Below are 56,150 nucleotides of genomic sequence, written 5' to 3' on the forward strand. Positions count from 1 at the left end.
CGCTGGCGGACTTTGCCGCGGTGCAGGGGCCGGACGGGCAGGGCACGATCAGTACGCTGAGTACGCTGGGTTACCTCTACTCGCTCAGCGGCGACGATCGCCGCGCGCTGTCGATCGAGCGCGATGTCTACCAGCGCACCCTGCACCGCTGGGGGCCGGACAGCCAGTACACCCTGGTCGAGCGGCTGAACCTGGGCACCCAGGAACAGGATGCCGGCGACCTGACCGCGGCACTGGCGGATATCCGTGCCGCCGGGCGGGGCCTGGCCAGGACCTCCGGCGAACACAGTCCGGTGCTGCAGGCCGCGCGGGTGGCCGAGGCCGGCGTGCTCAGCGCGCTGGGCCAGCAGGCGCAGGCACTGGCGCTGATCGACCAGGTCGATCCGGCGGCCTACCAGAGCACCACCTCCGATCCCGGCCGCGCCGCCGTGTTGAGCGCGCTGCGTGCGCAGATCCTGTGGCGGATGGGGCGGATCGGGGAGGCCCGGCCCCGCCTGCGGCAGGCGCTGGCGGACATGCAGCGCGACGGGGTGGCCGAGGCCGAGCAGGCACCGTTCCGCGCCCTGCTGGCGAAGGGACCCGGAACCGCGCCCTGATCGCCGGGGTTCCGCCGGGCCGGCTTCCCACATCGTCCCGACCCATCTCTCTGCGCCGTGCTCGCGGTGACCCCATCCATGCTGTATCAATCGCCTTTCACCCGGACCGCGGCAGGGAGGCTGGGGACCATGACTGAACGGCAGGACGGCACGTGCCTCACAGGATGCGAACGGGATCGCATCATGCACCGTGGCCTGTCCACACGATCTTCCCCGGGGGGATGCGCGCTGCCCGATGCGGCGTCGCGGCGGTCTCCTCCTCTCTTGAGACGGCTTTTCCGCTCCGGCCCGGCCCTGCAAGGGACCGGAGCGACGTTTTCCGGGATCGATGCTGCCCGATCACCGGACGTCCGGACGATGCGCCGGACCAGCCGGCAGCCACAGTCCGTCAAAGGCACTAGAGGAGTTCCGCATGAACAAGCATTTCGAACGCACCGGCCCGCTCACCGAACTGTCCAGCTATCCGCAATGGGCGCAGGACATGATCGCCGACTGCGAGAGCACCAAGGCCCGCGTTCTCGACCACGAGATCTGGAAGCTGATGATGGACCTGCGCCTGGACGAGGAGTCCACGGCGAACTTCATGCTGGGCCTGTGGCCCTTTATCGAGCGCTTTCCCAGCTTCATGGCGCTGAGCCTGCTCAAGACCCGCTACGGACGCAGTCCCGGCGACAACCTGGCCCGGCGCTGGCTGGTGCGCAACATCCGGGTGGAGCAGAACCACGCCGAATACTGGATTCACTGGTCCGAGGGCGCCGGCGTACCGCGCGAGCGCCTGCTCGGCGAGGCGCCCCCGCACGGCACCGACGGCCTGCCTCGCTGGTGCGAGGACATCTGCGCCCGCGGCAGCCTGGCGGCTGGCATCGTGGCCACCAATTACGCCATCGAGGGGGTGACCGGGGAGTGGTCACAGATGATCTATGACAGCACGAAGTACCGGGAAAGCTTTGATCCTTCGGTAAGAACATCCGCGCTAAAGTGGTTGCACCTTCATGCCGCTTATGACGACACTCACCCGTGGGAAGCGCTGGAGATCGTCTGCACGCTGATGGGCACGGACCCTTCGGCCGACGACGTGGCGCATCTTACCGAGTGCATCAAGCGAAGCTACACCAGCATGATTTTGTTGGGGGACCGGTGCATCCAGAACTGCCCGGACCGGTTGTTGCTTAGCGAGGCCGCGGCCTAAAGGATTGTCGCGGAAGGAGAAAACAGGGGAAGGGCGCCCGGTCCGGTGCCCTCCGGCGTAAAGGCGGGCGATGCGGTTTGCGGGTAACAGTCTGAGCGTACAGCGGTCGCTGACACGGCGACTGATGCCGCTCGCCTACGCGCTGGCCCTGGCCATCGTGCTGATCATGGCGATGACCTGGGGCGTACTGCAGATCCAGGTGACTCTCGCTGGTTTCCTGAACAGCGAGAGCATCTGGTCCAAAGCGCAGAAACAGGCCGTGATCGACCTGGGCAACTACGCGTTGAGCGGGTCTCCCGACGACCTGGCCCATTTCCAGACCCATTACGACCTGTTGCAGAGCGACCGCTGGGGCCGCGATGCGATCGCCTCCGGTCACTACCGCAAGCAGGACATCGACGAGGTGTTCCGCAAGGGCAACATCATGCCGGCCTCCAAGCCCGGCATGATCTTCATGCTGCGCCACTTCACCGGGGCGCCGCACCTGCGGGCATCGCTGGATGCCTGGCGCTCCACCGACGCCTCGATCGACGAGCTCGGCCGGATCGCCGTCCAGATCCAGCAGCTCTATGCGAAGGGGGTGCCGACGGCGGACGAGATCGCCCGCATCCGCCAGCGCATCAACACTCTCAACGCCTTCATGGAACCGCGCACCAACCTGTTCTCGGTGGAGATGGTCAAAGGCGCCATCTGGGCCGGTCAGATGCTCTTCTGGTGCGTGATCGGTGCGTTCTGCCTTGCCGCCGGCCTGTGGCTGTGGATGGCCCGCCGGATCGTCGAGAGCATCCGCGGCAGCGAGGAGCGCTATCGCCTGCTGTTCGACAGCGCCGGCGACGCCATCGTCATGGTCGATCGGCGCTCCGGCCGGGTGCTGGACGCCAACCGCACCGCGTCGGCCTGGACCGGCTGCAACGAGCGCGAACTGGTCGGGCGGGACTTCACCTCGCTGTTCGCCCACGACCCCCTCGACCTCGACAACGGCCTGCCGCCGGTCGGCAGCCGCGAGGGTGACATCGCGCTGACCTCGCTGCTCGGCAGGGGCGGCGAGGTACGGCCGGTGGAGACGCGCAGCAGCCTTGCGCGCTGGGGCGATACCGAGGTCAGCCAGGCGATCGTCCGCGACGTGTCCGATCGCGTGGCGATGGAACACGAGCGGCGCATCGCCGCCAAGGCGCTGGGCAGCATCGCCGAGGGCGTGATCATCGCCGACGCCGACCGCCGCGTGGTCACGGTCAATGCCGCCCACGTCGAGATCACCGGCTTCACCGCCCAGGCGCTGCAGGGCGTGCGCTTCGACGAAACCCGATGCCTGGCCGACGACCGCCCGTTGCCGGACAGTGTCTGGCGCTCGATCGAGCTGGGCGGCAACTGGCGCGGCGAAGTGAAGAGCCGCCGTCGCGACGGCAGCACCTATCCCGAACTGCTCAGCATCAGCGCGATCCGCGACGATTCGGGCCAGGTGCTGCACTACGTGGCGGTATTCACCAACATCACCACCACCAAGGCGGATCAGCGCCGGCTGGAGCACCTGGCCACCCACGACCTGCTGACCGGGCTGGCCAATCGCACCGAGTTCGAGCGCCGCTGCGGCGACGCGCTGGAACTCGCCTCGCGCAGCCGCAGCTGCATGGCGGTGCTGTTCATCGACCTGGATGCCTTCAAGATCGTCAACGACAGCTACAGCCACGCCATCGGCGACCGGCTGCTGGCGCGAGTGGCCGAGCGCATCCTGGCCGAACTGGGACCGAACGATCTGGCCGGGCGCATCGGTGGCGACGAATTCACCGCCCTGGTCACCGGGCTGGACACCCGCGACGAGGCGGCGCACGTCGCCAGCCGGTTGCTGGCCGCGCTGGCCGCGCCGATCCCGGTGGACGAATACGATATCGTGCTCAGCGCCAGCATCGGCATTGCCAGCTACCCGCTGGACGGCGAAACCCCGTCGGCGCTGATCACCAATGCCGACGCGGCGATGTACGCGGCCAAGAGCGAGGAGCGCAACGCGTTCCGCTTCTACTCCCCGATCATGCAGGCCGACGCGCGCAAGCGCCTGCAGCTGGCTTCCGAGTTGCGCCAGGCACTGGCCAACGACGAGTTCCGGCTGGTGTTCCAGCCCAGCCTGGACCTGCGCACCGGGCGCGTGGTGGCTGCCGAGGCGCTGCTGCGCTGGCAGCACCCCAAGCGCGGACTGGTGATGCCGGACAACTTCATCCCGATGGCCGAGAGCCTCGGCCTGATTCGGCGCATCGACGAGTGGGTGCTGCGCGCGGCCTGTGCCTGGATCAAACAGTGGGAGCACGAGCGGGTCGCACCGATCCGCATCGCGGTGAACGTCTCGGCCAGCTGGTTCGGCCACCCGGCCTTCATCGAGGGGCTGCAGAGGGCGCTGCGCGACTACCAGGTCGATCCGAAGCGCCTGCTGCTGGAGATCACCGAGAGCGCGATCCTGCGCCTGGGCGAAGGCACCCACCGCACCATGTACGCGCTGCACACCATGGGCGTGGGCGTGGCAATCGACGACTTCGGCACCGGCTACTCCTCGCTGGCCTACCTCAAGCTGCCGGCGGTGGTCTGCCTGAAGATCGACCGCACCTTCATCACCGGCATCCCGCGCAACGCGGACGACGTGGCCATCGTCGAGGCGATCCTGGCGATGGCGCGCAGCCTCAGGCTCTACGCCATTGCCGAAGGCATCGAGGACGAGGAGCAGCACGAGTTCCTGCTGCGCGCCGGTTGCGAGGAAGGGCAGGGCTACCTCTACGCCCGGCCGCTGGAAGTGCCGGACCTCATGCGCATGCTGAAGTCCGGCGGCAACCAGCCGCCGACCCGCCTGCGCCTGGTGCCGCCGCCGCGGGCGGGATGATCATGGACCGCCCGCGCGTCGCCCAGTGCCAGGGTGGGGGTCGTTCAGTGCCCACCGCCGACGTCGGCGTAGCGGGTCCCGGTCTGGTAGAGCTGCGGCATCAGCCGGCGCAGCGCGGCGACCTTGGGCGCGTCGTTGTAGACGATGTACGGGTCGTCGGCATGCGTGCGGTAGTAGTCCTGGTGGTATCCCTCGGCCACGTAGAACGCCGGCAGCGACTCCACCCGGGTGACGATCGGCGCGTCGAACGCATGCGCCGCACCCAACTGGCGGATATAGGCCTGCGCCACTTCGCTCTGTTGCGGTGTGGTGGTGAAGATCTCCGAACGGTACTGGGTGCCGTGGTCCGGCCCCTGCCGGTTGAGTTCGGTCGGATCGTGCGCCACCGAGAAGAACACCTGCAGCAGGGTGCCGAAGCTCACCTGGGCCGGGTCGTAGACGATCTTCACCGATTCGGCGTGGCCGGTGTCGCCCTCGGCGACGCGGAAGTAGTGCGCGGTGTCCGCCGCGCCACCGGCGTAGCCGGCCCACACCTGGCGCACGCCCTTCACGTGCTCGAACACCGCCTGCAGACCCCAGAAGCAGCCGCCGGCCAGCACGGCCACCTGATCGCCGGCCGCGGCTGGCGCCGGGTCGAGTTTCGGTGGTGGCACCACGGCCTGGCTGGCGGGCGCGGCGCTGCAGGCGCCGACGGTCAGGGCCAGCAAGGCGGTGCCGACGCGGAAGAGCAGCACGAGACGGGATTTGCGGGGCATGGGGAGGCTTCCTGGAGTGGCAGGGGGGAAGGCCGCCGGTTCGCGACAGCATCCTCTACGCAGTGGTCGCGGGAAAGGATGCGTCGCCAGGCGTCCGCCCGTCGCTTCGCCGCCGGTCGCCCGGCGGTTACCCCGCGGCAATCGCCGGCAGGGGAAGGCTGAGGTCGTGGGCGCGTGCATGCATCCGGTCATCGACCTCGGTGCCTACGCGCGCCGCATCGGCTTTCTCGACCCGATGCGCGCGGACCTGGCGACCGTCCAGGGCATCGTGCGGGCACACGTGGCGGCGATCGCCTTCGAGAACCTCGATGCGCTGATGGGCAAGCCGATCGACCTCGATCCGCTGGGTATCGAGGACAAGCTGGTCCATCGCGGGCGCGGGGGCTACTGCTTCGAGCACAACCGGCTGCTGGCCGAGGTGCTGCGCTCGCTGGACCTGCGCGTGGATTGCCTGTTGGCCCGGGTGCTGTGGAACCGGCCGGACGGCGCCGCTGCGCCGCTGAGCCACATGGCGCTGCGCGTGGTCATCGACGAGGAGCCATGGCTGGTCGACGTCGGCTTCGGCGGCCTCAGCCTGTCCAGCGCGCTGCGGCTGTCCCGCGGCCTGGAGCAGCTCACCCCGCACGAGCCCTGCCGCCTGCTCGAGCGCGACGACGAATGGCTGCTGCAGGCGCAGGTGGCGGGTCAGTGGCGCAGCCTGTACCGGTTCCGCCAGCAGCCGTGCGAGGAAATCGACCTGGCCGTGGCCAACCACTACGTGTCGACCCATCCCGAGTCGCCGTTCACGCACCAGCTGATCGTGGCGCGCACCATCGCCGACCAGCGGCTGACGCTGCGCAACCACGAGTTCACCATCCACCATCGCGGCGGGCCGAGCGAGCACTACCCGCTGCCCACCACCACCGACATCCGCCGGGTGCTGGAGCGCCACTTCATGCTGGTGCTGCCGGCGCATGCCGGACTGGACCGCCGGCTGGCGATGCTGCCGCGCTGAGCGCGGCGGCTCAGTCCGCCGCGTGGACGAGGATCGCCACCTCGCCGTCCACCACCACGCGCTGTCCCGCGTGGATCTTGCAGGTCTTGCGCAGCTCCAGCGTGCCGTCCACGGTGACCACCCCGGCGGCGACGATGGCCTTGCCCGCGCCGCCGCTGTCGCATAGGCCAACCAGCTTGAGCAACTGGTTCAGCTCCACGTAGTCGTGCGGCGGCTCCAGGGCGAAGTCGATGTGTTCCATGGCGGGTCAGTCGTCGGTGGCGGGCAGGGGGAAGAAGGCAAAGAAGGGCCGGTCGTGTTCCAACGCAAACGTGGCCGCGTCGTCGAGCACGCCGCGCAGGATCGTGAGGTCGTGCGGTGCACCCCGGCGCAGCGGGTCGACGTGTTCGAACAGCAGCACGTGGCCCCAGGCCGGCTGCCAGCCCGGGTCGCGCAGGCAGTCGGCCAGCGCGTCCCAGTTGAAGCCGAAGTCCTCGGGCAACTGCAGCGTTTCGGCGATGCGCGCCAGCAGAGCGGCCTTGCCGGTGCAGCCAGCGAGATCGATCCGGCGCAGTGCCAGTTCGTGCCGGCGCGCCTGCGCGGCGAGCGCGGGGTAGTCACGCGCGTCCACGTCGTAGATGCCGGAAAGCAGCGGCCGGCTGAGATCGAGGTGGCCCTCCGCGTGGCTCATCGCGGTCCCTCGATGCGGCGGAAACTGCGGTAGTGGTCGTCGGTGTAGTAGTAAACCGCTGGCGGATTGCCGCCGGTGATGATGCGCCGCGCACCGCGGGTGCGCGCGCCCGGCGTCTCGACCGTGTACTCGTGGTAGTAGCCGCGTGGCTGTGCCGGCAGCAGACCTTCGTAGTTGCCGAACACGGTGCCGTCCTGCGCGTGGGGGAACGGGCCGCCTCGGGCGATCAGGGCCAGCGTCCGGCGCGCTTCCGGCGGCAGCTGGCCGGTCTCGCTGGTGTGTGGCCCGGCCATGGACGAACGATGCGCGGGCGGTGCCGGATCCGGCAGCGGGGCATGCGGCTGCTGTCGCCAGATCAGCAGGGCGACGACCAGCACGATCACGAGGCCGAGCAGTTTGCGCATGGCGGGCGGGGTCCGGGACGGGCGCGCAGTGTAGCGCCCGTGGCCGGATGGCGTTGACCGGCCGTTGAGCCACGCCGCGGGACGATGCATGGTCGGTGCCCCACTTCAGGAGTCTTCGCCATGCCGCCGCGTCCCCGCGCCGTACCCTCCTTCCTTCGTCCGGCGGCGGCTGACCCCGTACCGTTGCGCGGGCGCGTGGTGCTGGTGACCGGAGGCGCCCAGGGCATTGGCCGCGGCATCGCCCAGGCCGTCCTGGCGGCGGGCGGACGCGTGCTGGTCGGCGATCTCGACGGCGAGGCCGGCCGGGCCTGCCTGGAGGAGTGGCAGGCGGGCGATGCCGCGGCGTTCCAGCGCCTGGACGCAAGCCGCGAGGCCAGCGTGCAGCGCTTCGTTGCGGTGGCGCTGCGCCGCTTCGGGCGGATCGACGGTCTGGTCAACAACGCCGGCATCGCCGATCCGCACACCGGGCCGCTGGAACGGCTCGACCTGCGCGAGTGGCGTCGCCGCCTGGGGGTGAACCTGGACGGCGCCTTCCTGTGCGCCAAGCACGCGCTGCCAGTCCTGCGGCAGGCGCCGGGCGGCGGTGCGATCGTCAATGTCGCCTCCAGCCGCGCGCTGCAGTCCGAACCCGACACGGAGGCCTACGCGGCCAGCAAGGGTGGCCTGCTGGCCTTCACCCATGCGCTGGCGATCAGCGCCGGCCCGGCGGTACGGGTCAATGCGATCAGCCCGGGCTGGATCGCCACCGACGCCTGGCGCAAGCCGACCACACGCCGCACGCCGAAGCTGAGCCGTGCCGACCATGCCCAGCACCCCGCCGGCCGGGTCGGCACGCCGGAGGACGTCGGCGCGCTGGCGGCGTTCCTGCTCTCGCCACAGTCTGGTTTCATAACGGGCGAGAACTTCGTCGCCGATGGGGGTATGGTTCGCAAAATGCAGTACCAGTAGCCGACCGCAGCGGACGCGCGGCCCCACGTCACCGCCTCGCGTCACACCCCTCATGCAGAAGCCCGCACGTCCCGCCACCGAGGCGTCCCGCCTCGACGAACTGCACCGCTACCAAATCCTCGACACCTTGCCCGAGCAGGCCTATGACGACCTGCTGGCGGTGGCCGCGGGCATCTGCGGCACGCCGATGGGCTCGGTCAGCCTGGTCGATGCCGAGCGCGAGTGGTACAAGGCCGCGTTGGGCGTGGATACGCGCGAGGGCGCGCGCGACGTGTCGTTCTGCGGCCACGCGATCCTCGACCCGTCGCAGCTGATGGTGGTCGAGGACGCGCTGGATGATCCGCGCTTCCACGACAACCCCCGCGTGCTCGGCAGCCCGAACATACGCTTCTACGCCGGCGCACCGCTGGTCAGCCCCAGCGGCCATGTCGCCGGCACGCTGTGCGTGATGGATCGCGAGCCGCGCGAGCTGAGTCCGTTCCAGCGCGAGTCGCTGGTGCGGCTGTCGCGGCAGGTGGTGACCCTGATGGAACTGCGCCGGGTCAACCGCCAGCTGCGCCAGCACCTGGAGGAGCGCGAGTGGTACGAGCAGCAGATGCAGGATTACCAGCGTCTGCTTGAGCTGCATAACGAGGAGCTGTCGACCCAGCTCGGGGTGGATCCGCTCACCGGCCTGAGCAGCCGTCGCGCCTTCACCGTGGCGCTGGAAAAGGCGCTCAGCCGTGCCGCGATGGAGCAGCAACCGGTGTCGCTTGCGCTGATCGACATCGACCATTTCAAGGCGATCAACGACGTGCATGGTCATCCGGTCGGCGACCAGGTGCTGGCCGAATTCGGTCAGCTGCTGCGCCGGCTGGTGACGCCGGCCTCGATTCCCGCCCGGCACGGCGGCGAGGAATTCGTCGTGCTGCTGCCGGGCATGGATCGCGCCCGCGCGACGGGCGAGGCCGAGGCGCTATGCCGGGCGGTGCGCGAGGCTCGGCTGAGCCAGCCGTTGACGGTGAGCATCGGCGTGGCCGCCTGGCGCGTCGGCGAATCCACCGCCGAGCTGTATGCCCGCGCCGATGCGGCGCTGTATGCCGCCAAACGCGGTGGGCGCGACCGGGTGATGGTGGCCGACTAGCGGCTGTCCACCCGTCGCTGCAGGGCCATGGCGGCCGCCGGGTTGCGCGCCTTCTCGGCGCTGATGAAGTAGATGAATACGTCGCGCGGACGACCGGTGCCGGGGCCCGGACCGACGACATGCGGCAGCGGTGACGGGACTCCGCCATGGCGCCACTGCGCGGCGTGCCCCGCCCACGCATCGAGTTCGCCGGGTGGGTAGCCGTCCGCTTCGTCAGCGCGGCTGCGCATCAGCCGGGCATAGGCGAAATCGCCGGTGAGGTCGGCCAGTGAAGGATAGTCCGGCGAGTCGGTGAACACCGTCGCCACGCCGTGCGCGCGAGCCAGCTCGACATAGGCCGGGCTGAGGAAACTGACATGGCGCACTTCCAGCGCATGCCGCAGCGGTCGGCCGTTCAGCGTGCGCGGAAGGCGCTCCAGGAAGGCCGCCAGGTCGTCCGCATCGAAGGCACGGGCCGGGGTGAATTGCCACACGATCGGTCCCAGCCGATCACCCAGCGCGTCCAGGTCGTCGACGAAGGGCTTGATCATCCGTGCCGCACCGGCCAGCCGTCGCTGCAGCACGATCAGCTTGGGCGCCTTCAGTGAGAACACGAAGCCGTCCGGCACCTGTTTCGCCCAGTGGGCGTAGGTGGTCGGCTCGGGCGCCCGGTAGTAGGTGCTGTTGATCTCGATAGTGCGCAACTGGCGGCTGGCGTATTCCAGCTCGCGCCGCTGCACCAGGCCGGCCGGGTAGAAGTTGTTGCGCCAGGCAGGGAACACCCAGCCGCCGATGCCGCAGCGGATCGACGGATCGGCGGCAGCCGGGGGCGTGGGTGCGCCGAAGAGGTCGTCGGTGGTGGTCATGGCAGCGCGGCGTCGGGCGGGGCCGGCATCTTGGCACAGGCCCGCACCCATGACCTTCGGACTAGGCGGGGGGAGGCCTTTGCCGCGATAGTGGGGCGATACGCTTTGCACACGATGGGGAACCCGCATGTCCTTCCGACCCTCCCTGCGCGTGGCCATCGGCGCCGCGCTGCTCGTTGCCGCCTCGGGCGTCATGGCGGCCGACGCGCCGCAGGCCACCACGCCGCCACCGGCTCGCGTCGACGACACCGCCCGTCCGGCGCTGCCGCCGGACCTGGCCGACTTCGCCGCCTACGTCGACCGCGCGCGCAAGACCTTCGACGTGCCGGGCATCGCCGTGGCCATCGTCAAGGACGGCAAGGTGGTGATGGAGCAGGGCTTCGGCGACAAGTCGCTGGACCCGAAGCAGCCGGTGGACGCGCACACGCTGTTCGCGATCGCCTCCAACACCAAGGCGTTCACCGCCGCCGCGCTGCAGCAGCTGGACGAGGCCGGCAAACTGAAGATGGACGACCGGGTGATCGACCACCTGCCGTGGTTCCGCATGTCCGATCCGTACGTGACCCACGAGATGCGCATCCGCGACCTGCTGGCGCACCGCAGCGGCCTCTCGCTGGGCGCGGGTGATCTCCTCTACTGGCCGCCGACCTCGTACACCACGAAGGACGTGGTCGAGCGCCTGAAGAGCGTGCCGATCAAGAACGGTTTCCGCAGCGGCTACGCCTACGACAACATCCTGTTCGCGGTCGCCACGCTGGTGATCGAGCAGGCATCGGGCGAGAAGTACGCCGACTACATCCGCCAACATATCCTCCAGCCGGTCGGCATGGACGAGTCGGTCATCGACTGGACCCACCTCAAGCCCGGTGCGGACGTCGCCACCGGCTACGCGCCGGAGAACTTCAAGGACTTGAAGCCGGTGCCGCCGATGGCCTGGCTCAACGACCCGGGCGCCGGCGGCATCTATGCCAGCGTGCACGACCTGGCCAAGTGGATGAACGTGCAGCTGGCCGGCGGCGCACTGCCGCAGACCGGTGCCGACGGCAAGCCGCAGCGGATCTTCTCCGAGGACAGCCAGCGGCAGATGTGGACCATGCTTACCCCGATCGAGGTGGGCAAGCCGCCGCTGCCGGAGTTCAAGCCGGTGGTGCCGAACTTCTACGGCTACGGCGAGGGCTGGTTCCTGTCCGACTACCGCGGCCACCGGCTGGCCTGGCACACCGGCGGCTGGCCGGGCTTCGTCTCGCGCCTGACCCTGGTGCCGGACCAGCACCTGGGCGTGGTGGTGCTGACCAATGCGCAGTCCGGTGCGGCCTTCAACGCGGTCACCTACCGCGTACTCGACGCCTACCTGCACCCGGGTCGGAAGACCGACTGGGTTGCCGTCTACGACAAGCTGGTGAAGAAAGGCGAAGCGCACGCGGACGACAGCTGGGCCAAGCACTTGGCCGCGCGCGCGAAGCACCCGACGCTGGACCTGCCGCAGGCCAGGTACGCCGGCACCTTCCAGGATCCGTGGTACGGCGACGTCATCGTCAGCAACGAGGGCGGCAGGCTGCGCATGCGCTTCGCCCACACCAAGCAGCTGATCGGCACCATGACGCCGTGGCAGCACAGCACCTTCGTGGTGAAGTGGGACGACCGCACGCTCAACGCCGACGCCTTCGCCACCTACTCGCTCGATGCCGACGGCAGGATCACCGAACTGCGCATGCAGCCGATCTCGCCGCTGACCGACTTCAGCTTCGACTTCCAGGATCTGCGCCTGAAGCCGTTGAAGGCGGACAAGGCGGACAAGGCGTCCGAAGACTGACCGACCGGCGTCGTCGCCCGCGGCGACGCCGTCCACCGACAAGGGGAGATACCGCATGCGTCGCTATGCATCGTTCCTCGCCGCCGGCCTGTGCGCCCTGGCGGTCGCTGCCTCGGTCCCGGCGCGCGATAGCGCCCCGACGGCCCCGGCGCTTTTTCGCGTCGACCTGGGTGCGTCCGTGACCCAGCCGCAATCCGGCCGGCTGCTGCTGTTCGCGGTGGACGCCGCCGCCGCCCGTGCGCATGCCAAGGACGGCACGGTCGACGAAGTCGACACCAACCCGTTCCAGCCCACCCAGACCGCCATCGCCGCGCGCGAGGTGACCCGACTCGTGCCGGGCCAGGGGCTCACCCTGGACGCCGACGCGGTGGCCTTCCCCAAGGCCTTCTCGCAGCTGCCGCCGGGCGACTACCTGCTGCAGGCGGTGCTGGACACGCACCACGACTACAACTATTCCGGTCGCGATGCCGGCGACGTGGTGAGTGGCGTGGTCGAGGCGCACCTGCCCGGCGGCACGCCGCGGCTGGTGCTGGACAAGGTGCTGCCGGCGCGCGATCCGTGGGATTTTCCCAGGGGCGCGTTGAGCCCGGTCACCGAGAAGCATCTGGCCGAGGCGAAGGCGCACCTGAAGCCGATCGACTTCGTCAGCCCGGTACTGAGCGCGTTCTGGGGCCGGCCGATCCACATGAAGGGCTGGGTGCTGCTGCCGCCCGGCTACGACGCCTCGGGCAAGATCACCTACCCGGTGCTGTATCACACGCACGGCTTCGGCGGCGGCTATCGCAGCGAAGCGGCGACTGGCGCGATGGCCTACGGCCAGATGGCCGAGAAGACCATGCCGCCGATGATCTGGGTGCTGCTGGACGAGTCCTCGCCCACCGGCACGCACGAGTTCGCCGACTCGGTGAACAACGGCCCGTGGGGGCGGGCGCTCACCACCGAGCTGATCCCGTCGCTGGAAAAGCAGTACCGCATGGACGGCAAGGCCAGCGGTCGCTTCCTCAACGGGCACTCCTCCGGCGGCTGGGCCACGCTGTGGCTGCAGACGCGCTACCCGAAGGTGTTCGGCGGCACCTGGTCGACCTCGCCCGATCCGAGCGACTTCCACGACTTCACCGGCCCGGACCTCTACGCGCCGCATGCCAACGTCTACCATCGACCGGACGGCACGCCGTATCCGCTGGTACGTGACCACGGCAAGGTGATTGCGACCTTCCAGCAGTTCGCCCAGATGGAACGCGTGCTCGGTCCCTACGGCGGGCAGATGGCCTCGTTCGACTGGGTGTTCTCGCCGCGCGGCAAGGACGGCCGGCCGATGCCGATGTTCGACCGCGACACCGGTGACGTCGATCCGGCGGTGGTCGCGTACTGGCACGACCACTACGACATCGCCTACCGCCTGAAGACGCACTGGCCGCAGTTGAGGAAGGACCTCGACGGCAAGATCCATCTCTACGTGGGCACTGCCGACACGTTCTACCTCGACGGCGCCGCGCACAAGCTCAAGGCGGTGCTCGACGGGCTGGGGGCGAAGTCCTCGTTCCACTTCATCCCGGACCGTACCCACTTCGACCTCTATCGCATCGGCGACGATCGCCAGGGCCTGATGAAGGAGATCACCTGGCAGATGTACGCCATCGCGCGCCCGCATTCGACGCTGAAGCCGCCGGCGCAATGATCGGCACACTGGCCGCCGCCTCGTCATGATGCGGCGGTTCGCGGCGATGCGCGGATCGGTTCCGATGTGCGCATCGCTGCAGCCTGCGTGAGTCGCCGGTGTTTCCTCCGCGGCCCGGTTGACCGATATCAAACCCTCCGCGCCATCGCGAGGCAATGATGCATGGGTTTTCGCGCACCTATCCTGCAGGTGGAGGGCGACCCCATGCGCAACCTGACACCGTTCGCCAAGGCATTCGCTGTTGCCTTGGGCGTATCCGCGCTGTTGCCGGGAACACGGGGCGAGGCGACTCCTGCCGCGGTGGCCGGCGACCCGGAGCACGGGGGAGCGCTGGTCGAGGCGCGTTGCGCTGCCTGTCACGGACCGGACGGCAACGGTGGGCAGGCCACGGTCCCGCGACTGGCAGGCCAGGACTTCGTCTATCTGTACCGGCAACTGCTGGCCTTCAAGCATGGTGTGCGCGCCTCCCCCGTGATGGAGGCCATTGCCTCGGCGATGTCGGAGCGTGACATGCGCGATGCATCGGCCTTTCTTGCGGGGCAGGCGCGACGTGGCGGGCAGGCGGGCGATGCCGGGCTGGAGGCCGAGGGCCGCACGTTGTTTCTGCAGGGATCGACGGACGGGCGCGTGCCAGCCTGCGCGGGGTGCCACGATGCGAGCCAGGGCTGGTTTGCCGGAGGCATGCGGGGAATGCCCGGCATGCGAGGCGCAGGTGGCATGCCGATGATGCGCATGTCCGGCCGCAACGGTCCGCGGCTGCTCGGCCAACGGGCCGCCTATGTGCAGCAGCGCCTGCGGAGTTTCGCCCACGGAACGCCCGCGGCCGGGCCGATGAGTGCCGTCGCGGCATCGATGTCGGCGCGGCAGATGCGCGCGGTTACCGCCTACATCGCGGCGCATCCGTAGCGGAGCTGGCCCCGTGGCCGATTCTGCCCAGCGCTTCCGGCGGAGACTGGCCGACCGAGTCGGCCCGCCCCCCGCGCCGCATGGGGGAGCCCGCCGGAGCGCTCCATCGGAAATTCGCGGCCGGCATCCGCGGGCTTGATGTATCCTTGTCGGATGTCTTTGCCCGTTCTTCCTCCGCCCGCCGTTGTTGGCGGGTGCGCGCCTACGCCACCGTAGCGCAGCAACCCCCAACCCCAGCAAACGATCGGTCGCCCAGCGGCGGCCGGAAATTCCTGTGCGCCCTTCCCCGCGAATGCATGCAGTGGGCAGGGCGCTTCTGACCCCGGATGCCTTTTCCCCATGACTCTCCGGACATTCCGCCAGGACTGGCTCTCCAACGTGCGCAACGACGTGCTGGCCGGCACCGTCGTCGCGCTGGCCCTGATTCCTGAGGCGATCGCTTTTTCCATCATCGCTGGCGTCGATCCGAAGGTCGGCCTCTATGCCGCTTCCTGCATCGCCATGACGGTGGCGATCACCGGTGGCCGGCCGGCGATGATTTCCGCGGCGACCGGCGCGATGGCACTGCTGATGGTCACCCTGGTCAAGGACCATGGGCTGCAGTACCTGTTCCTCACCACCATCGTCACCGGCGTGCTGCAGGTGGTGGTGGGCCTGTTCAAGCTCGGCACGCTGATGCGCTTCGTCTCGCGCTCGGTGGTGACCGGCTTCGTCAACGCGCTGGCGATCCTGATCTTCATGGCCCAGTTGCCGCAGCTGATCGGCGCGCCGTGGATGGTCTACGCGCTGGTCGCGGTGGGGCTGGCGATCATCTACGGTTTCCCGCGCATCACCAAGGCCGTGCCGTCGCCGCTGGTGGCGATCGTACTGATCACCGCGTTCACCCTGCTGACCGGCACCCACGTGCGCACGGTCGGCGACATGGGCGCGCTGCCGGCGAGCCTGCCGCAGTTCCTGTGGCCGGACGTGCCGCTGAACCTGCACACGCTGGCGATCGTGCTGCCGTATGCGATTCCGATGACGGTGGTCGGCCTGCTCGAGTCGCTGATGACGGCGGCGATCGTGGACGAGTTCACCGACACCAGTGGCGACCGCAACCGCGAGTGCGTGGGACAGGGCCTGGGCAACATCGTGGCCGGCCTGTTCGGCGGCATGGCCGGCTGCGGCATGATCGGCCAGACCGTGATCAACGTGAAATCCGGCGGCCGCGGGCGGCTGTCCACCTTCAGTGCCGGCGTGCTGCTGCTGGCGATGGTGGTGTTCGGGCGCGACTGGGTCAGCCGCATCCCGATGGCCGCGCTGGTCGCGGTGATGATCATGGTCTCCATCGGCACCTTCAAATGGAGTTCGTTCCGCCACCTGCGCGAGCACCCGAAATCGTCCAGCGTGGTGATGATCGCCACCGTGATCGTGGTGGTGGCGACGCACAACCTGGCCATCGGCGTACTGGTCGGCGTGCTGCTCAGCGCGCTCTTCTTCGCGCGCAAGGTGGGCCAGGTGATGCATGTCGGCTCGGCGCTGAACGCCGACGGCCGCATGCGCGAGTACCGCGTCACCGGACAGGTGTTCTTCGCCTCGGCCGAGGCGTTCGTCGACTCATTCGATTTCCGCGAGGCGCTGGACGTGGTGCGCATCGACGTCAGTCGCGCGCATTTCTGGGATCTCACCGCCGTGGGGGCGCTGGACAAGGTGGTGCTGAAGTTCCGCCGCGAGGGCACCACGGTCGACGTCCATGGCATGAACGAAGCCAGCGCCACGCTGGTCGACCGCCTCGCCGTCCACGACAAGCCGGAAGCCGTCGACGCGTTGACGGGACATTAGGAGCTGCACATGAACCATCTGCTGGTCTGTATCGACGACTCGACCTATACCCGCAGCGTGGCGGACCACGCGGCCTGGGCTGCCCAGCGGCTGCGCGCGGATGTTGAGCTGCTGCACGCCATCGACCGCCACCCGGAGCGCCCGGCGACGGCGGATCTCAGCGGCAGCATCGGCATGGACACCGACCAGACGCTGCTGAACGAACTGGCCGGCCTGGACGAACAGCGCGGCCGACTCGCCATGGCGCGCGGCCACCAGCTGCTGGACGCGGCCAAGGCGGAGCTGCAACGGCACGGCGTCGCCGAGGTGCGCGACAGCCTTCGCCACGGCAACCTGGTCGACCTGCTCGAGGACGAACAGACCGCCCACGACCTGCTGGTGCTGGGCAAGCGTGGCGAAGCAGCCGATTTCGCCCGGCTGCACCTGGGCGGCACGCTGGAGCGCGTGCTGCGCGCCGCGTCGCGGCCGGTGCTGGTAGCCTCGCGCGCGTTCCGGCCGGTCGGCAAAGTGTTGCTCGCCTTCGACGGTAGCCCGAGCTCGCGCAAGGCGGTGGACCTGGTCGCCCGCAGCCCGCTGTTCGAAGACCTGGAGTGCCACGTGGTGATGGCGGCCAGCGAGGACCGTGCCGCCATGGTGCACATGGACTGGGCGCATACGCTGCTGGATGCACTCGAGATCACCCACCGCACCGAGATCATTCCCGGCAACGCCGAGGAGGTGATCGGCGGCTACGTCGAGCGCCACGGCATCGACCTGCTGGTGCTCGGCGCCTACGGCCACTCGCGCATCCGCGAGCTGCTGCTGGGCAGCACCACCACCGCGCTGATCCGCCGCTGCCTGGTGCCGGCGCTGGTAGTGCGCTGAGGCCGCTGCCTAGGGGGCGCCGAGCGGGCCGGGTGGCTCGGCTGGCCCGTCGCCCGGATCGGGACGAGGCGCGTGCGCGGTGTGCACCACCATGTCCTGCGGGCGGATCAGGCGGAGGTTTTCTTCGCGCAGCCGGGCCAGCACGGCGAACAGCAGGTCGCTCTTCACGCCGGAGGATTCGCGCGGGCTGCGGGTGTACGCGTACGCGCTGAGGTTGATGTGGGTGGCGTCCACGTTGTCCAGCTGCACGAAGGGGGCGGGATCCTCCAACGTGGCCGGATGCGCGCGCAGCACCGCCAGGATCAGCTCGCGCGCCCGCGCCGCGTCGGTATCCAGCGGCATCGGCAGCTGGAACTTCACCCGTCCGATCGCATCGGCCAGGGTCACGTTGCGCACGTTCTGGGTGATCAGCTGCGAGTTCGGCACGATCACGGTGGAGCGGTCCCACAGCTGGATCTCGGTGGCGCGCACGTTGATGCGGCGGATGTCGCCTTCCACCCCGTTCAGGCTGATCCAGTCGCCCACCTTCACCGGCCGCTCGGCGAGCAGGATCAGTCCGGAGATGAAGTTGGAGACGATCGCCTGTAGACCGAAGCCGATGCCTACCGACAGCGCGCTGGCGATCCAGGCGATGTTCTGCAGGCTGACCTTCAGCGTGGCCAGCGCCATCACCACCACCAGCACGCCGCCGACGTAGCCGAGCAGGGTGACCATCGAGCTGCGCATGCCCGGATCCAGCCGGGTATTCGGCAGCAGCTCGCGGTCCAGCCAGCGCTTGATCACCCGCACCACGAACAGGCCAGTCACCAGCACCAGCAGTGCCTTCAGCACGTCGACCGGGGTGAGCTTCAGCACACCGAAGTCCAGTCCGACGAGCAGGGTCCCGACGCTGGCGGAGAGATCCTCGGGGCTGGCACCCAGCCGCGACACCACCGCGCCGATCGCCAGCAGCACCGCCAGCGCGCGGGTCAGGCCGGCGAGCACCGCGCGCGCCTGCTCGAGCCGCTCCGGGGTCACCTCGAACGCCCGCTGCAGGCGCTGACCGTAGGCGCCGCGCGGCGACAGCAGCACTTCCCACAGGTCGTTGAGCACGTGCGTGAACAGGTACAGCGAGGTCACCACCACGCCGATCCAGATCGTGTTGACCGCGATGAAAAACGCCAGCGCGATATAACCGGTGGCCACGCCCAGCACGCCCAGCATCGCCGCCAGCAGCAGCACGCCCAGGCCGATGCCGACCCAGAGCGGCCGGCCCGGCGGCGTGTCGCCCTGGGCCTGCTCGGCGCGGCGTGCGCGCGATTGCCGCACGAGCAGCGAAAAGAGCAAGCCGGCGACCACCAGGGTGATCAGTCCGCGCGTCGCCACCGTCGCCGGCAGGCTGGCGCTGATCGCATGGTTGACCAGCTCCATCGTGCCGAGCACCGCGATCGCCGCGGCCAGCCGCCACGGCAGCGGCCGCAGCGCATCGGCCTCGGCGTCGGACAGCGCCGGCATCCGCCAGCTCGGCCGGGTCGCCGAGAGCAGCGCGCGGCCGAGCCCGGCGATGTACGCGCTCAGCAGCACCAGCCGCACCATCTGCAGGCCGAGAGCGCGCAGGTCGTCGTCGAGCAGCCCGTTCCAGTCCAGCGACTGGAACACCAGTTCGGCGGCGAGACCGGTATTGAGCGAGGTCAGCGTGGCGATGGCCAGCGCCAGCGCGCTGCGGCGCAGGTGGCCGGCGGGCATCCGGTTCTGGGTAAAGCGCAGCAGCCCCCGTTCGAGCAGCCAGCGGCCCACGCCCAGCAGCAGCGCCGCGGCGACCAGGCAGGCCAGGAACGGGCTGCGGTTGGGCGGCTGCCAGGCCGCGGCGACCGCCGCGCGCAGATCGTGGCCCAGGCTGCGCAGCCGGCGCAGGTCGGCCGGAAGGCTGCGCAGCGGATCGGACCAGAACGCGCGACTGAAAGGCGTCGCGGTGCGCTCGGCCAGTCGCGCCTGGAACTCGTTGCGGCGCAGGTCGGACAGCTGCGTGGCGAGCTGGTCGGCCTCCTGGCCCATCAGCTGCGCCTGTTTCATCTGCGCATCGACGTCGGCCTGGGCCTTTTCCAGCTTGCGCCGCTGCTCGCGGACTTCCGGCGCTTCGCTGCTGCTCTTGTCCGGCGCCGGGCCGAGCACCGCCAGCTGTGCCTGGGCCGCCTGCACCTGGGGTGCGAGGTTGCCAGCCAGTTGGCTGGCCTGGTCCTCCACCGCCAGCGCCTGGCTGCGCAGGTCGGCGAGGGCGGCGGCGTCCGGCTTGTCGTCCAGCGCTTTCTTGACGCCGTCGAGCTGGTCGCGTATCTGCGCCAGCACCTGGTCGGGCGAGGGCGGCGCGGCCGGGGGCGCCGCCTGGCGGGCGAGGGCCGTCGTGCTCGCGCACAGCAGCAGGAGGGTAAGCAGCAGGCGCAGGCGTCGGGACATCCGGAAATGATCGGAGCCGCCCTCCGGGCGGTCAATGGACGGGCGCGCCGGGCTGGCATCTTCGGCGGCGGGCGTTCAGGCTGGGCGTATGCGCTCACCGTTCGACATCGCCCCGGACCTGCTTGCCTGGGACGGCGACGTGCCCCGCGCACGCCGGCTGCAGCAGGAGCTGGCCGCGCGTGTCTGCCTGCAGGACGCGTTTGCGCCCCTGCGACGCGTGGCCGGCGTCGACGTTGGCTTCGAGGAGGACGGCGCCGTCACCCGCGCCGCTGCCGTGCTGCTCGATGCCGCCACCATGCAGCCGCTGGCCGAGGTGGTGGCGCGCCTGCCCACGCGTATGCCGTACATCCCCGGGCTGCTCTCGTTCCGCGAGCTGCCGGCCGTGCTGCAGGCGCTGGCGCAGTTGCCCGAAGTGCCGGAGCTGATCCTCGTTGACGGCCACGGCGTGGCGCATCCGCGGGGGCTGGGCATTGCCGCGCACCTGGGTGTGGTCACCGACCTGCCCACCATCGGCGTGGCGAAGAAGATCCTGGTCGGCAACCATGACGCCGTGGGTTTGAAGCGCGGCGATCGCACGCCGCTGATGCACCGCGGTCGCATGATCGGCACCGTGCTGCGCAGCAAGGACGGCATCCAGCCACTGATCGTCTCCCCCGGCCACCGCTTGAGCCACGCCACCGCGGTGGAGCGCGTGCTCGCCTACGGCCGCGGCTACAAGCTGCCCGAGCCCACGCGGCTGGCCGACCGGCTGGCGTCGCGGCGGGATCGGCGGACCTGACCGGAACGGCCAGGAACAGGCGAGTCCTCCGGCGATGACATCGACGCGCGCGTAGGCTGCCTTGCGACGTGGCGCGAGCGGATGGCACTTCACGCCCTTGGCGCCGTCACTCCCGCGGAAGCGGGGATCCATCCCGGTGTGATGCATGAAGCAACGTGGATGCCCGCTTTCGCGGGCATGACGGCACTGTCGGGGCATGATGGCACTGTGGCACCAGGGCTTGGCGGCGCGGCCAAGCTCTTCGCCGCCGTGCAGCCCTCAATCGCGCACGACCACGCTCTGCCTCATTCCCTCAACCGCCGTCATTCCCGCGAACGCGGGAATCCATCCCGGCTTGCTGCATGAAGCAACGTGGATGCCCGCTTCCGCTGGCATGACGGCAGGGCGCTGGGGCCGGGGTCCTGGTTGTCGTGCGTTCGTCAGCCACGTAGGACAACGGACTGCCTCTTCCCCTCAACCGCCGTCATTCCCGCGAATGCGGGAATCCATTTTGACCTTCTCCAGCAGTCCCATGGCGGCCACGCGCTCGCGGACACGACGCCGCGATTTTTCCACGCCGCGAATCACGCCGGCAGCACGCAAGCGTCGCGAGCGCATTCGTATACGGTGAGCGCCCCACCCACGTCACGACGACGCGTGCGGGCGCCTGGCCCACCCCGCGCCGCTTGTCCTCCTGCTCTCGCGCCCACATGCTCACGCCTCTGGCGCCGCGCTCCCCGGACACCCCCATGCTCTTCCGCTGGTTCGAAAACCTCATCGACCCGTTCAAGGAACCGGTCGACGCCATGCCGCCGGCCACGGTGGGGCGCTTCTACGCGTTCTACCTGCGCCAGGTCTGGCCGATCTTCGTCATCACCCTGCTGGTGGGCCTGGGCTTTGCGCTGGTGGAAGTGGCGCTGTTCGGCTACATCGGGCGCATCGTGGACATGGCCAACGCCACGCCCGCGGCCCAGTTCTTCCACGTGCACGGCCACACGCTGCTGTGGATGGGGTTCGTGGCGCTGGTGCTGCGGCCGGTGCTGTCGGCGCTGCACGACCTGCTGGTGAACCAGGCGATCGTGCCGGGGCTGACCGGGCGCATCCGCTGGCAAAACCATCGCTACGTGATCCGCCAGAGCCTGGGCTTCTTCCAGAACGACTTCGCCGGGCGCATCGCCAACCGCATCATGCAGACCGGCGCCAGCCTGCGTGAGTCGGCGGTGCAGATCGTCGATGCGATCTGGTACGTGGTGGTCTACACCGGCAGCGCGATCTTCCTGTTCGCGGAGGCCGACGCCTGGCTGGCCGCGCCGCTGGTGGTGTGGATCGCTGCCTACGTGGCGACGCTGGCGTATTTCATCCCGCGTACCAAGCAGCGCTCGTGGGAATCGTCCGAGGCACGCTCCAAGTTGATGGGGCGCATTGTCGACGGCTACAGCAACGTGCTCACGCTCAAGCTGTTCTCGCACACCCGCCGCGAAGAGGACTACGTGGCCGATGCGCTGGGCGAGCAGATCGGCAAGACCCGCCGCATGACGCGCATGACCACGGCGATGGACATCACGATCACCTCGCTCAACGGCCTGCTGATCGTCGGCACCTCCGGCCTGGCGGTGTGGTTGTGGAGCCAGGGCCGGGTGACCGTGGGCGCCATCGCGCTGGCCACCGGCCTGGTGATACGCATCAACAACATGTCCGGCTGGATCATGTGGGTGGTCAACGGCATCTTCGAGAACATCGGCACGGTGCAGGACGGCCTCACCACCATCGCCCAGCCACGCGCCGTGCAGGATGCGCCGGACGCGGTGCCGCTGGTGGTGCGCGAGGGCGGCGTGCGTTTCGAGCGCATCCACTTCCACTACGGCAAGCAGGGCGGGGTGATTGCGGGGCTGGATCTCACCGTGCGACCGGGCGAGAAGATCGGCCTGGTCGGCCCGTCTGGCGCGGGCAAGTCCACGCTGGTCAACGTGCTGCTGCGCCTGTACGACCTGGAGCAGGGCCGCATTCTTATCGACGGGCAGGACATCGCGCAGGTCACGCAGGAAAGCCTGCGCTCGCAGATCGGCGTGGTCACCCAGGACACCTCGCTGCTGCACCGCTCGATCCGCGACAACCTGCTCTACGGCCGCCCGGACGCCAGCGAGGCGCAGATCGCCGAGGCCGTGCGCAAGGCGCGCGCCGACGAGTTCATCCCGACCCTGCTCGACGGCCAGGGTCGCACCGGCTACGACGCCCACGTCGGCGAGCGCGGCGTGAAGCTCTCCGGCGGCCAGCGCCAGCGCATCGCCATCGCCCGCGTGCTGCTCAAGGACGCGCCGATCCTGGTGCTGGACGAAGCCACCAGCGCGCTGGATTCGGAAGCCGAAGCCGCCATCCAGGACAGCCTCGACCTGCTCATGCAGGACAAGACGGTGATCGCCATCGCGCATCGCCTGTCCACCATCGCCCGTATGGACCGGCTGGTGGTGATGGACAAGGGCCGCATCGTCGAGACCGGCACGCATGCCGAGCTGCTCGCGCACGAGGGTTTGTACGCGCGGCTTTGGGCGCGACAGACCGGGGGCTTCGTGGCGGTAGAGGATGCGGTGGGGTGAGGCTCTCGCCGGGGGCGCTCTGAGAGACCATACGGTTTATTTCGCCGGATTCGGAGGCATAACGGATATCGCGGTGAAAAGTGCGATATGCACTTCCCGCGAACCACCGGATTTCGCTTTGCGCCATGCCGCAGGTGTTTGATGCGCAAAGGGGAAGTCAGCGCTTGACGATGCAGTCGCCGCGGCAGACTATCCGTGCATATGCCCCGATGTGGGGTCTACTAAGCGTTAGGCCTAGGAATGACTTCCGACGATCTTGTTCCGCTCTTAGAGGTAGAGGACCGCTTTGCCGTCAACGACACGAGTCTCGTGTTAGTCCCCGATTTTCCGTTGCCGCTAGGTCAAGGATGGAAGGAATTCACGTTCTTCGCAGTGGTGAGAGCCCCCGGGAGGGCAGATGCAAGGTTCCGAGCTGTCGCAAGCCCCATTCATTTGAATGTTCGGAATCCAGAGGTGAAACGGAAAGGTTGGCGTCTTACCATCGTTCTGCATAGGGCAACACAAGATGACGTGCCGATCGGCAGCAACATCTTTTGTTCACAGCAAGCCAAGGAGCGCCTCTTTGAGCGAGCCTAGGTTAGGTAGCACCATCAACTCGGTCGTTAGCAATCATGCCTAACAGTTCGTTCAAGGCGGACGCGCTGACGCGCGCCGCTTAACTCCAGCGTTAGGCCGCAAGAATGTCTCAGTTCTTCGTACACAACGGTTACGCGGCCTGGTCGTACGGGACGCCATCGGACCCGCAGCTCATTTCTGCCAACGATGCGGCCAAGCTCATGAAAGTTGCAGGTCTTTCAGTCGCGCAGGTGGAACGCGTCATACCGCCGGCACAATATGCCGCAGAGGGTGAGCGGCTTTTTCATCTCACGGGTGGCAACCGCTTCCTCTGCTACAGCGACCTAAACGGATGCTTCGACATTAACCAAGCCAAGGCCAGTGAGCCACTGGCCATCGACTGGCAAGTGGCCTAACAACTCGTTCAAGTCGGACGGCTTCGCCGCCGCTTAACTCAAGCGTTAGACACCAATGAACACACTTCAACAATACTTCGATGCAGCGCTTAGAAGTCTCAACCGATCAAACTTCTTGGCATTGAGTGAACCTGAGCGTGTGCTTGCGACCATTTGGTGTCTAGAAGGCGACGTAAACAACGGTGGGTTCGACCAGTACTACTTCAATAGTTCCGGCGATCTTGCCCACTTTGCGCCGACCGCCCTCATGCTTATCGGCGCTAGCAACATGGCCGATATAGTTCATAGAGCAAACTCCCTTCTGGGTCCGGACGGCCCTTCTCGGGATAGGTTTTCTCGTCAAGGGCAACTATCAGCATTAACCGACCGGTTCTCAGCTTTTGATGGGCTAGACAGGGCCTTTTACGCATATCCTGACGAGATCTCGACTTTATTGTCGGCATATCTGAGACGCAACGGATATGATATCTAACAAACCATTCGAGGCGGACGGCTGCGCCGCCGCTCAATTCGAGCGTTAGAGCGCATGAACCCTTTAAAGGCGGCAAACTGGGCATTGGCCTTAGTCATCATTGGATGGCCTTTGTCTTACTACGGTGCCATGCCTAATCAGATCGGCGATCCCGCGCCTCATCAGATCGGCGATCCCGCGCCGATGATTACGCAAGCGATGTATGAGGCTTACCAGCTACGTTCGTTTGCCTTCCTTACCGTGGGGATCCTTTGCCTTCTTGGCTCGGTCTGGCTCTCGGGCCACAGTTTCACAACGGCAAAGGTGCGCTCTACTGTGGCAGTGCTCGCCGTAGTGTTGCCTTCAATCGCCGTTGTCTTGAGCTTGGTGTTGTAGGTTACGGTAGTCTCTAACCACTCATTCGAGGCGGACGGCTTCGCCGCCGCTCAATTCCAGCGTTAGGCCGTATGGACACCACTGGCGAAGACATCGAGTGGGAACAACCTTGGCGGGCGATCCAGTTCGCCGCCGAGATCCCGCATGTTCAGAATCAGCTTGAGCGCGAGCTATCCGCTCAGCACCCTCTATATGGCACTGAGGCTAGAGTTATTGGTCGTCGCATCGACAACGATGACGTAGTAGCTGTTCTAAGAGACGGGACGTACGTCAACGTGCATCTAGTCTGGGCAACAGGCTCAAGCCCAGGCGCGTTTCCCGGTAAGTACCCATCTTGGTTCACTTACGGCCACCAAGATCAGTTCATCCATGCCATGCAGGCCGATGCTGCGGAGTACCGCGGTGAGGCCTAACAACTCGTTCAAGGCGGACGCGCTGCCGCGCGCCGCTTAACTCCAGCGTTGAGGCTGTAGAAAAAGCCCTTTTCGCGGATGGGTAGACAGCCCAGTTCGTGGACGTGGCATGTCGTCATGCGATGAGACCATTCCTGATGGCTCGGCTTTATGGGATGGCCCAGACGGGTCGACGCCGCTGGCGCCCGTGACAGGTTGCGATCTCTCGCCTGATTCCGCCTCACGCCGCCTGGCGGTAGTTCGCCCACTTCTCGATGTTGTAGATCAGCGCGAACAGCTTCCATTGACCATCGACCTTCGCCTGGCCGCGCAGGGTGAAGCGGTTGAGCCGCTTGTTGGCGCGCAGGTTGCCGAAAACCGGTTCGACGGTAGCGAAGCGCCGGCTGTACTGCTCACGACCCAGCGCACTGTCGATGCGCTCGCGCATGCGTTGGCTGTGGGTCGCCTCGGCTTTGCGGGTGAGCACGGCGACTTGGCGCGAGGGTGTGGTGGCCGGCTTACGCAGGCACTGCGCACGTAGGGGGCAGTCCTGACAGGTCGAGGGTGACCCGCGGAACTTGATTGCGGCATAGCCGCCGATGGTGCAGTCCTTGCCGTTGCGATACAGGCGTTGCCCCGCCGGGCAAATGGCGTGTGACTGGTCCGGTGCGATGATGAAGTCGTCGCGGCCAAACAGGCGTGGCTTCTTCGGTGTGCGTGACTTGTCGTGCAACGGATCGGGCTTGGTCCGGTGCCTGTCCTGCCCGGCGAAGCGCTCGTCGCGCTGGCGCATGGCGTTATCGGCGATCAGCGCGTCGATGTGCTTCTCGGCCAGCGCCGCCAGGTTGGCTTCGCTGTGATAGCCGGCATCGGCGGTGATCAAGGTGGTGGCGGTGCACTGGTCGGCGCAGGCGTCCAGCACCGGCAGCAGCAGTTCCTGCTCCGCGCCGCTGCCGTGGGCCGAGGCCTCGACGATGATCTGGTGCTTGGCATCGACCACCGCCACGCCGCAGTATCCCTGGATGACGCCCTTGTCGGTGGCCAGCTTGGCCGAGTCGTTGTCGGTGCGGTTGGACTTGCGGATCTTGCCACGCGATCCGGGCCGATCGTCGGGATGTTCGGCCAGCCACTGGCGGATCTTCGCCGCCTCGCGGGTGAGTCGCTGGATGCGGGCGGTGGCCTTGGCATCAAGCACGTCTTCGGCCATGCCGGCATCGTTGGCCTGGTGGCGTTCAAGCATGGTCGTTGCCGCGCGCTCCATCTTCTGCGCTTGCGCAAGGAACTCCGCGCGCGTGCCGGAGCGATGCTTGGAGGCGTTCGAGGGCAGCTTGACGCCGTCGATGGCGAACATCTCGCGGCCGATCAGCCCCTCAGCATCGAGCAGGGTCAGCACCTGGGCAAACATCGCGGCGATCGCCTCGCGCGAGCGACTGACGAAGTCGGCAATCGTGGTGAAGTGCGGCTTGGCGTCACCGGTCAAGGCGATGAACAGCACGTTGTCGCGACAAGCCCGTTCGATCGAACGCGAGCTCACCATGCCCTGCGAATACGCCAGCAGCACCGCCTTGAGCAGCATGGCCGGTGCATGCGCCGGCGCGCCGCTGTCGTCGTTGCGGTAGTACGCATCGAACGCGGACAGATCCAGCTGATCGACCAGATGGTGCAGCGCGTGGGCGAACGATCCCGGCACCAGCTGCGCCTGCAGGTCCACCGGCAACAGCCGCGGGCTCATGTCGATCTGCCGGTAGCGCGCCATCCCGATTCCCCTTGTTAGCGTCAGGGTATTGAAGCAACATCGGCGGAGGTTTTTCTACAACCTCGTTAGGGCCACATCATCAAGTCAGGGGCAGAGTCGGCTTTCTGCGGTGCTCAATGTCCGCGTAGCGATCAGGGGCGGGGCGAGCCCTGACGGATTCGCCCAAGCTGCGAGGACGACACTCGCGATAGTGCGCACCCGCGGCCACACGTCGCCTCCGCGCAAAAAAAGGAGGCGCACTGCGCCTCCCACCATCAATTTATATCCGCCATCCGGGCTTGCGGCAAGGCGCGCGCCCTGACCTAGCATCGCCGCCCTGCCGATGGGGCAGGAAGCATGAGGCGGGGCGGATGATGCATGACGACGAGTGGATCGCGGTTTCCCACGCGAACTGCGAGCACGTGGCCGGGCCGTTCTATCACGGGACGCGGGCGGACCTTTCCGTTGGCGATCTGCTGACGGCGGGGTTCACCTCTAACTACGACGAGCGGGTGGTGATGAACCACGTCTACTTCACCGCCATGGCGAAGGGTGCGGGGCTGGCTGCTGAGATGGCGCGTGGCGCGGGTCGACCGCGGGTCTATGTGGTGGCACCCACCGGCGCGTTCGAGGATGACCCGAACGTCACCAACAAGAAGTTCCGCGGCAATCCGACACGGTCGTATCGGAGCGCGCTGCCGCTGAAGGTCATGGGCGAGCTGGACAGCTGGGAGCCCTATGACGAGGAGTTCATTGCCGAGCTTCGGCGTCGCGTCGAGGAGGGCATGGGGGAAATTATCAACTGAGGAGGGCGGAGCCCTCGTCAGTGGTGGGGTCGCCTAGAGTTTCGATTCACGGCGGTCGGGTCGAAGCGCGAAGGGGGCCGCAGGTGTTCTGCAGGTGCACGACCGCGGCACGCGCCGAGGCGTTCGAAGTGGGGGGCTTGCCGAAGGCCTCCCACTTCGCGGATTCACCTGCGCCCGCGGTGTCGAGAAGCATCGTGCGATGCCGGGTCGAGGGGGATAAGCGCGGTGCGATTCTTCTCACATTCTTGCCCACCGATTCACACGCGCCGCCGCACGCTGCGGCTTTCCACCGACGCGGAGGATCGAGCCATGCCGAGCAAGAGCGCCATCCAGCGAGCCCGCAAGGACAAGCGTGAGGGCAAGTCGCCGAGCACGCAGGCGGGGGAGTTCGTACGCGAGGAGATCGAGCACGTGCGCGAGGGCAAGCACGGGGCGCGGTCGACCAAGCAGGCGATCGCCATTGGCCTGTCCGAGGCCCGCCGGGCCGGAGTGGATGTGCCGGCCAAGGGCAAGGCCGCGAAAAAATCCTCGGCGAAGAAGTCCGCTGCCAAGAAATCCGCTGCCAAGAAGTCGTCAACGAAGAAGTCGGCAACGAAGAAGTCGGCAACGAAGAAATCTGCCTGCAAGAAGGCAGCCACCAAGAAGACGGCGAGCAAGAAGGCGGCGCGCAAGTCGTCCGAGACGAAGGCCACCCGCAGCCGCGCGGCCACCAAGGCGCTGAAGAAGGAAGGAAGCGCGGCCGCTTCCAAGCGCGCGCTGTCGCGCCAGGGACATCAGGCGGCAGCCAAGCGCTCTGCGGCCGATCGCAGCGCCGCGGCCAAGAAGGCGGCCCGCACCAAGGGGGCGAAGGGACGTTCCGCCGCCGCCAAGAAGGCCGCACGAACGCGCGCGCGTCACTCCGGCGACTAGGTATTCCGCCGCGGCGTACCCGGCGGCGGATCGAAAGCGGCAAAAGGAGGCGCCCCCAGCGAGGGGCGCCACAAGCTGTTACTGGGCCGGCAGCGGGTTGTCGTGCACGTACTCGATCACCGCCCGCGCGTCGTCAGCCGCCTGGGTGAACGCGTCGAGCTGCGTTCCCGTGTAGGTGGTGCCGCCGAACACCGCGTCGATGATCGGTGCCGTCACCGTGCTGTAGGTGCCGTCGCCGTTGCTCTTGAGGTAGGTCACCGTGCCGGTGTAGGTGGCGCTGCGGTCGTAGGTGACGTTGCTGAAGTCGACATAGTCCTTGCCGTCCGCACCCACCAGCGGTGTGGCACCGGTGACGCCGAGGATCGAGTCGGTGTAGACCACCGTGTCCTCGTTGATCGAGCCGGCCTTGTCCGATGCGGCTGCCAGGAACGACGCCGCCTGCAGCATGTCGCTGTTGGTGGCGCTCTTGTCGACCAGGAACGAGAGGCTGCCGAGCGAGACGCCGTCCTTGGGCACGAAGCCGGGCAGGTAGCCGTTGTTCATCAGGGCCTCGTAGAGCGCGAGGTTGTCCAGCGGCGAATCGATCGTCTTGGCCACGCCGTCGACGGTGGTGACCAGGCGACCGGACGAGTCCGTGGTGATGGCAGTGGCGGCATTAAGCGCAGCGATCGCCTCGTCATAGGCCTTGTCGGTGACCTTGGACGGTGAGCGCGACACGCTGAGGCGGCTGAACTCCACCGGCACCACCAGATCTTCCGAGCCGGCCACGATGTCGCCTTCCGGCGTGAGCGGGATCAGGTTGCCGCTCGCGTCCAGCGGTTGAACGTGACCGTACTGGTCGAGGATGGGGATGCCGTTGGCGTCGCGGAGGATCACGTTCAGGTCGCCCAGCAGGTCACCCTTCTTGGTGCCCGCGCCGGCCGGCTTGCCCGTGCTGGCCTTGCCGCCACCGTACTTGGGGCCGCGGCGATCGGAGCTCTCATCCGCGGCCGCCGAGGCGTCGCCCGAGCCGTGCAGAACCTTCGACTCGACCGACTTGCTGCCGCTGTTGCCATGCGAGCTCGAGCCGCTGGCGTCGCCGCTGGAGCTCTTGCCCTTGCCTTGACCCTGGCCGCCCTTGTTCTGGCTGCCGTGCGTGCCCGAGCTGTGGGAGCTGCCGTGCGAATCCTGCGCCGCGGCCGGGGCCAGCGGCGACCATGCCGCATGCGGTGCTGCGAGCGCGGCGAGCATGGTGAGGCCGGCTAGACCCACGATGAGCGGTTTGCGTTGCACTACGTATCGCGTCTTCATCTCGTTCTCCTGTTGCCTGTGAATGCTGTGGCCTGCGCCCGAGCCACGGTGAATCGTCAAGAAGCGAGCGGGGTGTCCGCTCGTGCCAACGGCGCTTAGGGGTTGGCATCGATCCGTCGCTCAGAAGCGCACTCCCACCCCGATGCGCGCGAGGTATTGCCAATGGGTGAAGCGAAGCTGGTCGGCCTGGGCCTGCGTGGTGGTGAAGGCGATGGCGTCGTAGCGGGTGGCTGCGTAGTCGAGGCGGACAAAGGCCGCCTTCCACAGCGGTGCCTCCACGCCCGCGCCGAAGCGGTCGCCGGTACGCGTGTCGTTGCGGTCCACCCACGCGTTGGGGTTCTCGCCCTTCACGTAGATCGTGTGAAAGCGTCCGCGGGCGCGACCGGCACGCAGGTAAAGCAGCGCGCCGTATGGCGTGGCGTAGCCCAGTCGCAGCGACGCGCCGTAGCTGCCCCGCCCTTCAACCGAGAACTGGCGGCCGCCGGGCTGCTTGTCGTGGTACCAGCCGCTGCTGCTGCCGTCGCTCTCCAGCTCCACGCCGGCATAGAGCGGCCCGAACGCGTGGCCATAGCCGCCGAACACGCCGAAATCCGTGCCGTGGCCACCGAAGTCGGTGTGGAAGTCGGTCACCGGCGGCACGTCCGACTGGCGTTGGATCGCGTCGAGCCGGCTGCCGAAGCGGTTGTCGCCGCCCTGCGCGCCGGCGTAGAAGCCGCTGGTGTCTGCCGGGGCGCGCGCCGACTCGGGTACGGCACCCAGGCGCCAGCCCAGCCCCAGCTGGAAGCGTCCGGTGCTGTCGGCAAAGCGGTCGCTGGCTTCGGCATTGGCCACCTCGTAACCGCGATAGCGCACGAGGTCGTACTGGCTGCGCGCAAACAGGTGGCGGCTCAGCGGAATGTCCAGCCCGATGCCGTAGGTGCTGGACCAGCGGCGGTCGGACTGCGCGGAGGCGGTGCCATCTTCGACGGTATACGCGCTGTCGAAGCGCGAGCGGATGCGCCCGGCGCTGACGAACAGCAGGTTGTTGCCCGGCAGCAGCGGACCGGCGCGCAGCGAGAATTCCTCGCTGCGCTCCTGGTCGGTGGAGAACACGCGGCTGCTGGGTGTCTTGTCGTGCAGCCAGTCGACCCGGCTGCGCCCGGCTGCCGCTTCCAGACCCAGGTACCAGCGGCCCAGCGTCTGCCCGTAGCCGACGAACAAGGCGTTCGTCAGGCCGCTGCCGGCGAAGTCGCCGCGATAGGTGCCGTGTTCCCCGCGCGGCCCGGTGACCCGCGTATCGACGTTGCCGTAGCCGGTGCTGGCGCCCACGTAGAAGCCGTCGGCCGCCGACGACCAGTCGGTCGTCGCGGGCAGCAGCCCCGCTTCGCCAGCGATCGCGCGGCCGCTGCCGTCCATGCGCACGCCGAGGTAGATCTCGTTGCGGTAGTACTCCGCGTCGGGCGCGTCCGAGTGGCGTTGCAGCAGCTGGTAGTTCGCCTCGATCTGCCAGTAGCGGTGCACGCGGTAGCTCAGCCCAAAGCTTCCGGCGAACAGGTCGTCGCGGCGGTCCAGGCCACGAAAGTCGCTGCGGGTGGCGCTGATGCCGGCCTGCGCCGACAGGCGCTCGCTGAGCTTGTGGTCGATGCGCAGGCTCACGTGGGTGTCGACGTAGCTCGATGCGCCGGGCAGGGTGGTTTCCTGCGCCGAGCGATCGACCGCTGCGTCGAGCGTGGTGCGGGGCGTCACCCGCCACAGCAAGGTGGCGCCCAGTGTGGGGGCCGTCACCTTCGGCAGCCGCGGGTCGACATAGCGCTGCGACAGCCAGCCGGCGTAGATCTCGCCGCGCACCGTGGTGGCATCGCGACTGGCCAGACCCACCACCCAGCTATCGCCCTGCGAGTCGCGCCGGTAACCGTAGTCGTCGATGCGGCGCCGATAGTTGCGCTCGTCGTAGGTGCCCTGGGCGAACACGTCGACATGCGGCGCGATGCTGTAGCCGAGGCGAAGGCCGACGCCGATCACGTTGCGGTCGCGGTCGCCATTGTCAATCAGCTCGCCGGCCGCGCTCGTTACGTTGCGATAGGAAAGATGGTCGAACGTGCCGCCGGCGCGCAGCGAGAACGGGGCCCAACGCTGCTCGATGCCGAGGTGGGCGTGGGCATCCGTAAACACGGTGGGCCGGGTTCCCAGCACGTCGTCGGGCGAGGTGCGGTCTTCATGCGACCGGCTGTAACCCAGGCCGCCGAACATCGCGCCATAGGTGTTGATGCGCTGGCGGCCGCTGGCGTCGATCTCGTAGTCGGTGCTGTTTTCGCTGGGATGGCTGCGGTAGCGCGTGCCGGTGCCGCTGGCGGTGAGCGTCAGGCTGCGCCCGTCCCCCTGCTTGCGCAGCAGCAGCGAGGGCGACACGGTCAGCAGCACGTCGCTGCTGGGCTGGTTCGGTGTGGCGTAGACGTTGCTGTCGTAGCTCAGGCCCGTGCTCAGGCCGGGGGTCACTTCCAGCTTCGAGGAGGTGTCGGCCGCTGCCGGCGTCTGTGCGTCGGCGGAACGGGGTAGGGGCGGCGGGGTGAGCATCTGCGCGGGCGCCGCGGCGGGCCAGCCGCCCCACAAGGCCGCGCACAGCGCGGCATACAGGCCTCGCTGCGAAAACGTTCGGTTGTGTGGTTTCGCCATGTCGTTTGCACGTGCCATGCAGATGGTTCGGGCATGCAACACCCCTGTTGAAAACCATGCTGGCAGGGCGATCCACGGCCTCATTTGACGCCGGTCAAACGAAACCCGGCGCCGCGGAAATGACGCTCGGCGGTTGATCTGCGTCAACCGCGCGACCGCGGCGAGTGGTGCGTGAAGAAGGTCGCCTGGCACAACCACGCTGCGACGACGGGCGGCATGGGAGGCTTGACTCTGGACCTGGATCAAGGCTCTAGAGTGATCCCATGAACACATCGAGCCCACTCACCATCGGTGCCGTCGCCAAGCGCGCCGGCGTGCCCATCGACACCATTCGCTACTACGAGCGTGAGGGCCTGCTGCCCGTGCCGCTGCGTCGTGCCTCGGGCTATCGCAGTTACGGCGAGAGCACCGTGGCGCAGCTGCGCTTCATCCGCCGCGCGAAGGCGCTGGGTTTCACGTTGGAGGAAATTCGCGACCTGTTGGCACTCTCGTCCGATCGCCAGCGCGGCGTGAAGGCGGTGAAGAAGCGTGCCGAGGCGCGCCTGGCGGCGATCGAGGTGCGCATCGCCGAACTGCAGCGCGTGCGCGACGGGCTGGTGGAGCTGGTTGCCTCGTGCCCCGGTCATGGGGCGCCGGAGCACTGCCCGATCCTGCGCGCGCTCAACGACGAGGAGAACCTCTGATGGAACACGCAGCCTCCTGCTGCCCCGGCGGCCCCCCTTCCGCCACGGCGATCGATCCGGTTTGCGGCATGACGGTGGACACCACGGCCGGCAAGCCGAGCGCCGTGCATGAGGGCCGCACCTTCCATTTCTGCTGCAACGGCTGCAGGACGAAGTTCGAGGCCGATCCGACGAAGTATCTGGCGGCGAAACCAGCCAGCGGCGACTGCTGCGGCAGCAAGACGGATGCGCCGGCGGGGCACGACCACGTGCATGGGCATCAGCACGATCATGCCGGCGACCCCGCACGCGCGGTAAAAGATCCGGTCTGCGGCATGACGGTCGACCCGCACACCGCGAAGCACCGCGCGGAGCACGAGGGGCACACCTACTACTTCTGCGCCGCGCGCTGCCGCGAGAAATTCGTGGCTGAGCCACAGGCCTATCTGGGCGAGCGCAAGGCCACACCGCCGGCGCCGGCCGGCACGATCTACACCTGCCCGATGCATCCGGAGGTGCAGCAGGTCGGCCCCGGCGATTGTCCGAAGTGCGGCATGGCGCTGGAGCCGATGATGCCCACCGCCGAGGACGACGGCAGCGAGCTGAAGGCGATGGCGCGGCGTTTTTGGACGCTGGTGGCGCTCACGGTGCCGGTATTCCTCGTGGCGATGGGGCCGCACCTCACCGGCCTGCATCTGCCGTCACCGTGGGACGGCGTGGCGGCGTGGACCGAGGCGCTGCTGACCAGTGTGGTGGTGCTGTGGGGCGGTGCGCCGTTCTTCCGGCGCGGCTGGAATTTGCTGCGGCCGTGGTCGCCGAACATGTACACGCTGATCGCGCTCGGTACCGGCGTGGCGTGGACTTACAGCGCCGTGGCGTTCCTCGCGCCGAGCGCCTTTCCAGCCAGCTTCCGCGACATGCACGGCCGCGTGGCGGTGTACTTCGAATCGGCGGCGGTGATCGTCACGCTGGTGATGCTGGGCGACTTCCTCGAGCTGCGCGCGCGCCGGCGCACCGGCGAGGCACTGAAAGCGCTGCTGGGGCTGGCGCCGAAGATCGCGCACCGGGTCGATGCGGATGGCCGCGAGGCTGACGTTTCGCTCGACGCCGTGCAGCCGGGCGACACGCTGCGCGTGCGGCCGGGCGAAAAGGTGCCGGTGGACGGCGTGGTGCTCGAAGGCAACAGCCACGTCGACGAGGCCATGCTCACCGGTGAGCCAATGCCGGTGGCCAAGGCGGCGGGCGACGCGCTCACCGGCGGCACGGTCAACCAGGACGGCACGCTGCGGATGCGCGCCGAGAAGGTCGGTAGCGAGACGGTGCTGTCGCAGATCGTGGCGCTGGTCGCCGCCGCCCAGCGCAGCCGGGCACCGCTGCAGCGGGTAGCTGACAAGGTGGCGGCGTGGTTCGTGCCGATCGTGGTGCTGTGCGCAGTGCTGGCCTTCGCGCTGTGGGCCTGGCTGGGGCCGGACCCGCGGATGACGCGGGCGCTGATCGCCGCCGTGTCGGTGCTGATCATCGCCTGCCCCTGCGCGCTGGGTCTGGCCACGCCGATCTCGATCATGGTGGCCAGCGGCCGCGGTGCGCATCTGGGCGTGCTGTTCAAGGATGCCGGCAGCATCGAGGCGATGCGCGACATCGACACGCTGGTGGTGGACAAGACCGGCACGCTGACCGAAGGCAAGCCGGCGCTGCGCGAGCTGGTGCCACTGGGCGGGCGCGCACGCGATCGATTGCTGGTGCTCGCCGCCGCGCTGGAGGCACCGAGCGAACACCCGCTGGCCCGCGCGATCGTGCGGGCGGCCGGGCAGCAAGCGCTGCCCGCGGTGGAGGATTTCCGCAGCATCGCCGGACAGGGCGTGCAGGGGCACATCGACGGCCAGGCCGTGGCGCTGGGCAACCGGGCGATGATGCGGGCGCTGTCGGTCGACGTGAACGCCGGCGCGGTGAACGATGCCGACCGGCTGCGTGGTGAAGGGGCGACGGTGATGTACCTGGCCCTCGAGGGCGCGCTGGCCGGGTTGATCGCGGTGTCCGACCGCCTGAAGGACGGCGCGGCCGAGGCGATCCGTCGCCTGCACGCCGAGGGCCTTCAGCTGGTGATGCTTACCGGCGATCACCTGCTGAGCGCGCAGGTGGTGGCGCGTGGGCTGGGTATCGATGAAGTACACGCGGAGGTATCGCCTGCCGGCAAGGCCGCGGTGGTGCAGTCGCTCAGGAAGAATGGCCGGCGCGTGGCGATGGCCGGCGACGGCGTCAACGATGCGCCCGCGCTGGCGGCGGCCGATGTCGGCATTGCCATGGGCACCGGCACCGACGTGGCGATGGAAAGCGCCCAGGTGACGCTGGTGAAGGGCGATCTGGCCGGCATCGTTCGGGCGCGGGCGCTGTCGCGCGCCACGGTGCGCAACATCCACCAGAACCTGTTCTTCGCCTTCGTCTACAACGGCATCGGTGTGCCGCTGGCTGCCGGCGCCCTGTATCCGTGGCTGGGCTGGATGCTGTCGCCGATGGTCGCCGCACTGGCGATGAGCTTCAGCTCGGTGTCGGTGGTGAGCAACGCGCTGCGCCTGCGTTCGGCGCGGCTGTGATGCGGTGGTGACGGCTGTCACCGGCGGTGGCTGACGGAACCGACTGCCACAGAAGAGGGGGGTGGCCGATCATGCTTCCACGCCCATCGGGGCGAGGGAGCACACACATGAACACCGTCAACGACACCCGCAGCCTGCTGGATCGCCATCTGCCCCTGCTGGTCGGCCTGCTGGCCGCACTGCTGGCCGGCAAGGCCCTGAAGAAGATGTTCTGGACGGCCTTCGGCATGTACTGGGCGCTGCGTGCCAGCGGGATCCATCCGTTCGGCTGAGCGGCGGCGGGAACGGGCGATGGCTTACACTTTCGCGTCCCCGCTACGCCCCGGAGCCGCCCGCCATGTCCGACGCGATCGCCCTGATCCAGCGCTACTACGCCGCGTTCAATGCCGGCGATTGGGAGGCGATGCTGGCCTGCCTCACCGACGACGTGGCGCACGACCTCAACCAGGGCGGGCGTGAGCATGGTCGCGAGGCGTTCCGCGCCTTCCTTGCGCGGATGAACCGCTGCTACGCCGAGCGGCTGGAGAAAGTCGTGGTGATGGCCGCCGCCGACGGCACCCGCGCGGCGGCCGAATACGAAGTGCACGGGAGCTACCTGGCTGACGACGAGGGTTTGCCGCCGGCACACGGCCAGCGCTACGTGCTGCCCGGCGGCGCGTTCTTCGATCTCCGCGATGGGCGTATCAGCCGCGTCACCAACTACTACAACCTCGCCGACTGGATCGCGCAGGTCGCCGGCGGCTGATCCGATGGCCGTGCGCACCATCACCTGCACCGGCGAGGCGGTCGCGCCGTTCCTGGCCGATCTGGCGCGGCTGCGCACCACCGTGTTCCGTGACTATCCGTATCTCTACGAAGGCAGCGCCGACTACGAGAGCGAGTACCTGACCGCCTACGCGCGCTCGCCGCGCAGCGTGTTCGTGCTGGCCCTCGACGGCGACATCGTGGTCGGCGCGTCCACCGGCATCCCGCTGCTGGACGACCAGCCGGCCTTCCAGGCGCCGTTCCGCGAGAAGGCTTTCCGGCTGGAGCAGGTGTTCTACTTCGGCGAATCGGTGCTGCTGCGCGACTACCGAGGGCAGGGGCTGGGCCATCACTTCTTCGACGAGCGCGAAGCGCACGCGCGGCGGCTCGGCGGGTTCGCCCTCACTGCGTTCTGTGCGGTCGAGCGCGCCGATGACGATCCTCGCAAGCCGACCGGTTACCGCCCCAACGACGCCTTCTGGACCAAGCGGGGGTATCGCCGGCAGGACGATCTGTTCTGCACTCTGGACTGGAAGGAGCTTGGCGACGCGGCGGCCAGCCCCCACCTGCTGCGGTTCTGGTTGCGTCCGCTGGAGGCTGAGCATTGAGCGTGAAAGTGGCGGTGGCGCAGTGGCCGATCGGTGCCCCGGCGCGTTTCGAGGATTTCGCGGCCCGCGTGGAAAGCGAGCTGGCCGGCGCCGCTGCGCAGGGGGCGCAGATCGCCGTGCTGCCCGAATACCTGGCGCTGGAGCTGGCGCATGCGTTCGGCCCTGCGGTCTACGGTGACCTACAGCGTTCGCTGTTAGCCGTGGACGGGCTCTATGCCGATTGGCGCGTGCTGTTTTCCGGGCTGGCGCGCCAGCACCGCATGTATATAGTGGCCGGCAGCTTCCTGCGGCGGCAGGGCGGGGCGTTCCGCAACCGTGCGCTGCTGTTCGCCCCGGACGGTCGCGTCGGCGAGCAGGACAAGCTGCGCCTGACCGGCTACGAGAAGCAGGCTGGTTGCATCGAGCCGGGTGACGCGCTGAAGGTGTTCGACACCGAGTTCGGACGCGTCGGCATCAACATATGCTACGACGTCGAGTTCCCGCTGTTCGCACGTGCCCAGGCCGAGGCCGGCGCGGCGCTGCTGCTGGTGCCGAGCTGCACCGACACCGAAGCGGGCGCCTGGCGCGTGCGCATCGGCTGCCAGGCCCGTGCGCTGGAGAACCAGCTGCCGGTGGTGTGCGCCGTGACCGCGGGCAGCAGCGACTGGAGCCCGGCGTTGGACGTCAACACCGGCCAGGCCGCCGTCTACGTGCCGCCGGACCGCGGACTGCCGGAGACGGGCGTGCTGGCCGCGCTCGACGCCGACGCGAGCTGGCTGGTCGCCGACGTGGACGTCACCGCGGTGCGCGAGGCTCGCGCCATCGGCCAGGTCGGCGTTGCCGCGGACTGGCCGGGGCAACTCCTACCCGCCGTGCAGCGCGCACGGCTTGCCGGATTCGAAAGCGCGTGAACACCCGAACCCTCGCCGACTGGCTGAGCTACCAGGAACAGGTCAATCCCCGCGCCATCGAGCTGGGGCTCGAACGCGTGCGCGCGGTCTGGCAGCGGATGGGCGCGCCGCGGCCGGCGCGCCACGTGGTTACCGTCGGCGGCACCAACGGCAAGGGCTCCACCGTGGCCCTGCTGGAGGCGATGCTGCGTCAGGCCGGCCGGCGGGTGGGCTGTTTCACCTCGCCCCACCTGCTGGCCTACAACGAGCGCGTACGCATCGACGGCGCCGACGTGGACGATGCGTCGCTGGTCGCCGCGTTCGAGCGCATCGAGGCGGCGCGCAGTCAGGGACCCGGCGAGTCGATCCCGCTGACCTATTTCGAATTCAGCACGCTGGCAGCGCTGGACCTGTTCGTGCGCGCCGAGCTGGACGTGGCGGTGCTGGAGGTGGGCCTGGGTGGACGGCTCGACGCGGTGAACATCGTCGATGCCGACGCGGTGGCGATCACCACGGTGGACCTGGACCACATGGACTGGCTGGGTCCGGACCGCGACAGCATCGGCCGGGAAAAGGCGGGCATTGCCCGTGCCGGGCACCCGGCCGTGGTGGGCGAGGTCGACCCGCCGGCGGGGTTGCTCGATGCGCTGCATGCGCTCGGTGCGACGGTGATCCGCGCCGGCGTCGATTTTCACGTGGAGCGCCTGCCGTCCGGTTGGCGCTGGATGCATCGCGACGGCACCACGATGGCGCTGCCCGATCCGGCGCTCGCCGCGCCGGTGCAGTACGCCAACGCCGCCGCGGCGATCGCCATCCTGCATGCGCTGGGCCATGGCCTGCTGGGAGCCGCCCCAGAGCAAGCGGTGGCGCTGGCGCTGCGTGGTGTCTCGGTGGCGGCGCGGTTGCAGTCGCTCGGGGGCGACCCCGTGCTGTACGTGGATGTGGGTCACAACCCGCAGGCGGCGCGCGCACTGGCGCAGTGGCTGGATGCCGTGCCGCACGGCCCTGTGCATGCGGTGTTCGGCGCGCTGTCGGACAAGGACGTGGCTGGCGTGATCGGTGCGCTGGGAGCGCGCATCGACCGCTGGCACCTGGCCGGGCTGGAGCGCGATACGCCGCGCGGCCTGCCGGCGCACGCGTTGGCCGATGCCCTGGTTGCCGGCCGGCCCGACGCCCGGTTCGACCTGCATCCCGGCGTGGCGGAGGCGCTGGATGCAGCACGGACAGCCGCGCGCCCGGGCGAGACGATCCTGGCTTTCGGCTCGTTTTTCGTCGCCTCGGCGGTGCTCGCCGCGCATCGCGCCTGAACGAGGACGCCTGGCGGTTTCCGGCGGCAGGGTTACGCCGGGTATAATTCCGCCGCTTCGCGCCGCGCCCGCCACCCCTGGAGCCCGTCTTGAAAACTCGCCTGCTGGGAGCTGCCGTTCTCATCGCGCTGCTGGTCCTCATCGTTCCGATGTTCTTCCCGAGCCACCCGCCGGCGGCGCCGGGCGACCAGTCGGTGAGCCTGGCGATCCCGCCGGCGCCGGATCGCGATCTGCAGACCCGCACGATGAGCCTGAACCCCGATGCTTCCGCGCCGGCGATTCCGGCCAGCACCAGCGCGACGGTGATCCCGGCGGCCAACAACGGCAGTAGCGACCAGCTCGCCACGGTCGACATTCCGTCCCATCGTCCGACCGACGTGGAGGCCGGCGCCGCCGGCGCGTCCACGGCCGCGCCCGCCGCCCAGGCCGCGGCGCAGCCCGCCCCGCCAGCCGCCCAGCAGCCGGTGATCCCGTCGCAGGCGCCCGCCTCCAAGACTCCCTCGACGCCCAAGCCGGTCCCGCAGGCTCCGGCCAGCAAGCCGACCCCAGCGGCGGAGCCGGCGATGCCGTCGGCCACCGCGGCGCGCGGCAGCTACACCCTCAACCTCAGCGCCTACGCCTCCAGCAGCGGCGCAGCCAGCCTGATGCAGAAGGTGCGCGCGCTGGGCTATCCGGTGCGCAGTCAGGCCATCCACCAGGGCGGCAAGACACTCACCGCGGTGGAGGCCGGTCCGTTCCCGTCGCGCACCGCGGCCGAAAGCGCGCGGCTGAAGATCACCCAGAGCATCGCCGGCGTGCCGGCAAAGCTCGAGAGTGGCGCCAGCACCCCTGCGGGCGACGCGCCGGCCAGTGCACCGGCCAAGGGCCGCCGGGCCGGTGGCTGGGCGGTGCAGGTGGCCGCCATGAGCGGTCAGTCCGACGCCATCGCGCTGCGCGACAAGCTTCGCGCGAACGGTTTCGACGGCTTCGTCGACTCGGTCAGCGTGGGTGGCAAGAGACTCTGGCGTGTGCGCGCCGGGCCGCAGACCCAGCGGGACGACGCGATGCGCGTGCGCGAGCAGATCAAGTCCAAGCTTGGCCTGTCAGGCAACGTCGTCAGCGTCCCCTGAGCAGCAGTCGTAACGGAGCGACCGCAGGATGAACTGGGCCGATTACGTCATCGCCGCGGTGATCGCCATTTCGGTGCTGATCGGCCTGTGGCGCGGGCTGGTGGCGGAGGTCCTGTCGCTGGCGATCTGGATCGGCTCGATCTGGGTCGCCTGGGCGTTCGGTCCGACCGTCGCCGGCTATTTCGACCGCAGCATCCACACGCCCGAGCTGCGGCTGGTGGCCGGCTACGGCTTGTGCATCGTCGGCGTGCTGATCGTCGGCGCGCTGGTCAATGCGATCTTCCACCGGCTGGTGGTCGGCGCCGGCCTGTCCGGGCCGGATCGCGCGCTGGGCGTGCTGTTCGGTTTTGCCCGCGGCGTGCTGCTGGTGGCATTGATGGTATTCCTGCTCGGTTTCACCGCCGTGGTGCGCGAGCCCTGGTGGCACCAGTCGCTGTTGCTGCCGCAGTTCCAGGGTGTGGCGATCGCCGTGGGTCGGCACCTGCCGGCCAGCACCGGACGTTATCTGCATCCTTCTCCGGAGGTGAGCGACAGCCTGTCCCGGCTCAAGGCTGGTGCGGGCAGTGCCGATCTCTCCGGCATGCGGCGCCTGCTCGACGCGCAGGCCGCGACCTTGCGCGGACCGCTCGCCGCACCCACATCGCCCGCTCCGGCGACGTCTTCTCCCGCGGTGGCTCCGGCCGACGCGCCTTCGCATCCGTAATCGCAAGACCCCACGCAGGCACCCAACATCATGTGCGGAATTATCGGCATTGTCGGCATCACCGAGGTCGCCTCGGCGCTCTATGACGGCCTCACCGTCCTCCAGCACCGTGGCCAGGATGCCGCGGGCATCGCCACCGTGGATGGATCCCGTCTGCGCCTGCACAAGGGCAACGGCCTGGTACGCGACGTGTTCAACCAGACCTCGATGAGCCGCCTGCGCGGCCGCATCGGCATCGGCCACTGCCGTTATCCCACGGCGGGTTCGGAGGGGGCCGACGAGGCGCAGCCGTTCTACGTGAATTCGCCGTACGGCATCGCCTTTGCGCACAACGGCAACCTGGTCAACACCGACGTGCTGCGCAAGGAGATGTTCGAGGACGACCGCCGCCACATCAACACCGATTCCGACTCCGAGGTGCTGCTGAATGTGCTGGCACACGAGCTGCAGATCCAGGAGCGCATGGCGATCACGCCGGACAACATATTCAAGGCGGTGGCCGGCGTGCATGCGCGCGCCAAGGGCGGTTACGCCTGCATCGGCCTGATCCTCGGCTACGGCCTGATCGCCTTCCGCGATCCCAACGGCATCCGTCCGCTGGTGCTGGGCGAGCGCGTCACCGATGAGGGGCGCGAGTATGCGGTGGCCTCCGAGTCCGTGGCGCTGGACGTGCTGGGCTTCAAGCGCCTGCGCGACATCGCGCCGGGCGAGGCGGTGGTGATCACCGACGACGGCCAGCTGTTCAGCCGCCACTGCGCCGAGGCCGCGGTGCATGCGCCGTGCATCTTCGAGTACGTCTACCTGGCCCGCCCGGACTCGATGATCGAGGACGTGTCGGTGTACAAGGCGCGCCTGCGCATGGGCGAGAAGCTGGCGCAAAAGATCATGCGCCTGCGCCCGGATCACGGCATCGACGCGGTGATCCCGATTCCCGACACCTCGCGCACCGCCGCCAGCGCGCTGGCCGGCGCGCTCGGCGTGCCGTTCCGCGAAGGCCTGGTCAAGAACCGCTATGTGGGCCGCACCTTCATCATGCCGGGGCAGGGCGACCGCGTGAAATCGGTGCGCCGCAAGCTCAACGCGGTGGACCTGGAGTTCCGCAAGAAGACCGTGCTGCTGGTGGACGACTCGATCGTGCGCGGCACCACGTCGAAGCAGATCATCCAGATGGCCCGCGACGCCGGTGCCACGCGTGTGTACTTCGCCTCCGCCGCGCCACCGGTGCGCTACCCGAACGTCTATGGCATCGATATGCCGTCGGCCCATGAACTGGTTGCGGCCGGCAAGACCGAGCAGGAAGTCGAGCAGATGCTCGGCGCCGACTGGCTGATCTACCAGGATCTGGAAGACCTGGTCTGGGCGGTGCAGGACGGCAACGAAGACCTGACGCAGTTCGACACCTCCTGCTTCTCCGGCGAGTACGTCACCGGTCTGGAGAAGGACTACCTGCAGCAGATCGAGCTGATGCGCTCGGACGACGCCAAGGCGGCGCGCCGCATCGCCTGACCCGTCGGGGCGGGAACCCGCGGACGGTTCAGCCGTCCGCGAGCGGGCGTCCGCCGATGTTCTGGGCGATGCGCCAGAGCACGCCGGACGGATCGGTCATGCAGAAATCGCGCATCCGCCAGGGCCGGTCGGCCGGCGTGTCCAGACGGATGCCGTAGCGCTCGGCGATGCCTCGTTCGCACAGGTGCCGGTGCCAGGCATCGACATCGGCAACCAGCAGGTGCATGACGAAATTGCCGGCCAGGTCGGGGTGGTGAAAGTCCTGCAGCAGGAAGCTGCAGTCGCCGGCCGCGAAGTAGGCGACGCCGTTGCCCTCGGATTTCTCCTCGAAGCCGACGTCGGCATAAAAGCGCCGCGACAGCGCGTAGTCGCGGGCGGGAACGAAAGCCTTGATCTCGATGGTGTCCAGGCGGTCCATGCGAATATCTCCAAGGTTGGGGGGCCATGCCTGGCCGGCGACGACCGGCGACGACCTAGACTTGCCACGATGAACGATCTGCACGCCGCCGCCAAGACCTGCCTGGACGCCGCCGACCCGGTCGAGAAGCTGCGCCTGACCCATGAAACCTGGCAGGCCCTGTTGGCTGGGGAACTCGGGCCGGAGGCGGGCTCGCCGCCACCGGCGCCGATCGGTGCGCCGGGCCGTCCGCTGCGTCCCCGGCTGGTGCCGGCCCGCCAGGTGCCGCAGCGTGGCCTGGGTACGCCGGCCGGCCGCGCCGCGCTGGTCCACGCGGTGGCGCATATCGAATTCAATGCGATCAACCTGGCCTGGGACGCGGTCTACCGTTTCCGCGGCATGCCGGCCGGGTACTACCGTGACTGGGCCAGTTGTGCGCACGACGAGGCTCGGCACTTCGCGATGCTGGTCGAGCGGCTGGCCGAGCTGGACCACGCCTACGGCGACTTCGATGCGCACAACGGCCTGTGGGAGATGGCCGAGAAAACCGCCCACCACGGTACCGCCCGCATGGCGCTCGTGCCGCGGGTGCTGGAGGCGCGGGGACTGGACGTGACGCCGGGCATCATCGAGCGGCTGACCACGGTCGGCGACACGCGCACCGTGGCGATCCTCGAGGTGATCCTGCGCGAGGAAGTGGCCCACGTGGCCGCCGGTACGCGCTGGTTCCATTGGTGCTGCGCTCGCGACGGCGTGGAGCCACGCGACACCTTCATCGCGCTGCTGCAGCAGTACATGGGCCCCTGCCTGCGCGGGCCGTTCAACCACGAGGCGCGACTGCGCGCCGGCTTCGATGCCAGGGAAATGGATCGCCTGCTGGAACTGGCGAACGCCTGAACGGGCGCTGCGCTGCACCTTTCTCCGGGGGCGGCAGGCGGGTAGGGTCGGGCGGGTCGCTGCCGGAATCACCGGATCGCGATTCCGTCGCGACAGCCGATCCCCACCGGAGGAGCTGCCATGCTGAGTGTGTCCGAAGCTGCCGAACTGAACGTGCCCGCGGACGTCGTCTGGAAGACGCTGGGCGATTTCGGCGCTGCCGATCGTTACCTCGATCTGGTCGAGCGTTGCGAGCTGCAGCGCAACGGGGGCAGCGTGGAGCGTCTGCTCCACCTGCGTGGAGGAGGTCTGGTGCATGAACGCCTGGTGCTGGCCTGCCCGCAGGACCGCGCGCTGCGCTACACCATCGTCGATTCCCCGCTGCCGGTGGCCGACTACGTGAGTACGGTGCGGGTGGACGCGATCGACGGCGACCGCTGCCTCGTCAGCTGGTCCGCCACCTTCGATCCGCACGGGGCTGGCGAGGAGCAGGCCCGCGACGCCGTCGCCGCGATCTACCGCATGGGTTTCGACGGGTTGCGACGGTTGCATGCCGCGTAGGCCCGCCATCGCCGAGGAGACATCGCCATGCCGAAATTCCTGATCGAACGCGACATTCCCGATGCCTGCGCGCTCACCCCGGAGCAGCTGAAAGGCATTTCGCGGACCTCCTGCGGCGTGCCCGACGCGATGGGGCCGCGCATCCAGTGGGTGCACAGCTACGTCACCGACGACAAGGTGTATTGCGACTACATCGCCCCGGACGAAGCCACCGTGCGCAAGCACGCCAGCCGGAGCGGCTTTCCGGCCAACAAGGTGACCCCGGTCCACGCCATCATCGATCCGGCCACTGCGGAATGACGAAAACAAAAAAGCCGGCGCGAGGCCGGCTTTTTCGTCGAATTTTGGTCGGGGAGACAGGATTCGAACCTGCGACTTCTACGTCCCGAACGTAGCGCTCTACCAGGCTGAGCTACACCCCGTGGGAGCCGCGCATTCTAGCGACCGTCCCCGACCTTGGCAACAGGGGGCGTGACATTTCGGTGCCTCCCATGCGGCCGGGCGCGGGCGGCCATCTGCTAATCTTTCGGGCTGCCGTTTCACGGCCATCCGTCACCGTAAAGCAGAGGATTCCATGGCGCTTACCCCGGCCCGCACCATGCCCGGCGTGCTCGAGCTGCTGCCGCTCGACCAGATCGCGTTTCAGCGCATGCTCGACGTGATCCGCCGCAACTACGAGCGCTTCGGCTTTCTGCCGATTGAGACGCCGGTGATCGAATACTCCGATGTGCTGCTGACCAAGAGCGGCGGCGAGACCGAGCGGCAGGTGTACTTCGTGCAGTCCACCGGCTCGCTCAATGCGGCTGAGAAGATGAACGCCTTGGCCACAAACACCACTGTTCCCGAACTGGCGCTGCGCTTCGACCTCACCGTGCCGCTGGCGCGCTACGTGGCCGAGCACGAGCGCGATCTCAGCTTCCCGTTCCGCCGCTACCAGATGCAGCGCGTGTACCGCGGTGAGCGTGCCCAGCGCGGCCGCTTCCGCGAGTTCTACCAGTGCGACATCGACGTGATCGGCAAGGACAGCCTGTCGATCCGCTACGACGCCGAGGTGCCGGCGGTGATCTACAGCGTATTCCGCGAGCTGAACGTGGGCGCGTTCACCATCCAGATGAACAACCGCAAGCTGATGCGTGGCTACTTCGAGAAGCTCGGCATCAACGACGCCGAGCAGCAGATGCTGGTGCTGCGCGAGGTGGACAAGCTGGACAAGCGCGGCGCCGACTACGTGCGAGACACGCTCACCGGCGAGGCATTCGGGCTGAGCGTCGAGGTGGCCAACCAGATTCTCGCCTTCGTGCAGGTGCGCTCCACCTCGCTCAAGGATGCGCTGGACAAGCTCGATGCGCTGGGCGAAGGCCCCGAGGCGATGGAGCAGGGCCGCGCCGAGCTGAAGGAGGTGCTGGGCCTGATCCACGCGTTCGGCGTGCCGGAAACGCACTACGCGCTGAACCTCTCGATCGCCCGCGGCCTGGATTACTACACCGGCACCGTCTACGAGACCACGCTCAACGACCATCCGCAGATCGGCTCGGTCTGCTCGGGCGGTCGCTACGAGAACCTGGCCGGGCAATACACCAAGTCGCACCTGCCGGGCGTGGGCATCTCGATCGGCCTCACCCGCCTGTACTGGCAGCTGCGCGACGCCGGGCTCATCAACACCGCGCAGAGCACGGTCGACGTGCTGGTGACGCAGATGGACCCGGCGCAGCTGCCGGCCTATCTGGCGGTGGCCAACGAACTGCGCAGTGCCGGCATCGCCACCGAAGTGGTGCTGGAGGCCGGCAAGCTGGGCAAGCAGTTCAAGTACGCCGACCGTGCCGGCATCCGCTTCGTGCTGGTACTGGGCGAAAATGAGCTGGCCAAGGGCGTGGTGACGGTGAAGGACCTGCGCCGCGAGGATCAGTTCGAGGTGGCGCGCGGCGAGCTGATCAAAGCGCTCCGGGTGGAGCTGGAGCAGGCGGCGGTGATGGGGTGAGACCAGGGGCTGGATGATCCTCCGGGCCGTCATTCCGGGACCCTCAGGGTCGTCATTCCCGCGAAAGCGGGAATCCATCTTTGCTTTTGACGGCAAGAGCCCAATGGATTCCCGCTTTCGCGGGAATGACGGTGAGGATAGGTGGAGCAATCGCCGTCAATCGATCGCCAAGGAAGAAGCCACAACAGAACATGAGGAGACACGGATGCCTCCCAAACAACCGGCTGTCTACATCATGGCCAGCAGCGAGCGCGGCACCCTGTACATCGGTGCGACCGGCGACCTGAAGCGACGTGTATGGGAGCACCGCGATGGTGTGGTCGAGGGCTTTACCCAACGTTATGGCCTCAAACGTCTGGTCTGGTTCGAGTTCCACCCGGATTTCCCTACCGCCATCGCGCGCGAGAAACAGCTCAAGAAGTGGGAAAGAGCCTGGAAGCTTGAGCTGATCGAATCCACCAACCCAATCTGGCGTGACCTATTGAACGACCTGCTGGACTGAGGGGCGTTGCTCCCGGTAGGTACCAGCACCCCACAAACGAACAGGCGTCTGCCGGACGCCATGCATCAAACAACTCGTCGGAGCCTTACGTGAGCAAGACCATCACCCTGGACGGCAACAGCCTCACCCGCAAGCAACTGGTCGCCGTTGCCCGCGGCGGGGCATCGGTGGAGCTGGACCCGAACCAGCTCGCGCGCGTGCAGCGCGCGGCGGACTTCCTTGCCGACAAGGTGAGCTGCGGCGAGCCGACCTACGGCGTCACCACCGGCTTCGGCTCCAATGCCGACAAGCTGCTGGGGGCCCATCGCCTGCGCGACGAACTGCCCGGCGGCAACCCGCACCAGCCGGAAGGCACGCTGCTGGACGAGCTGCAGCACAACCTGATCATCACCCACGCGGTGTGCGTGGGTAAGCCGTTCGCCGAGGACGTGGTGCGGGCGATGCTGGTGATCCGCATCAACACCCTGATGCGCGGGCATTCCGGCATCCGCGTGTCCACGCTTCAGGCGCTCACCGCCATGCTCAACGCGGGCATCGTGCCGGTGGTGCCGGAGAAGGGTTCGGTCGGCGCCAGCGGCGATCTGGCACCGCTATCGCACCTGGCGATCGTGCTGCTGGGCGGCGGCGAGGCGTTCTACCGCGGCGAGCGCATGGCCGGCGCCGAGGCGCTCAAGCGCGCGGGGCTGCAGCCGATCCGGCTGTCCTTCAAGGAAGGCCTGGCGCTGAACAACGGCACCGCGCAGATGCTGGCGACCGGCGCGCTGGCGCTGGACACGCTGGAGCGCCTGCTCGACACCGCCGACCTCGCCGCCGCGATGACGCTGGACGCCTTCGCCGGCCGCAGCGGCGCACTGCGCGAGGAAGTGCACGCGCTGCGCCCGCATCCGGGTCAGGTCGAGACCGCCGCCCGCGTGCGCGATCTGCTGGAAGGCTCGACCCTGGTCGACATTCCGTATCACCTGGTGCCGCGCTTCCGGCAGTGGGCTGCCGATGCGTGGAGCACGCCGGAGGATCAGGCGCTCAGCTTCGACATCGGCTGGGAATGGGTGCCGGCCAACCAGCGCCACGGCCGCGAGGCGTTCTACAGCCGCTTCCTGCCGTTCAAAGGCGGCAAGAAGCACCAGCCGCAGGACGCCTACAGCCTGCGCTGCATGCCACAGGTGCACGGCGCGGTGCGCGACGCCTGGGCCCAGGCCTGCCGCGTGTTCGACATCGAGTTGAACGCGGTTACCGACAACCCGCTGATCTTCCCGGACAACGAGGCGGCGCAGTTCATCGAGGAGCAGGTGATCTCCGCCGGACACTTCCACGGCATGCCGCTGGCGCTGGCGATGAGCTACGTGAAGGCGGCGATCCCGGTGCTGGCATCGATCTCCGAGCGTCGGCTCAACAAGCTGGTCGACCCGGCCACCAACGACGGCCTGCCGGCCTTCCTCACCGGCAACGAGGACGCCACCGATTCGGGCTTCATGATCGTGCAGTACACCGCCGCGGCGCTGGTCAACGACCTGGCCACGCGCGCGCATCCGGCCAGCGTGTACTCGGTGCCGACCAGCGCCAACGCCGAAGATCACGTGTCGATGGGCGCCAACGAGGCACGCCACGTGCTCGACATGTGCGAAGACCTCGGCCACGTGCTGGCGCTGGAGCTGTACACCGCTGCCCAGGCGCTGGATTACCGCCAGGAAATGCTCAATGCCGCGCGCCGCCTGGCCGCCCGCGGCGACTGGCGGGCGCTGGCCGCCAAGATTACCAATGCACCGCGCGAGGACAGCCCGCATCACGCGCAGTTCGTCAACGAGGTGAAGGCGCTGACCGCCGCGCTGGCCGAAGTCGGCGACTACCACGCCGGCGCCGCCGTAAGCCGAGCACACGAGCGCTTGCGTCAGCACATCGGCTTCATGCACCGCGACCGCGCGATGGACGGCGACGTGCGCACGGTGTGCGAGCTGATCGCTCGTGGAGCCGTGCTCGACGCGGCCTAGGTGCCGGACGCTATTCTTTTTCCTGATCACCCGGCGCGCCAAGCGCGTCGCCTGTTGCCGGAGTTCCCGATGAGCCTGATCCAGACCCCCGTTTCCTTCGGCGAGCTGATCGACAAGATCACCATCCTGGAGATCAAGTCGCAGCAGATCCGCGACGCAGCCAAGCTGGCCAACGTGCGCACCGAGCTGGACCTGCTCAACGCCACCTGGGCGGCGCATCCCGCCTCGCACACCGACATCGCCGACGAGCGTGCCCGCCTGCTGGCGGTGAACCAGGCGCTGTGGGACATCGAGGACCACATCCGCCTCAAGGAAAAGGCCCAGGCCTTCGACGCCGAGTTCATCGAGCTGGCCCGCGCGGTGTACTTCCGCAACGACGAGCGCGCCGCAGTGAAGCGCGAGATCAACCTCAAGCTCGGGTCGCAGCTGGTGGAAGAGAAGTCCTACCAGGACTACCGCTGAGGGGTTGGTGGGGTCCGGCTCTGTCCAGAAAATTCCTCTAAGTAACTGTTCTAATTGATGTGTTGGACGGGCTTGGACGCGGGCGGACGCGGAGCGACGCTTGATTTTGGGTAGCTGGGTGGGTAGCTTGAGTGCCTAGCTACCCAGCCCGGGTGATCGTCATGCCCACGCGTGCTTCCCGCCGTTTGACCGATGCCACCCTGCGCCGGCTGGTGACCGCCGGCCAGCCGGCCGCCCAGTCCGACGGGGAGGGCCTGACCTTCACCGTCTCGGCGGGCGGCGTCGCCAGTTGGGTCCTGCGCTACCGCTACGGCGGCCGTCGTCGTGAGCTGACCCTGGGCCGCTACCCCGACCTCTCCCTCGCCGACGCGCGCACCGCGGCGGCCAAGGCCCGCGTCCAGGTCGCCGAGGGCGTGGACGTGGCCCTGGCCAAGCGACGGCGCAAGCAGGCTGAAGCCCTTGCCTGGTCGGTCGATCAGCTGTTCCGCGACTTCGAAAAGCGCGTCGTGCCCAAGCTGGCGCCCAGCACCGCCTTCGGGCTCCTGAACTACCTGCGGACGGACGTGCTGCCGCTGCTGCGCGCGCAGGCCGTGCAGGAGGTCACCCCAGAGGACGCCTACGCCGTGATCGACCGTGCGGCCCAGCGCAGCTACTGGGCCGGCGTCAACGCCCGCAAGGCCGGCATCGCGCTGTTCAAGCACGCGGTGCTAAGGCGCCAGATCCTGCGCAACCCGTTCAGTGCTGTCGTCATGGAGAGCGTGGCGCCCCGGCCGGCGGTCCGTCAGCGGGTAGCCCTCATCGACGCCCAGATGCGCACCTTCCTGTCCCACCTTGATCGCCTCCCGCCGCGCGACGCGCTGCTGGCCGAGCTCCTGTTGCGTACCGGCGTGCGGATCGGCGAAGCGCTGACCGCCGAGTGGGCGGATCTGCACGAGGCGGCCGGGGAGTGGCGTATCCCGCGGGCCAAGATCAAGACGCGCAAGGGCATGAGCGAGCCGTACTTCGCCATCCCGCTGACGCCGGCCGTGAAGCGAGTATTTGATCGGCTGCGGGCGCTGTCGGAGGCGTCCCGGTGGGTCTTCCCGGCCCTGTCGGGCGCGCTGGAGGACGAGCGCGGCATGGACCACGAGCGCGCCCTGGCGCGCCTGAAGGCCTACGTGGCGACGTTGGCGCCGTTCCCGGGCATCTCCTTCCACGACCTGCGCAGCACGGTCCGCAGCGGCATGCGCCGGCTGGGGATCCCGGCCGAGGTCTGCGAGCGCGCCCTCAACCACCGCCTGCCGGGCCTGCCGGGGGTGTACGACATCGTGCACCAGGAGCAGTTGAACGTGGCCTTCGAGCAGTGGAACGCGCACTTGGACAGCCTGGGGCGCGCGGGCGTCGTGGTGCCCCTGATGCGCTCGGTCTGAGGCGTTGCCGCCCGGGAGGCGTCACGGCCCCGGGGCGGCCCAGGTTAGGAGCGAGAAGGAGGAGCGCATGATGGGTGCCGAAGAGGATGACCAGGCAATCACCGTCGGGCATCCGGCGATCCAGCAGGGCTTGGAGAGGATGAGGATGTCTTATCTACTTCCGCATGAAAACGACCCCGCCCCGTTGGACACGGCGCGCCGATTTTGGGCGGAAGTGATTCGCGTGCTGGCAGAGGGGCAGGTGCTCCATCCCGACCTCGCACCACATGCCGCCCAGTGCCTCCAAAAGTGTCTGGATGAACCCCGGCGCGCTGCGGTTTGGTTGGGCCTCGCGCGGGATGTGGGGGCCCCGGAGAAGGTGGAAGACCGGACGGAAATCGGTCGCCGAGTGCAGTACTACGTGGACAAGGGGTTGCCACGCAATTCCGCTCCGGACGACGGAGAGGCTCAAGACGCCATCCAGGCTGTGGCGAAAGAGTGGGGATTGAGTCGATCCACCATCATCCGCGCCGAGCGCGCCTATCGACGGTCAGGAGCAGGGCCGGTGTTCCGTGACGCCGTCCCCGAGCCGCCCAAACGGCCCAAGCCTGCCCGCAAAGGCGGTTCCGAAGACAAAAAATAAGTACGCTCTTCGATGGAGCCACCTGGGCTCGATCTGCTGTCAAGTGGCAAACAATTCCTAGGGAATTGTTTGCCCTACCGCATTGGCTAGCGGTGCCTACACTAGGGAACCCGTAGCCGAGCAAAGCTGCTCGGGTTCGGAGATTTCCATGGCAACACCGTTTGCATCCCCCGTTTCACCGCGACTGATCCGGCTGCCCGAAGTCATGCGTCAGACCGGCCTGAGCCGGTCCACAATATACGAGGCCATCAAGCGCGGCGACTTTCCCAAGCCAGTCTCGCTGACTTCGACCGCACGGGCTTGGCACAGCGAAGAGATCGACGCCTGGATCACGGAGCGACGCGCGGCTCGTGACGCCCGGTTCAGTCTCAGCAAGTCGACATCGGACGTGGTTCCGGGAGGTCGTCATGACGAGACGTAACCGCAACGATCAAGAAAGAGCCGAGGTCTTGCTCGCGTCAGCGAACGAGCTACCGCCTCAACCGATCGATTGGCTTTGGGAGGGTTGGCTGGCGACCAAATGTTTGCAGTTGATCGCAGGTGCGCCTGGGGCCGGTAAAACGACTCTTGCCATGACGATGGCAGCCGCCGTCAGTCGAGGTGGCCAAATGCCCGACGGCTCCCATGTAGAGGCTGGTTGCGTCGTGATCTGGTCTGGGGAGGACGATTACCGGACAACGCTCGTGCCGCGCCTGCTAGCCGCTGGGGCCGACATGACGCGCATCACATTCGTGATGGGTGTGCGGCGTGGTGATGAAAAGCTTTCGTTCGATCCTGCGAGAGATCTCCCCGAACTCCATGCGGCGATACGGCTATTACCCGATGTCCGTCTGATCATCATCGACCCGGTGGTCTCAGCCGTTGCGAAGGACAGCAACCAGAACTCGGATGTTCGCCGCGGCCTTCAGCCGCTGGTCGACATGGCTGCGGCTCTCGGTGCCGCAGTACTGGGTATTACCCATTTTTCCAAGGGCACGCAGGGTAGAGAGCCGCTCGAGCGACTGACCGGGTCCTTGGCGTTCGGTGCCGTGCCGCGGCTGGTCATGGTTGCAGTACGTCAGTCACCGAGCGGGGACCGGCTGGAGCGACGAATCCTTGTCCGTGCCAAATCCAACAACGGTCCCGATGGTGATGGCTTCGAATTTCACCTTCGAAATGGCGAGTTGCCGGACCATCCGAATATTCAAGCGTCTTGGGTCGAATGGGGCCCTCCGCTGAAGGGGACTGCTCGAGCCTTGCTGGCTGAGGCCGAGATGGAGGCCTACGCGCAGGCTGGGCCAGTTGGTGAGGTGGTGGCATTCCTGCGCGACATGCTGTCCGGACGGCCGCAATCGGTTGAGGAGCTCAAGCAGGCAGCGGCTGAAGCTGGTGTCGCTTGGCGAACGATCGAGCGTCAAAAGAAGCGGGCAGGTGTCGGCTCGCGTAAGAGGGGCATGGGAGGTGGCTGGGAGTGGTTTCTGATACACGAACCCGAAAGCCGGTTTCCGAAGACCGCCGAAGATACGCACCCTTTGGACTTGGTCCCCTTCGGCGGTCTTCGTGAGTCTCTGCCATCCGAAGAGATTGCCGAGGCCGTTCATCGGGAGGATTTCTGACTATGAACGCTATCGAGACCTTGCTTCTCGTCTGGGCTGCTGGCGGTGTGTTGTCGCGAACGGGAGACACCCTGCATTTGGAGAGCCGAAACAAGCAGCTCCCACCAGAGCTGAAGGAGGCTATTCGAGCGAACAAGACCGAGCTGCTCGCGATGCTTCCCCACCATGAGCTCGGCCGGTCGAATCTGGATAGGTCGGCGCAACAGTTGCGCTGATGATGGTTGAAGGTAAATGGATGAGGAAGCGAGGTCGCATGACCAATCGAGGAGCAGCGCCGTCCTCTTCACGGCGTCACTATGGCAGCCGCCCCCACCTCGAGGACGCCCTCCGGCTGGATCTCAGCGAGCTCCGTCGGCTGGGACTGTTCGAATGCAATGGCGCTCAAGCCATGGTGACCGGCATCGTGGATGGCCGCACGGTCAACGTCTGCCGGGCTGAGGTCAGGCTGAGGTCACACGTAGGTTGGGTCGAGGTGCGTGAGGCGGATTGTCCGGGCATCTTCGGGCCGCCAGGCCTGCAGCGGATCGAGCTCGTAGCCACGCCCACGCAGTTCGATGGGATGCGCTGGTGGTTTTTCTGTCCCAGCACACGTAAGCGAGCCACCAGCCTGTTTCATTTTCCCGGTGTGGAGGGCTTCCACAGCCGGGCGGCATTTGATCCGCCACCGGTGTACCCCTGTCAGCGCACCAGCCGGGGGACTCACGTGTACGAGCGGATAGGAGCTATTCGTCGACGGCTGAGATTCAACGGTCCGGTCTTCGCTGTCCCGCCCAGGCCCCGGTACATGCGCTGGAGTGTCTATCTTGCCCTGGTTGCAGAGCTGTCCCAGCTCTGGGGCTCGCCCGAGCTTCCGCTCGCCCGATTCATGAAAAAGTACGGTACTGGTAGTGCTCTCGAGGCATGCAAATAAGCAAATGTTTTAGGTTTCACAGCTCGATGCCTACCTGGGTCGAAAATCTGCACGGTGCGCCGCCTTTCGCAAGAGACTTGAATGTGCGTGGAAACGTCCGCCACAGGTCTTTCGGTCTCTGCAATTGCGGGAACTGTTGTCGCCACCTACCCCGCATGCCACGAAGCGCCGAGCAACTGAGGATGCTGCGGCTATGGGTCGGGGATGCTGCTGGTAGAGCGATCCCCTTCGACAAAGCCGTGATCAGATGTCGATGGCAGCCGTCTTCCAGACTTCCTGCGCAAGAGCAATGAGCATTGCGTGACGCTTCTCGATGGACGCGGCATTCCATGTTGGAAAGGCCGTTAACTTGGCGTTGATCCGCGAGATGGACGTGTTCTGCCCGACGTCGGTCAGGGCCAGCAGGCTGCGTGTCAGGTAGTTGCCGCTCTTGCCGTATTCGACCTGCTTTGCTGCGTAGAAATCATTGCCTGCAACGATATTGATTGGCTTTTCGAGCAAGGTGAGATTGCCGAGGCGATTCTTGTAGTCGTCGTAGGCCGCATTTGGATTCTCTGCCGCCCACGTCGCACGCAGTTCCGCCTTCGGGTTGTCGGGCAGGATGTGCTCGATTTCCAGCTTGGTGAAGGGCTCCAGACTGCCCGGGGTCTTCAGCCCACTGAATGCCATTTCGACGTGCTGGGTCAGGCGCGCCAGCAAGTAGCGTGTGCGGTACTGTTGCATCGAATACAGCGTGAAGCGCTTGAGCGCGTCGGCCAGTTCCTGCGACTTGCCTGCCATGTTCTTCTCGAAGCGGTCGGCAATGAAGGTGTTGAGCTGCACCTTTTGCTTCACCGGATCGCTGGCCTCGGAAATTGTGCGCAGCTCGTCGGCCCATTGGGAAAAGCTGCGTTCCAGATCTTTGGTCGGTGTCTTGGTGAAGATGTAGTAGAAGAGGAAGCTCTCCAGCTGCGCCACGAAGTGGTCGAACAGTGGCTTCGGAAAGTTCGCCGCCGCCAGCAGCAACACGTAGTGCAAGCTGAACGCGCCGCCTGCCAGCCGCTTGAGGCTGTCCATCGCCAGACTTGGCTTGCCGTCATTGCCCAGTCCGTTGGCAAAGGCCAGGTAGTGTTCGACGTTGCGGATCACCTTGCGAACGAACTCGAAGGGTTTGCCTTCGTAGTCGCATAGCGCCGCGTTGTCCTTGGCGATAAACCAGTCGTAGATCTCGTCCTCGCGCACCACCGCATCGCCACGCTCGTTCTTGATCGTGTAATTGGCCATCAAGAAATAGCGCAGGAAGCGCAGCGGCTTTTCCTTCTCCTTCTCCAGCGGCTTGGTGATCTTCTTCCACTCGTCCTTGAGCTGGGTGAACTGTGTTTGCTTGACCTGCGTGAACAGCAGGTTCTTGAGCAAGTCCATCGGGTTCAGGCCCACGCCGCGCTCGTTGATGGTCTCGAAAATCTTCAGCGCGCTGCTGATATCGGTGGAGATCTGGATGAACACCACGTTGTTGGCCAGATAGCCCCAATACTTCTTCAGCTTGACTGTATCGTCGTAGTTGTCCTTCAGGTAGCGGTACAGCGTGCCATAGGCATTGACCAGATTCTCCAGCGAGCCGAAACTCGTGATCCCCGCAGCCTGGATGCCTGCGCGCACGGCCATAGGCTCGGCGTCCAGCTCCACCAGCTTGGCCATCACTTCGCCCGCGCTCTCATAACGCGGTTCCAGCTTCAGGTTGGTGCGCACCTCGCCGCCGCTGTCCACGTAGCTGGTCGAGATCAATCCGGAAATCATCTGCCATTGCCGCGGCTCGCTCTGGAACAAGTGCTTCAGCGCGCACAACAGCAGGAAGAAGGTGGTCAAGCGTTGCTGACCGTCGATGACCTCATAATGGTTCTTCTGCTCGGTTGGTGATAC

At 67.6% G+C, this 56,150-nt stretch carries 52 protein-coding genes and 1 tRNA gene (2 of these 53 only partly in view); 41 read left to right on the forward strand and 12 right to left on the reverse strand.

Going from position 1 to position 56,150, the window contains the following annotated elements; all coding sequences use genetic code 11:
* The 3 genes from NC595_RS17660 to NC595_RS17670 all read left to right on the forward strand — a co-directional run.
* Nucleotides 1–596 carry the 3' end of a tetratricopeptide repeat protein gene (locus tag NC595_RS17660; RefSeq protein WP_253568646.1) on the forward strand. 2,146 nt of this gene lie to the left of the window's left edge, so only the last 596 of its 2,742 coding nucleotides appear in the window; the start codon falls outside the window, past its left edge; the stop codon is at nt 594–596.
* Nucleotides 597–1,008: 412 nt separating this feature from the next.
* Nucleotides 1,009–1,785, forward strand: a complete 777-nt coding sequence (locus NC595_RS17665) for an iron-containing redox enzyme family protein (RefSeq protein WP_253568647.1) — start codon at nt 1,009–1,011, stop codon at nt 1,783–1,785.
* 124 nt (nt 1,786–1,909) lie between these two features.
* Nucleotides 1,910–4,648, forward strand: a complete 2,739-nt coding sequence (locus NC595_RS17670; protein ID WP_253568649.1) for a putative bifunctional diguanylate cyclase/phosphodiesterase — start codon at nt 1,910–1,912, stop codon at nt 4,646–4,648.
* Between the two features lie 44 nt (nt 4,649–4,692).
* Here NC595_RS17670 and msrA read toward each other — a convergent pair whose 3' ends face one another.
* On the reverse strand, nt 4,693–5,403 hold the full coding sequence (msrA, locus tag NC595_RS17675; RefSeq protein WP_253568650.1) for a peptide-methionine (S)-S-oxide reductase MsrA: 711 nt from the start codon (nt 5,401–5,403) through the stop codon (nt 4,693–4,695).
* A gap of 178 nt (nt 5,404–5,581) precedes the next feature.
* Between msrA and NC595_RS17680 the strand changes: the two genes are divergently transcribed.
* The gene (locus NC595_RS17680; RefSeq protein WP_253568651.1) at nt 5,582–6,397 is read left to right on the forward strand and encodes an arylamine N-acetyltransferase family protein; all 816 of its coding nucleotides are present in this window, start codon (nt 5,582–5,584) and stop codon (nt 6,395–6,397) included.
* A gap of 10 nt (nt 6,398–6,407) precedes the next feature.
* Here NC595_RS17680 and NC595_RS17685 read toward each other — a convergent pair whose 3' ends face one another.
* From NC595_RS17685 to NC595_RS17695, 3 genes are read right to left on the reverse strand one after another with little or no spacing between them, the layout of a single operon-like run.
* Nucleotides 6,408–6,638, reverse strand: a complete 231-nt coding sequence (locus NC595_RS17685; protein ID WP_253568652.1) for an RNA-binding S4 domain-containing protein — start codon at nt 6,636–6,638, stop codon at nt 6,408–6,410.
* A 6-nt stretch (nt 6,639–6,644) separates the two neighbouring features.
* Complete coding sequence (locus NC595_RS17690) at nt 6,645–7,067, reverse strand: barstar family protein (RefSeq protein ID WP_253568653.1); 423 nt, start codon at nt 7,065–7,067, stop codon at nt 6,645–6,647.
* A complete protein-coding gene (locus NC595_RS17695) occupies nt 7,064–7,471 on the reverse strand; it encodes a guanyl-specific ribonuclease (protein WP_253568654.1) in 408 nt (135 codons plus the stop codon). The genes NC595_RS17690 and NC595_RS17695 overlap by 4 nt, the downstream gene beginning before the upstream one ends.
* A 120-nt stretch (nt 7,472–7,591) precedes the next feature.
* Here NC595_RS17695 and NC595_RS17700 point away from each other — a divergent pair, with 120 nt between their 5' ends.
* Both NC595_RS17700 and NC595_RS17705 read left to right on the forward strand, forming a co-directional pair.
* A complete protein-coding gene (locus NC595_RS17700) occupies nt 7,592–8,419 on the forward strand; it encodes a glucose 1-dehydrogenase (RefSeq protein ID WP_253568656.1) in 828 nt (275 codons plus the stop codon).
* A gap of 52 nt (nt 8,420–8,471) precedes the next feature.
* Nucleotides 8,472–9,542, forward strand: a complete 1,071-nt coding sequence (locus NC595_RS17705) for a sensor domain-containing diguanylate cyclase (protein WP_253568658.1) — start codon at nt 8,472–8,474, stop codon at nt 9,540–9,542.
* On the opposite strand, the gene NC595_RS17710 is transcribed toward NC595_RS17705, so the two are convergent.
* On the reverse strand, nt 9,539–10,387 hold the full coding sequence (locus NC595_RS17710; protein ID WP_253568660.1) for a DUF72 domain-containing protein: 849 nt from the start codon (nt 10,385–10,387) through the stop codon (nt 9,539–9,541). The two genes, NC595_RS17705 and NC595_RS17710, sit on opposite strands and share 4 nt — an antisense overlap.
* A 127-nt stretch (nt 10,388–10,514) precedes the next feature.
* Here NC595_RS17710 and NC595_RS17715 point away from each other — a divergent pair, with 127 nt between their 5' ends.
* From NC595_RS17715 to NC595_RS17735, 5 genes are all read left to right on the forward strand, one after another.
* Nucleotides 10,515–12,200: a serine hydrolase gene (locus NC595_RS17715; RefSeq protein ID WP_253568662.1), complete on the forward strand. Its 1,686-nt coding sequence runs from the start codon at nt 10,515–10,517 to the stop codon at nt 12,198–12,200.
* Between the two features lie 55 nt (nt 12,201–12,255).
* A complete protein-coding gene (locus tag NC595_RS17720; protein ID WP_253568664.1) occupies nt 12,256–13,878 on the forward strand; it encodes an alpha/beta hydrolase in 1,623 nt (540 codons plus the stop codon).
* 204 nt (nt 13,879–14,082) lie between these two features.
* The gene (locus NC595_RS17725; protein WP_253568666.1) at nt 14,083–14,784 is read left to right on the forward strand and encodes a c-type cytochrome; all 702 of its coding nucleotides are present in this window, start codon (nt 14,083–14,085) and stop codon (nt 14,782–14,784) included.
* Between the two features lie 339 nt (nt 14,785–15,123).
* Nucleotides 15,124–16,605: a SulP family inorganic anion transporter gene (locus NC595_RS17730; RefSeq protein WP_253568667.1), complete on the forward strand. Its 1,482-nt coding sequence runs from the start codon at nt 15,124–15,126 to the stop codon at nt 16,603–16,605.
* 9 nt (nt 16,606–16,614) lie between these two features.
* Nucleotides 16,615–17,469 carry a universal stress protein gene (locus tag NC595_RS17735; RefSeq protein ID WP_253568669.1) on the forward strand — a complete coding sequence of 285 codons (855 nt, stop codon included), beginning with the start codon at nt 16,615–16,617 and terminating at the stop codon, nt 17,467–17,469.
* A gap of 9 nt (nt 17,470–17,478) precedes the next feature.
* Here the strand turns inward: NC595_RS17735 and NC595_RS17740 are convergent, their stop codons facing one another.
* Entirely contained in the window at nt 17,479–19,902 is a 2,424-nt protein-coding gene (locus tag NC595_RS17740) for a DUF3772 domain-containing protein (RefSeq protein WP_253568671.1), read from the reverse strand.
* Nucleotides 19,903–19,990: 88 nt separating this feature from the next.
* Between NC595_RS17740 and nfi the strand changes: the two genes are divergently transcribed.
* The 6 genes from nfi to NC595_RS17765 all read left to right on the forward strand — a co-directional run bounded on the left by nfi (nt 19,991) and on the right by NC595_RS17765 (nt 25,484).
* The gene (gene nfi, locus NC595_RS17745; RefSeq protein WP_253568672.1) at nt 19,991–20,680 is read left to right on the forward strand and encodes a deoxyribonuclease V; all 690 of its coding nucleotides are present in this window, start codon (nt 19,991–19,993) and stop codon (nt 20,678–20,680) included.
* A gap of 728 nt (nt 20,681–21,408) precedes the next feature.
* Entirely contained in the window at nt 21,409–23,253 is a 1,845-nt protein-coding gene (locus tag NC595_RS17750) for an ABC transporter ATP-binding protein (RefSeq protein ID WP_253568673.1), read from the forward strand.
* A gap of 680 nt (nt 23,254–23,933) precedes the next feature.
* Nucleotides 23,934–24,224, forward strand: a complete 291-nt coding sequence (locus tag NC595_RS17755; protein WP_253568674.1) for a hypothetical protein — start codon at nt 23,934–23,936, stop codon at nt 24,222–24,224.
* A 55-nt stretch (nt 24,225–24,279) separates the two neighbouring features.
* Nucleotides 24,280–24,696: a DMP19 family protein gene (locus tag NC595_RS20585; RefSeq protein WP_425493169.1), complete on the forward strand. Its 417-nt coding sequence runs from the start codon at nt 24,280–24,282 to the stop codon at nt 24,694–24,696.
* A 54-nt stretch (nt 24,697–24,750) separates the two neighbouring features.
* The gene (locus tag NC595_RS17760; protein WP_253568676.1) at nt 24,751–25,071 is read left to right on the forward strand and encodes a hypothetical protein; all 321 of its coding nucleotides are present in this window, start codon (nt 24,751–24,753) and stop codon (nt 25,069–25,071) included.
* A 71-nt stretch (nt 25,072–25,142) separates the two neighbouring features.
* A complete protein-coding gene (locus NC595_RS17765) occupies nt 25,143–25,484 on the forward strand; it encodes a hypothetical protein (protein WP_253568677.1) in 342 nt (113 codons plus the stop codon).
* Between the two features lie 220 nt (nt 25,485–25,704).
* Here the strand turns inward: NC595_RS17765 and NC595_RS17770 are convergent, their stop codons facing one another.
* A complete protein-coding gene (locus tag NC595_RS17770; protein WP_253568678.1) occupies nt 25,705–27,219 on the reverse strand; it encodes an IS1182 family transposase in 1,515 nt (504 codons plus the stop codon).
* A gap of 350 nt (nt 27,220–27,569) precedes the next feature.
* Here NC595_RS17770 and arr point away from each other — a divergent pair, with 350 nt between their 5' ends.
* Both arr and NC595_RS17780 read left to right on the forward strand, forming a co-directional pair.
* A complete protein-coding gene (arr, locus tag NC595_RS17775; protein ID WP_253568680.1) occupies nt 27,570–28,004 on the forward strand; it encodes an NAD(+)--rifampin ADP-ribosyltransferase in 435 nt (144 codons plus the stop codon).
* A 309-nt stretch (nt 28,005–28,313) separates the two neighbouring features.
* Entirely contained in the window at nt 28,314–28,913 is a 600-nt protein-coding gene (locus NC595_RS17780) for a DUF6496 domain-containing protein (protein WP_253568681.1), read from the forward strand.
* A gap of 78 nt (nt 28,914–28,991) precedes the next feature.
* On the opposite strand, the gene NC595_RS17785 is transcribed toward NC595_RS17780, so the two are convergent.
* Entirely contained in the window at nt 28,992–30,203 is a 1,212-nt protein-coding gene (locus NC595_RS17785) for a hypothetical protein (RefSeq protein ID WP_253568682.1), read from the reverse strand.
* Between the two features lie 120 nt (nt 30,204–30,323).
* Nucleotides 30,324–32,873, reverse strand: coding sequence for an outer membrane beta-barrel protein (locus NC595_RS17790; RefSeq protein WP_253568683.1), 2,550 nt, complete (start codon nt 32,871–32,873; stop codon nt 30,324–30,326).
* Between the two features lie 245 nt (nt 32,874–33,118).
* On the opposite strand from NC595_RS17790, the gene NC595_RS17795 reads away from it, so the two are divergent.
* The 10 genes from NC595_RS17795 to purF all read left to right on the forward strand — a co-directional run bounded on the left by NC595_RS17795 (nt 33,119) and on the right by purF (nt 42,954).
* Entirely contained in the window at nt 33,119–33,538 is a 420-nt protein-coding gene (locus NC595_RS17795) for a heavy metal-responsive transcriptional regulator (protein WP_253568684.1), read from the forward strand.
* Complete coding sequence (locus NC595_RS17800; RefSeq protein WP_253568685.1) at nt 33,538–36,108, forward strand: heavy metal translocating P-type ATPase; 2,571 nt, start codon at nt 33,538–33,540, stop codon at nt 36,106–36,108. The genes NC595_RS17795 and NC595_RS17800 overlap by 1 nt, the downstream gene beginning before the upstream one ends.
* Nucleotides 36,109–36,215: 107 nt before the next feature.
* Nucleotides 36,216–36,380 carry a hypothetical protein gene (locus NC595_RS17805; protein ID WP_017462312.1) on the forward strand — a complete coding sequence of 55 codons (165 nt, stop codon included), beginning with the start codon at nt 36,216–36,218 and terminating at the stop codon, nt 36,378–36,380.
* Nucleotides 36,381–36,445: 65 nt separating this feature from the next.
* The gene (locus NC595_RS17810; protein WP_253568686.1) at nt 36,446–36,853 is read left to right on the forward strand and encodes a ketosteroid isomerase-related protein; all 408 of its coding nucleotides are present in this window, start codon (nt 36,446–36,448) and stop codon (nt 36,851–36,853) included.
* Nucleotides 36,854–36,857: 4 nt separating this feature from the next.
* Nucleotides 36,858–37,460, forward strand: a complete 603-nt coding sequence (locus tag NC595_RS17815; protein WP_253568687.1) for a GNAT family N-acetyltransferase — start codon at nt 36,858–36,860, stop codon at nt 37,458–37,460.
* Nucleotides 37,461–37,462: 2 nt separating this feature from the next.
* Entirely contained in the window at nt 37,463–38,350 is an 888-nt protein-coding gene (locus tag NC595_RS17820) for a carbon-nitrogen hydrolase family protein (RefSeq protein ID WP_253568915.1), read from the forward strand.
* Nucleotides 38,347–39,636 carry a bifunctional tetrahydrofolate synthase/dihydrofolate synthase gene (folC, locus tag NC595_RS17825; protein WP_253568688.1) on the forward strand — a complete coding sequence of 430 codons (1,290 nt, stop codon included), beginning with the start codon at nt 38,347–38,349 and terminating at the stop codon, nt 39,634–39,636. The genes NC595_RS17820 and folC overlap by 4 nt, the downstream gene beginning before the upstream one ends.
* A gap of 89 nt (nt 39,637–39,725) precedes the next feature.
* A complete protein-coding gene (locus NC595_RS17830) occupies nt 39,726–40,745 on the forward strand; it encodes an SPOR domain-containing protein (protein ID WP_253568689.1) in 1,020 nt (339 codons plus the stop codon).
* A gap of 28 nt (nt 40,746–40,773) precedes the next feature.
* A complete protein-coding gene (locus NC595_RS17835; protein ID WP_253568690.1) occupies nt 40,774–41,448 on the forward strand; it encodes a CvpA family protein in 675 nt (224 codons plus the stop codon).
* Between the two features lie 30 nt (nt 41,449–41,478).
* On the forward strand, nt 41,479–42,954 hold the full coding sequence (gene purF / locus NC595_RS17840; protein WP_253568692.1) for an amidophosphoribosyltransferase: 1,476 nt from the start codon (nt 41,479–41,481) through the stop codon (nt 42,952–42,954).
* A 28-nt stretch (nt 42,955–42,982) separates the two neighbouring features.
* Here the strand turns inward: purF and NC595_RS17845 are convergent, their stop codons facing one another.
* Nucleotides 42,983–43,372 (reverse strand): VOC family protein, encoded by a 390-nt coding sequence (locus tag NC595_RS17845; RefSeq protein ID WP_253568693.1) that lies wholly within the window; start codon nt 43,370–43,372, stop codon nt 42,983–42,985.
* Nucleotides 43,373–43,441: 69 nt separating this feature from the next.
* Here NC595_RS17845 and NC595_RS17850 point away from each other — a divergent pair, with 69 nt between their 5' ends.
* From NC595_RS17850 to NC595_RS17860, 3 genes are all read left to right on the forward strand, one after another.
* Entirely contained in the window at nt 43,442–44,248 is an 807-nt protein-coding gene (locus NC595_RS17850) for a ferritin-like domain-containing protein (protein ID WP_253568695.1), read from the forward strand.
* A 120-nt stretch (nt 44,249–44,368) separates the two neighbouring features.
* Complete coding sequence (locus tag NC595_RS17855; RefSeq protein ID WP_253568697.1) at nt 44,369–44,788, forward strand: SRPBCC family protein; 420 nt, start codon at nt 44,369–44,371, stop codon at nt 44,786–44,788.
* A gap of 27 nt (nt 44,789–44,815) precedes the next feature.
* Nucleotides 44,816–45,088, forward strand: coding sequence for a DUF4242 domain-containing protein (locus NC595_RS17860; RefSeq protein ID WP_253568699.1), 273 nt, complete (start codon nt 44,816–44,818; stop codon nt 45,086–45,088).
* A gap of 45 nt (nt 45,089–45,133) precedes the next feature.
* Here the strand turns inward: NC595_RS17860 and NC595_RS17865 are convergent.
* Nucleotides 45,134–45,210 (reverse strand) — tRNA-Pro (locus NC595_RS17865).
* A gap of 152 nt (nt 45,211–45,362) precedes the next feature.
* Between NC595_RS17865 and hisS the strand changes: the two genes are divergently transcribed.
* The 9 genes from hisS to NC595_RS17910 all read left to right on the forward strand — a co-directional run bounded on the left by hisS (nt 45,363) and on the right by NC595_RS17910 (nt 53,556).
* Nucleotides 45,363–46,766, forward strand: a complete 1,404-nt coding sequence (gene hisS / locus NC595_RS17870; RefSeq protein WP_253568700.1) for a histidine--tRNA ligase — start codon at nt 45,363–45,365, stop codon at nt 46,764–46,766.
* A 103-nt stretch (nt 46,767–46,869) separates the two neighbouring features.
* On the forward strand, nt 46,870–47,268 hold the full coding sequence (locus tag NC595_RS17875) for a GIY-YIG nuclease family protein (protein ID WP_343214920.1): 399 nt from the start codon (nt 46,870–46,872) through the stop codon (nt 47,266–47,268).
* 89 nt (nt 47,269–47,357) lie between these two features.
* On the forward strand, nt 47,358–49,253 hold the full coding sequence (locus NC595_RS17880) for an HAL/PAL/TAL family ammonia-lyase (RefSeq protein WP_253568701.1): 1,896 nt from the start codon (nt 47,358–47,360) through the stop codon (nt 49,251–49,253).
* Nucleotides 49,254–49,322: 69 nt separating this feature from the next.
* Nucleotides 49,323–49,715, forward strand: a complete 393-nt coding sequence (locus NC595_RS17885; RefSeq protein WP_253568702.1) for a DUF6165 family protein — start codon at nt 49,323–49,325, stop codon at nt 49,713–49,715.
* Between the two features lie 161 nt (nt 49,716–49,876).
* The gene (locus tag NC595_RS17890) at nt 49,877–51,124 is read left to right on the forward strand and encodes a tyrosine-type recombinase/integrase (RefSeq protein ID WP_253568703.1); all 1,248 of its coding nucleotides are present in this window, start codon (nt 49,877–49,879) and stop codon (nt 51,122–51,124) included.
* Nucleotides 51,125–51,191: 67 nt separating this feature from the next.
* Nucleotides 51,192–51,746, forward strand: coding sequence for a hypothetical protein (locus NC595_RS17895; RefSeq protein ID WP_253568704.1), 555 nt, complete (start codon nt 51,192–51,194; stop codon nt 51,744–51,746).
* Nucleotides 51,747–51,894: 148 nt separating this feature from the next.
* Nucleotides 51,895–52,167: a helix-turn-helix transcriptional regulator gene (locus tag NC595_RS17900; protein ID WP_253568705.1), complete on the forward strand. Its 273-nt coding sequence runs from the start codon at nt 51,895–51,897 to the stop codon at nt 52,165–52,167.
* A complete protein-coding gene (locus tag NC595_RS17905; protein ID WP_253568707.1) occupies nt 52,154–53,341 on the forward strand; it encodes an AAA family ATPase in 1,188 nt (395 codons plus the stop codon). Before NC595_RS17900 ends, NC595_RS17905 begins: the two co-directional genes overlap by 14 nt.
* A 2-nt stretch (nt 53,342–53,343) precedes the next feature.
* Nucleotides 53,344–53,556 carry a hypothetical protein gene (locus tag NC595_RS17910; protein WP_253568708.1) on the forward strand — a complete coding sequence of 71 codons (213 nt, stop codon included), beginning with the start codon at nt 53,344–53,346 and terminating at the stop codon, nt 53,554–53,556.
* Between the two features lie 938 nt (nt 53,557–54,494).
* Here NC595_RS17910 and NC595_RS17915 read toward each other — a convergent pair.
* Nucleotides 54,495–56,150, reverse strand: partial view of a DUF262 domain-containing protein gene (locus tag NC595_RS17915; protein ID WP_253568710.1) — the 3' portion only. 183 nt of this gene lie beyond the right edge of the window; only the last 1,656 of its 1,839 coding nucleotides appear in the window; its start codon lies beyond the right edge, outside the window — the gene reads right to left on this strand; it ends in the stop codon at nt 54,495–54,497.

Source organism: Dyella lutea (assembly GCF_024158035.1).
GTDB classification, from domain to species: Bacteria; Pseudomonadota; Gammaproteobacteria; order Xanthomonadales; family Rhodanobacteraceae; genus Dyella_A; species Dyella_A lutea.

What these genes read in the sequence shown, in the direction of transcription:
- NC595_RS17665 (WP_253568647.1), top strand. Translation starts at nt 1,009, where the DNA reads ATGAACAAGCATTTCGAACGCACCGGCCCGCTCACCGAACTGTCCAGC.
- NC595_RS17670 (WP_253568649.1), top strand. Translation starts at nt 1,910, where the DNA reads ATGCCGCTCGCCTACGCGCTGGCCCTGGCCATCGTGCTGATCATGGCG.
- msrA (WP_253568650.1), bottom strand. Translation starts at nt 5,403, where the DNA reads ATGCCCCGCAAATCCCGTCTCGTGCTGCTCTTCCGCGTCGGCACCGCC.
- NC595_RS17680 (WP_253568651.1), top strand. Translation starts at nt 5,582, where the DNA reads ATGCATCCGGTCATCGACCTCGGTGCCTACGCGCGCCGCATCGGCTTT.
- NC595_RS17685 (WP_253568652.1), bottom strand. Translation starts at nt 6,638, where the DNA reads ATGGAACACATCGACTTCGCCCTGGAGCCGCCGCACGACTACGTGGAG.
- NC595_RS17690 (WP_253568653.1), bottom strand. Translation starts at nt 7,067, where the DNA reads ATGAGCCACGCGGAGGGCCACCTCGATCTCAGCCGGCCGCTGCTTTCC.
- NC595_RS17695 (WP_253568654.1), bottom strand. Translation starts at nt 7,471, where the DNA reads ATGCGCAAACTGCTCGGCCTCGTGATCGTGCTGGTCGTCGCCCTGCTG.
- NC595_RS17700 (WP_253568656.1), top strand. Translation starts at nt 7,592, where the DNA reads ATGCCGCCGCGTCCCCGCGCCGTACCCTCCTTCCTTCGTCCGGCGGCG.
- NC595_RS17705 (WP_253568658.1), top strand. Translation starts at nt 8,472, where the DNA reads ATGCAGAAGCCCGCACGTCCCGCCACCGAGGCGTCCCGCCTCGACGAA.
- NC595_RS17710 (WP_253568660.1), bottom strand. Translation starts at nt 10,387, where the DNA reads ATGACCACCACCGACGACCTCTTCGGCGCACCCACGCCCCCGGCTGCC.
- NC595_RS17715 (WP_253568662.1), top strand. Translation starts at nt 10,515, where the DNA reads ATGTCCTTCCGACCCTCCCTGCGCGTGGCCATCGGCGCCGCGCTGCTC.
- NC595_RS17720 (WP_253568664.1), top strand. Translation starts at nt 12,256, where the DNA reads ATGCGTCGCTATGCATCGTTCCTCGCCGCCGGCCTGTGCGCCCTGGCG.
- NC595_RS17725 (WP_253568666.1), top strand. Translation starts at nt 14,083, where the DNA reads ATGCGCAACCTGACACCGTTCGCCAAGGCATTCGCTGTTGCCTTGGGC.
- NC595_RS17730 (WP_253568667.1), top strand. Translation starts at nt 15,124, where the DNA reads ATGACTCTCCGGACATTCCGCCAGGACTGGCTCTCCAACGTGCGCAAC.
- NC595_RS17735 (WP_253568669.1), top strand. Translation starts at nt 16,615, where the DNA reads ATGAACCATCTGCTGGTCTGTATCGACGACTCGACCTATACCCGCAGC.
- NC595_RS17740 (WP_253568671.1), bottom strand. Translation starts at nt 19,902, where the DNA reads ATGTCCCGACGCCTGCGCCTGCTGCTTACCCTCCTGCTGCTGTGCGCG.
- nfi (WP_253568672.1), top strand. Translation starts at nt 19,991, where the DNA reads ATGCGCTCACCGTTCGACATCGCCCCGGACCTGCTTGCCTGGGACGGC.
- NC595_RS17750 (WP_253568673.1), top strand. Translation starts at nt 21,409, where the DNA reads ATGCTCTTCCGCTGGTTCGAAAACCTCATCGACCCGTTCAAGGAACCG.
- NC595_RS17755 (WP_253568674.1), top strand. Translation starts at nt 23,934, where the DNA reads ATGTCTCAGTTCTTCGTACACAACGGTTACGCGGCCTGGTCGTACGGG.
- NC595_RS20585 (WP_425493169.1), top strand. Translation starts at nt 24,280, where the DNA reads ATGAACACACTTCAACAATACTTCGATGCAGCGCTTAGAAGTCTCAAC.
- NC595_RS17760 (WP_253568676.1), top strand. Translation starts at nt 24,751, where the DNA reads ATGAACCCTTTAAAGGCGGCAAACTGGGCATTGGCCTTAGTCATCATT.
- NC595_RS17765 (WP_253568677.1), top strand. Translation starts at nt 25,143, where the DNA reads ATGGACACCACTGGCGAAGACATCGAGTGGGAACAACCTTGGCGGGCG.
- NC595_RS17770 (WP_253568678.1), bottom strand. Translation starts at nt 27,219, where the DNA reads ATGGCGCGCTACCGGCAGATCGACATGAGCCCGCGGCTGTTGCCGGTG.
- arr (WP_253568680.1), top strand. Translation starts at nt 27,570, where the DNA reads ATGATGCATGACGACGAGTGGATCGCGGTTTCCCACGCGAACTGCGAG.
- NC595_RS17780 (WP_253568681.1), top strand. Translation starts at nt 28,314, where the DNA reads ATGCCGAGCAAGAGCGCCATCCAGCGAGCCCGCAAGGACAAGCGTGAG.
- NC595_RS17785 (WP_253568682.1), bottom strand. Translation starts at nt 30,203, where the DNA reads ATGAAGACGCGATACGTAGTGCAACGCAAACCGCTCATCGTGGGTCTA.
- NC595_RS17790 (WP_253568683.1), bottom strand. Translation starts at nt 32,873, where the DNA reads ATGGCACGTGCAAACGACATGGCGAAACCACACAACCGAACGTTTTCG.
- NC595_RS17795 (WP_253568684.1), top strand. Translation starts at nt 33,119, where the DNA reads ATGAACACATCGAGCCCACTCACCATCGGTGCCGTCGCCAAGCGCGCC.
- NC595_RS17800 (WP_253568685.1), top strand. Translation starts at nt 33,538, where the DNA reads ATGGAACACGCAGCCTCCTGCTGCCCCGGCGGCCCCCCTTCCGCCACG.
- NC595_RS17805 (WP_017462312.1), top strand. Translation starts at nt 36,216, where the DNA reads ATGAACACCGTCAACGACACCCGCAGCCTGCTGGATCGCCATCTGCCC.
- NC595_RS17810 (WP_253568686.1), top strand. Translation starts at nt 36,446, where the DNA reads ATGTCCGACGCGATCGCCCTGATCCAGCGCTACTACGCCGCGTTCAAT.
- NC595_RS17815 (WP_253568687.1), top strand. Translation starts at nt 36,858, where the DNA reads ATGGCCGTGCGCACCATCACCTGCACCGGCGAGGCGGTCGCGCCGTTC.
- NC595_RS17835 (WP_253568690.1), top strand. Translation starts at nt 40,774, where the DNA reads ATGAACTGGGCCGATTACGTCATCGCCGCGGTGATCGCCATTTCGGTG.
- purF (WP_253568692.1), top strand. Translation starts at nt 41,479, where the DNA reads ATGTGCGGAATTATCGGCATTGTCGGCATCACCGAGGTCGCCTCGGCG.
- NC595_RS17845 (WP_253568693.1), bottom strand. Translation starts at nt 43,372, where the DNA reads ATGGACCGCCTGGACACCATCGAGATCAAGGCTTTCGTTCCCGCCCGC.
- NC595_RS17850 (WP_253568695.1), top strand. Translation starts at nt 43,442, where the DNA reads ATGAACGATCTGCACGCCGCCGCCAAGACCTGCCTGGACGCCGCCGAC.
- NC595_RS17855 (WP_253568697.1), top strand. Translation starts at nt 44,369, where the DNA reads ATGCTGAGTGTGTCCGAAGCTGCCGAACTGAACGTGCCCGCGGACGTC.
- NC595_RS17860 (WP_253568699.1), top strand. Translation starts at nt 44,816, where the DNA reads ATGCCGAAATTCCTGATCGAACGCGACATTCCCGATGCCTGCGCGCTC.
- hisS (WP_253568700.1), top strand. Translation starts at nt 45,363, where the DNA reads ATGGCGCTTACCCCGGCCCGCACCATGCCCGGCGTGCTCGAGCTGCTG.
- NC595_RS17875 (WP_343214920.1), top strand. Translation starts at nt 46,870, where the DNA reads ATGGATTCCCGCTTTCGCGGGAATGACGGTGAGGATAGGTGGAGCAAT.
- NC595_RS17885 (WP_253568702.1), top strand. Translation starts at nt 49,323, where the DNA reads ATGAGCCTGATCCAGACCCCCGTTTCCTTCGGCGAGCTGATCGACAAG.
- NC595_RS17890 (WP_253568703.1), top strand. Translation starts at nt 49,877, where the DNA reads ATGCCCACGCGTGCTTCCCGCCGTTTGACCGATGCCACCCTGCGCCGG.
- NC595_RS17895 (WP_253568704.1), top strand. Translation starts at nt 51,192, where the DNA reads ATGATGGGTGCCGAAGAGGATGACCAGGCAATCACCGTCGGGCATCCG.
- NC595_RS17900 (WP_253568705.1), top strand. Translation starts at nt 51,895, where the DNA reads ATGGCAACACCGTTTGCATCCCCCGTTTCACCGCGACTGATCCGGCTG.
- NC595_RS17905 (WP_253568707.1), top strand. Translation starts at nt 52,154, where the DNA reads ATGACGAGACGTAACCGCAACGATCAAGAAAGAGCCGAGGTCTTGCTC.
- NC595_RS17910 (WP_253568708.1), top strand. Translation starts at nt 53,344, where the DNA reads ATGAACGCTATCGAGACCTTGCTTCTCGTCTGGGCTGCTGGCGGTGTG.